This is a genomic window from Bariatricus sp. SGI.161 (assembly GCF_050313695.1).
Taxonomy (GTDB): Bacteria; Bacillota; Clostridia; order Lachnospirales; family Lachnospiraceae; genus JAFBIX01.
Map to the genome: position 1 here is coordinate 1 of NZ_JBNPLX010000024.1, position 47,140 is coordinate 47,140.

Annotated in this window: 53 protein-coding genes and 4 pseudogenes; 22 read left to right on the forward strand and 35 right to left on the reverse strand. The window is 37.7% G+C overall.

What is annotated here, in order from left to right; translation table 11 throughout:
- Nucleotides 1–114: 114 nt before the first annotated feature.
- From tnpA to tnpC, 3 genes are all read left to right on the forward strand, one after another.
- Nucleotides 115–501, forward strand: coding sequence for an IS66 family insertion sequence element accessory protein TnpA (gene tnpA, locus ACQRBH_RS13100; protein WP_427744382.1), 387 nt, complete (start codon nucleotides 115–117; stop codon nucleotides 499–501).
- Nucleotides 491–784, forward strand: coding sequence for an IS66 family insertion sequence element accessory protein TnpB (gene tnpB / locus ACQRBH_RS13105; RefSeq protein ID WP_427744380.1), 294 nt, complete (start codon nucleotides 491–493; stop codon nucleotides 782–784). The genes tnpA and tnpB overlap by 11 nt, the downstream gene beginning before the upstream one ends.
- Before the next feature lie 169 nt (nucleotides 785–953).
- Nucleotides 954–2,567: an IS66 family transposase gene (tnpC, locus tag ACQRBH_RS13110; protein ID WP_427744384.1), complete on the forward strand. Its 1,614-nt coding sequence runs from the start codon at nucleotides 954–956 to the stop codon at nucleotides 2,565–2,567.
- 157 nt (nucleotides 2,568–2,724) lie between these two features.
- Here the strand turns inward: tnpC and ACQRBH_RS13115 are convergent, their stop codons facing one another.
- The 7 genes from ACQRBH_RS13115 to ACQRBH_RS13145 form a co-directional block, all read right to left on the reverse strand.
- A complete protein-coding gene (locus ACQRBH_RS13115; protein WP_427744379.1) occupies nucleotides 2,725–2,967 on the reverse strand; it encodes a hypothetical protein in 243 nt (80 codons plus the stop codon).
- Nucleotides 2,964–3,971: a M56 family metallopeptidase gene (locus ACQRBH_RS13120; RefSeq protein ID WP_427744378.1), complete on the reverse strand. Its 1,008-nt coding sequence runs from the start codon at nucleotides 3,969–3,971 to the stop codon at nucleotides 2,964–2,966. Before ACQRBH_RS13120 ends, ACQRBH_RS13115 begins: the two co-directional genes overlap by 4 nt.
- A gap of 119 nt (nucleotides 3,972–4,090) precedes the next feature.
- On the reverse strand, nucleotides 4,091–4,468 hold the full coding sequence (locus tag ACQRBH_RS13125; RefSeq protein ID WP_427744377.1) for a winged helix-turn-helix transcriptional regulator: 378 nt from the start codon (nucleotides 4,466–4,468) through the stop codon (nucleotides 4,091–4,093).
- A gap of 225 nt (nucleotides 4,469–4,693) precedes the next feature.
- Nucleotides 4,694–5,326 carry an ABC transporter ATP-binding protein gene (locus ACQRBH_RS13130; RefSeq protein ID WP_427744376.1) on the reverse strand — a complete coding sequence of 211 codons (633 nt, stop codon included), beginning with the start codon at nucleotides 5,324–5,326 and terminating at the stop codon, nucleotides 4,694–4,696.
- 32 nt (nucleotides 5,327–5,358) lie between these two features.
- A complete protein-coding gene (locus tag ACQRBH_RS13135; RefSeq protein ID WP_427744374.1) occupies nucleotides 5,359–7,323 on the reverse strand; it encodes a hypothetical protein in 1,965 nt (654 codons plus the stop codon).
- 337 nt (nucleotides 7,324–7,660) lie between these two features.
- Entirely contained in the window at nucleotides 7,661–8,026 is a 366-nt protein-coding gene (locus tag ACQRBH_RS13140) for a lactococcin 972 family bacteriocin (protein ID WP_427744373.1), read from the reverse strand.
- A 435-nt stretch (nucleotides 8,027–8,461) separates the two neighbouring features.
- A complete protein-coding gene (locus ACQRBH_RS13145) occupies nucleotides 8,462–9,652 on the reverse strand; it encodes a hypothetical protein (protein WP_427744372.1) in 1,191 nt (396 codons plus the stop codon).
- 105 nt (nucleotides 9,653–9,757) lie between these two features.
- Between ACQRBH_RS13145 and ACQRBH_RS13150 the strand changes: the two genes are divergently transcribed.
- Nucleotides 9,758–10,012: a helix-turn-helix domain-containing protein gene (locus ACQRBH_RS13150; protein WP_427744371.1), complete on the forward strand. Its 255-nt coding sequence runs from the start codon at nucleotides 9,758–9,760 to the stop codon at nucleotides 10,010–10,012.
- Nucleotides 10,013–10,084: 72 nt separating this feature from the next.
- On the opposite strand, the gene ACQRBH_RS13155 is transcribed toward ACQRBH_RS13150, so the two are convergent.
- The 5 genes from ACQRBH_RS13155 to ACQRBH_RS13175 all read right to left on the reverse strand — a co-directional run bounded on the left by ACQRBH_RS13155 (nucleotide 10,085) and on the right by ACQRBH_RS13175 (nucleotide 15,186).
- Nucleotides 10,085–10,726, reverse strand: a complete 642-nt coding sequence (locus ACQRBH_RS13155) for a hypothetical protein (protein ID WP_427744370.1) — start codon at nucleotides 10,724–10,726, stop codon at nucleotides 10,085–10,087.
- Nucleotides 10,727–11,035: 309 nt separating this feature from the next.
- Entirely contained in the window at nucleotides 11,036–11,215 is a 180-nt protein-coding gene (locus ACQRBH_RS13160) for a hypothetical protein (RefSeq protein ID WP_008705291.1), read from the reverse strand.
- A 49-nt stretch (nucleotides 11,216–11,264) separates the two neighbouring features.
- On the reverse strand, nucleotides 11,265–12,011 hold the full coding sequence (locus ACQRBH_RS13165) for an ATP-binding protein (protein ID WP_235671379.1): 747 nt from the start codon (nucleotides 12,009–12,011) through the stop codon (nucleotides 11,265–11,267).
- 275 nt (nucleotides 12,012–12,286) lie between these two features.
- Entirely contained in the window at nucleotides 12,287–14,794 is a 2,508-nt protein-coding gene (locus ACQRBH_RS13170; protein ID WP_021401100.1) for a DEAD/DEAH box helicase, read from the reverse strand.
- 86 nt (nucleotides 14,795–14,880) lie between these two features.
- Nucleotides 14,881–15,186: a hypothetical protein gene (locus tag ACQRBH_RS13175; protein ID WP_427762035.1), complete on the reverse strand. Its 306-nt coding sequence runs from the start codon at nucleotides 15,184–15,186 to the stop codon at nucleotides 14,881–14,883.
- Between the two features lie 51 nt (nucleotides 15,187–15,237).
- On the opposite strand from ACQRBH_RS13175, the gene ACQRBH_RS13180 reads away from it, so the two are divergent.
- From ACQRBH_RS13180 to ACQRBH_RS13235, 12 genes and pseudogenes are all read left to right on the forward strand, one after another.
- Complete coding sequence (locus tag ACQRBH_RS13180) at nucleotides 15,238–16,809, forward strand: recombinase family protein (RefSeq protein ID WP_033860794.1); 1,572 nt, start codon at nucleotides 15,238–15,240, stop codon at nucleotides 16,807–16,809.
- A gap of 143 nt (nucleotides 16,810–16,952) precedes the next feature.
- Nucleotides 16,953–17,198, forward strand: a complete 246-nt coding sequence (locus ACQRBH_RS13185; RefSeq protein WP_000567889.1) for a single-stranded DNA-binding protein — start codon at nucleotides 16,953–16,955, stop codon at nucleotides 17,196–17,198.
- Between the two features lie 102 nt (nucleotides 17,199–17,300).
- The gene (locus ACQRBH_RS13190; protein WP_000228166.1) at nucleotides 17,301–18,170 is read left to right on the forward strand and encodes a nucleotidyltransferase domain-containing protein; all 870 of its coding nucleotides are present in this window, start codon (nucleotides 17,301–17,303) and stop codon (nucleotides 18,168–18,170) included.
- Nucleotides 18,151–18,885: a class I SAM-dependent methyltransferase gene (locus tag ACQRBH_RS13195; RefSeq protein ID WP_000662263.1), complete on the forward strand. Its 735-nt coding sequence runs from the start codon at nucleotides 18,151–18,153 to the stop codon at nucleotides 18,883–18,885. The genes ACQRBH_RS13190 and ACQRBH_RS13195 overlap by 20 nt, the downstream gene beginning before the upstream one ends.
- A gap of 32 nt (nucleotides 18,886–18,917) precedes the next feature.
- Nucleotides 18,918–19,826 carry an aminoglycoside nucleotidyltransferase ANT(6)-Ia gene (locus ACQRBH_RS13200; RefSeq protein WP_001255866.1) on the forward strand — a complete coding sequence of 303 codons (909 nt, stop codon included), beginning with the start codon at nucleotides 18,918–18,920 and terminating at the stop codon, nucleotides 19,824–19,826.
- Nucleotides 19,823–20,038 (forward strand): annotated as a pseudogene (locus ACQRBH_RS13205) (GNAT family N-acetyltransferase); the annotation flags it as partial. The gene ACQRBH_RS13200 and the pseudogene ACQRBH_RS13205, both read left to right, overlap by 4 nt.
- An 88-nt stretch (nucleotides 20,039–20,126) precedes the next feature.
- Complete coding sequence (locus tag ACQRBH_RS13210; RefSeq protein WP_054338186.1) at nucleotides 20,127–20,420, forward strand: transposase; 294 nt, start codon at nucleotides 20,127–20,129, stop codon at nucleotides 20,418–20,420.
- 32 nt (nucleotides 20,421–20,452) lie between these two features.
- Nucleotides 20,453–21,340 carry an IS3 family transposase gene (locus ACQRBH_RS13215; protein WP_101874742.1) on the forward strand — a complete coding sequence of 296 codons (888 nt, stop codon included), beginning with the start codon at nucleotides 20,453–20,455 and terminating at the stop codon, nucleotides 21,338–21,340.
- Nucleotides 21,341–21,397: 57 nt separating this feature from the next.
- Nucleotides 21,398–21,733: pseudogene (locus ACQRBH_RS13220) on the forward strand (GNAT family N-acetyltransferase); the annotation flags it as partial.
- 92 nt (nucleotides 21,734–21,825) lie between these two features.
- The gene (gene aph(3')-IIIa, locus ACQRBH_RS13225) at nucleotides 21,826–22,620 is read left to right on the forward strand and encodes an aminoglycoside O-phosphotransferase APH(3')-IIIa (RefSeq protein WP_001096887.1); all 795 of its coding nucleotides are present in this window, start codon (nucleotides 21,826–21,828) and stop codon (nucleotides 22,618–22,620) included.
- A 275-nt stretch (nucleotides 22,621–22,895) separates the two neighbouring features.
- A pseudogene (locus ACQRBH_RS13230) lies at nucleotides 22,896–23,848 on the forward strand (helix-turn-helix transcriptional regulator).
- Nucleotides 23,849–23,958: 110 nt separating this feature from the next.
- Nucleotides 23,959–24,618 carry a dihydrofolate reductase family protein gene (locus ACQRBH_RS13235; RefSeq protein WP_000802831.1) on the forward strand — a complete coding sequence of 220 codons (660 nt, stop codon included), beginning with the start codon at nucleotides 23,959–23,961 and terminating at the stop codon, nucleotides 24,616–24,618.
- 450 nt (nucleotides 24,619–25,068) lie between these two features.
- Here ACQRBH_RS13235 and ACQRBH_RS13240 read toward each other — a convergent pair whose 3' ends face one another.
- The 7 genes from ACQRBH_RS13240 to ACQRBH_RS13270 all read right to left on the reverse strand — a co-directional run bounded on the left by ACQRBH_RS13240 (nucleotide 25,069) and on the right by ACQRBH_RS13270 (nucleotide 29,636).
- A complete protein-coding gene (locus ACQRBH_RS13240) occupies nucleotides 25,069–25,815 on the reverse strand; it encodes an AlbA family DNA-binding domain-containing protein (protein WP_236877374.1) in 747 nt (248 codons plus the stop codon).
- A 139-nt stretch (nucleotides 25,816–25,954) separates the two neighbouring features.
- Nucleotides 25,955–26,341, reverse strand: a complete 387-nt coding sequence (locus ACQRBH_RS13245; protein ID WP_044924454.1) for a helix-turn-helix domain-containing protein — start codon at nucleotides 26,339–26,341, stop codon at nucleotides 25,955–25,957.
- 189 nt (nucleotides 26,342–26,530) lie between these two features.
- Nucleotides 26,531–27,304 (reverse strand): NifB/NifX family molybdenum-iron cluster-binding protein, encoded by a 774-nt coding sequence (locus ACQRBH_RS13250; protein WP_055195155.1) that lies wholly within the window; start codon nucleotides 27,302–27,304, stop codon nucleotides 26,531–26,533.
- Between the two features lie 98 nt (nucleotides 27,305–27,402).
- Nucleotides 27,403–27,987 (reverse strand): 4Fe-4S binding protein, encoded by a 585-nt coding sequence (locus ACQRBH_RS13255; RefSeq protein WP_055195153.1) that lies wholly within the window; start codon nucleotides 27,985–27,987, stop codon nucleotides 27,403–27,405.
- Complete coding sequence (locus tag ACQRBH_RS13260; RefSeq protein WP_222891075.1) at nucleotides 27,984–28,184, reverse strand: 4Fe-4S binding protein; 201 nt, start codon at nucleotides 28,182–28,184, stop codon at nucleotides 27,984–27,986. The genes ACQRBH_RS13255 and ACQRBH_RS13260 overlap by 4 nt, the downstream gene beginning before the upstream one ends.
- Before the next feature lie 119 nt (nucleotides 28,185–28,303).
- On the reverse strand, nucleotides 28,304–28,630 hold the full coding sequence (locus ACQRBH_RS13265) for a hypothetical protein (protein ID WP_222891074.1): 327 nt from the start codon (nucleotides 28,628–28,630) through the stop codon (nucleotides 28,304–28,306).
- 85 nt (nucleotides 28,631–28,715) lie between these two features.
- Complete coding sequence (locus tag ACQRBH_RS13270; protein ID WP_028086467.1) at nucleotides 28,716–29,636, reverse strand: hypothetical protein; 921 nt, start codon at nucleotides 29,634–29,636, stop codon at nucleotides 28,716–28,718.
- Nucleotides 29,637–29,746: 110 nt separating this feature from the next.
- Here ACQRBH_RS13270 and ACQRBH_RS13275 point away from each other — a divergent pair, with 110 nt between their 5' ends.
- The gene (locus tag ACQRBH_RS13275) at nucleotides 29,747–30,430 is read left to right on the forward strand and encodes a Crp/Fnr family transcriptional regulator (protein WP_044924472.1); all 684 of its coding nucleotides are present in this window, start codon (nucleotides 29,747–29,749) and stop codon (nucleotides 30,428–30,430) included.
- A 118-nt stretch (nucleotides 30,431–30,548) separates the two neighbouring features.
- Here the strand turns inward: ACQRBH_RS13275 and ACQRBH_RS13280 are convergent, their stop codons facing one another.
- The 7 genes from ACQRBH_RS13280 to dinB form a co-directional block, all read right to left on the reverse strand.
- On the reverse strand, nucleotides 30,549–32,240 hold the full coding sequence (locus ACQRBH_RS13280; protein WP_073106970.1) for an FAD-dependent oxidoreductase: 1,692 nt from the start codon (nucleotides 32,238–32,240) through the stop codon (nucleotides 30,549–30,551).
- A gap of 1 nt (nucleotide 32,241) precedes the next feature.
- Nucleotides 32,242–32,562 (reverse strand): rhodanese-like domain-containing protein, encoded by a 321-nt coding sequence (locus tag ACQRBH_RS13285; protein ID WP_028086465.1) that lies wholly within the window; start codon nucleotides 32,560–32,562, stop codon nucleotides 32,242–32,244.
- A 12-nt stretch (nucleotides 32,563–32,574) separates the two neighbouring features.
- Nucleotides 32,575–32,880 (reverse strand): thioredoxin, encoded by a 306-nt coding sequence (gene trxA, locus ACQRBH_RS13290; protein WP_028086464.1) that lies wholly within the window; start codon nucleotides 32,878–32,880, stop codon nucleotides 32,575–32,577.
- 105 nt (nucleotides 32,881–32,985) lie between these two features.
- Nucleotides 32,986–33,546, reverse strand: coding sequence for a sigma factor-like helix-turn-helix DNA-binding protein (locus ACQRBH_RS13295; RefSeq protein WP_026650124.1), 561 nt, complete (start codon nucleotides 33,544–33,546; stop codon nucleotides 32,986–32,988).
- Nucleotides 33,547–33,877: 331 nt separating this feature from the next.
- A complete protein-coding gene (locus tag ACQRBH_RS13300) occupies nucleotides 33,878–34,423 on the reverse strand; it encodes a hypothetical protein (protein WP_026650125.1) in 546 nt (181 codons plus the stop codon).
- A 275-nt stretch (nucleotides 34,424–34,698) separates the two neighbouring features.
- On the reverse strand, nucleotides 34,699–34,938 hold the full coding sequence (locus ACQRBH_RS13305; protein ID WP_026650126.1) for a hypothetical protein: 240 nt from the start codon (nucleotides 34,936–34,938) through the stop codon (nucleotides 34,699–34,701).
- Nucleotides 34,939–34,958: 20 nt separating this feature from the next.
- Nucleotides 34,959–36,203, reverse strand: coding sequence for a DNA polymerase IV (dinB, locus tag ACQRBH_RS13310; protein ID WP_044924451.1), 1,245 nt, complete (start codon nucleotides 36,201–36,203; stop codon nucleotides 34,959–34,961).
- Nucleotides 36,204–36,397: 194 nt separating this feature from the next.
- Here dinB and ACQRBH_RS13315 point away from each other — a divergent pair, with 194 nt between their 5' ends.
- The 3 genes from ACQRBH_RS13315 (at nucleotide 36,398) to ACQRBH_RS13325 (ending at nucleotide 37,809) form a co-directional block, all read left to right on the forward strand.
- Nucleotides 36,398–36,850: a helix-turn-helix domain-containing protein gene (locus tag ACQRBH_RS13315; RefSeq protein ID WP_026650128.1), complete on the forward strand. Its 453-nt coding sequence runs from the start codon at nucleotides 36,398–36,400 to the stop codon at nucleotides 36,848–36,850.
- Between the two features lie 77 nt (nucleotides 36,851–36,927).
- Nucleotides 36,928–37,482, forward strand: a complete 555-nt coding sequence (locus tag ACQRBH_RS13320; protein WP_026650129.1) for an ImmA/IrrE family metallo-endopeptidase — start codon at nucleotides 36,928–36,930, stop codon at nucleotides 37,480–37,482.
- Nucleotides 37,483–37,515: 33 nt separating this feature from the next.
- The gene (locus tag ACQRBH_RS13325) at nucleotides 37,516–37,809 is read left to right on the forward strand and encodes a hypothetical protein (protein ID WP_026650130.1); all 294 of its coding nucleotides are present in this window, start codon (nucleotides 37,516–37,518) and stop codon (nucleotides 37,807–37,809) included.
- Nucleotides 37,810–37,881: 72 nt separating this feature from the next.
- On the opposite strand, the gene ACQRBH_RS13330 is transcribed toward ACQRBH_RS13325, so the two are convergent.
- A complete protein-coding gene (locus tag ACQRBH_RS13330; protein ID WP_049946956.1) occupies nucleotides 37,882–38,637 on the reverse strand; it encodes an 8-oxo-dGTP diphosphatase in 756 nt (251 codons plus the stop codon).
- Between the two features lie 282 nt (nucleotides 38,638–38,919).
- Between ACQRBH_RS13330 and ACQRBH_RS13335 the strand changes: the two genes are divergently transcribed.
- Both ACQRBH_RS13335 and ACQRBH_RS13340 read left to right on the forward strand, forming a co-directional pair.
- A complete protein-coding gene (locus tag ACQRBH_RS13335; RefSeq protein ID WP_026650133.1) occupies nucleotides 38,920–39,243 on the forward strand; it encodes a MobC family plasmid mobilization relaxosome protein in 324 nt (107 codons plus the stop codon).
- Nucleotides 39,210–40,568, forward strand: coding sequence for a relaxase/mobilization nuclease domain-containing protein (locus tag ACQRBH_RS13340; protein WP_427762044.1), 1,359 nt, complete (start codon nucleotides 39,210–39,212; stop codon nucleotides 40,566–40,568). The genes ACQRBH_RS13335 and ACQRBH_RS13340 overlap by 34 nt, the downstream gene beginning before the upstream one ends.
- Nucleotides 40,569–40,634: 66 nt before the next feature.
- Here the strand turns inward: ACQRBH_RS13340 and ACQRBH_RS13345 are convergent, their stop codons facing one another.
- The 8 genes and pseudogenes from ACQRBH_RS13345 to ACQRBH_RS13380 all read right to left on the reverse strand — a co-directional run.
- On the reverse strand, nucleotides 40,635–41,303 hold the full coding sequence (locus ACQRBH_RS13345; protein WP_026648895.1) for an SIMPL domain-containing protein: 669 nt from the start codon (nucleotides 41,301–41,303) through the stop codon (nucleotides 40,635–40,637).
- Nucleotides 41,287–42,615, reverse strand: a complete 1,329-nt coding sequence (locus ACQRBH_RS13350; RefSeq protein ID WP_044924450.1) for an ADP-ribosylglycohydrolase family protein — start codon at nucleotides 42,613–42,615, stop codon at nucleotides 41,287–41,289. The genes ACQRBH_RS13345 and ACQRBH_RS13350 overlap by 17 nt, the downstream gene beginning before the upstream one ends.
- 150 nt (nucleotides 42,616–42,765) lie before the next feature.
- Nucleotides 42,766–43,464 carry a hypothetical protein gene (locus ACQRBH_RS13355; protein WP_049946888.1) on the reverse strand — a complete coding sequence of 233 codons (699 nt, stop codon included), beginning with the start codon at nucleotides 43,462–43,464 and terminating at the stop codon, nucleotides 42,766–42,768.
- Between the two features lie 12 nt (nucleotides 43,465–43,476).
- A complete protein-coding gene (locus ACQRBH_RS13360; protein ID WP_026648897.1) occupies nucleotides 43,477–44,544 on the reverse strand; it encodes a macro domain-containing protein in 1,068 nt (355 codons plus the stop codon).
- A 12-nt stretch (nucleotides 44,545–44,556) separates the two neighbouring features.
- A complete protein-coding gene (locus ACQRBH_RS13365; RefSeq protein WP_049947064.1) occupies nucleotides 44,557–45,306 on the reverse strand; it encodes a hypothetical protein in 750 nt (249 codons plus the stop codon).
- Nucleotides 45,307–45,338: 32 nt separating this feature from the next.
- Nucleotides 45,339–46,070 (reverse strand): AlkZ-related protein, encoded by a 732-nt coding sequence (locus ACQRBH_RS13370; protein ID WP_028086462.1) that lies wholly within the window; start codon nucleotides 46,068–46,070, stop codon nucleotides 45,339–45,341.
- A gap of 15 nt (nucleotides 46,071–46,085) precedes the next feature.
- On the reverse strand, nucleotides 46,086–46,724 hold the full coding sequence (locus ACQRBH_RS13375; protein WP_080656483.1) for a hypothetical protein: 639 nt from the start codon (nucleotides 46,722–46,724) through the stop codon (nucleotides 46,086–46,088).
- A 1-nt stretch (nucleotide 46,725) separates the two neighbouring features.
- Nucleotides 46,726–47,140 (reverse strand): annotated as a pseudogene (locus tag ACQRBH_RS13380) (hypothetical protein); the annotation flags it as partial.

A 47,140-nucleotide genomic window follows, 5' to 3' on the forward strand; every position in this document is an offset into this window, starting at 1 on the left:
TAGATAAAGGCTTTACAGCTTAGGTAAATGATAGATAGCCGGTACCGTGTCGTTTGCTAGTTTTTGTGAGATAATTACTCTAAAAAATCTAAGGTTTTCAGGGAGGGCTATCTCATGGATAAAATCACACACAAAGTACGCTGCGAACAATGGACTAAGATCATAAAAGAATGTCTGGCTAGCGGAATGAACAAAACCGCCTGGTGTAGAGAACATGGTATTTCTGACAAGTCATTCTTCTATTGGCAACGTCGGCTTCGTGAAGAAGCTTATATTTCTACAGTAGAATCTTCTTCACTTCCAGCAGTCAATGCAGTAAGTGTACCAGCAGAGCCGTCGGTTAATTTCGTTGAATTAAGGTTACCTGAACAATCCACCGTATCATCATCTGCATTCAGACCAGATGTGATCATTCGAAAGGACTCTTTTTCGCTGGAGATTTCAAACACTGCTTCTGCGGAACTGCTAAGTAGGATCGGAGGCCTCTTACATGCTGAATGATGCAACCGGTTTTGACAAGATTTTTATCGCCACAGGGTACACCGATTTAAGGCGTGGAATTGACGGCTTGGCATCCACTATTAAATATCAATTCGAACTGGATCCTTTCCAGAAAAACATCCTGTTTCTTTTCTGTGGCAAACGTACCGACAGAATCAAAGGGCTGGTTTGGGAAGGAGATGGGTTCCTGCTTCTTTACAAGCGATTAAATGTTGGCGGATTCAGTTGGCCTCGTACGAAGGAAGAGGCCATGAAGTTACTCCAAAACAATACCGTATGCTGATGCAGGGTCTGGAGATTGTTGCCAGGCGTCCGATCGAGGAACCGACAGATCCTCCAAAAACAATGTGACTGTGCAATACGTAGAAAATAAAATTTCTATTTTTTACACTTAAAAACGATACAAAATATTTTTTTATTAGTTATCCACAAAAGCGTTTTCTGCTTAAGTAATTCTTTTCACGAAAGAAGAATCCTTTGCAGAGTCTTTTATCGTAGAATTATTCCTCCAGCTTCAGGAACAGAACGATAAGCTTTCTGGTGAGATACAAGATCTAAACAGAAAAATGGAACTCCTCATTGAGCAGGTTACTCTTTCCAATAAGAACAGATTCGGCAGATCTTCTGAGAAGATGGATGATGCCAGTCAGATCTGTTTCATGGAAATAGATGGAACCATTGTGTTCTTCAATGAAGCCGAGGCGGTATCTGATCTGGATGCCGAAGAACCTGAAACTTTGGAACCAAAACCAGTTCGCAAACCAAAATCTGTTGGGAAGAAGGATGCCGATCTGTCAGGTCTTCCGGTGAACATCATTACACACTACATGACCGAGGAAGAATTAGTGGCTGAGTTTGGAGAAAACGGTTGGAAGCAGCTTCCAGATGCAATCTCCAAACGTTACCGTTTCATTCCTGCAAAGGTTGAAATAGACGAGCATCATGTTGGTGTGTATGCCAGCAAGAAAGATGGACGAATTATAAAAGCAGACCACCCACAGGCATTGCTTCACGGAAGTCAGGTATCTCCAACACTTGCTGCAGCGATTATGAATGGCAAGTATGTCAATGCTGTTCCTCTCTATCGCCTGGAACAGGAGTTTTCTCGTTATGGTCTTAGCATCACACGTCAAAACATGGCCAATTGGATGATTAGACTGGGCGAAAGCTATCTGGCAATCCTGTACGATTATCTCCATCAAAAGCTGTATGATTATCATGTGATTCAGGCAGATGAAACTCCTGTTTTGGTACATCGAGATGGTCGTCCTGCCGGATCCAAGAGCTACATGTGGGTGTATCGCTCCAGGCATCTGTACAAAGACAAACAGATCGTCCTGTATGATTATCATAAAACTCGCAACAGCTCCCATCCAAGGGAATTCCTGAAGGACTATTCCAGCATCTGTGTGACGGATGGATATCAGGTCTACCACAAAGTCGAAAAAGAACGCGAGGATCTGCGAATCGCAGGCTGCTGGGTTCATGCCAGGAGAAAGTTTGACGAGGCGATGAACGTTGTTCCAAAAGAACAGCGCAAGAAGTCCAACGCCTATCTGGTAATGAAACAGATACAGGCAATCTATCGCGAGGAGGGTAAACTACAAGAACTTTTACCTGATGAAAGACTTATGCAGCGACATCTGGTTATAAAACCATTGGTTGATGCCTTATTTGTGTACCTCAAAGAAATGGAACCAACTGTTCCTTCCAGCGGACAGCTACGAAAGGCATACACATATATTTTGAATCAGGAGAAATACCTCCGGGTATTTCTGGAAGATGGCGAAGTTCCAATCGACAACAACGCATCGGAACGTGCCATCCGAGGTTTTTGCATAGATAAAAAGAATTGGCAGATGATTGACACCATCAACGGTGCCCATTCATCCGCGATCATTTACAGCATTGCGGAAACAGCAAAGGCAAACAATCTAAAACCGTATGATTACTTCGTATATCTCTTAGAAGAGATACCGAAGCATATGGATGATACCGACCGATCCTTTCTGGATGATCTTTTACCGTGGTCACCAAATCTACCGGATGGGATTCGAAAGAACTGATAACCAGGGCTGCCGTAAGGTAGCTCTTAATTTTTGGAGGTACTCGCTATTGAGCGTGTACTACTTTCAAATCGCTTTTGAGATAATATATGGGCTTTTTTATTAAATATCGTCAAAATTTATTATACACAAATCAAAGAATTGGATTATATATAAATCACCCTACTCTAATCCATTTCCCCACCCATTCTTGACGTGTATAATTGTAAAGACGTTTATATAACACTCCATTTACAACTTTATATCTCCAGTCTATAATTTCGGCTCTCGGACTAATTGCGTAGTTCTGCTCTATCGCTAGGCTTTCTTTAGAAGTCGCTTGACTAGCTAATACTTTTCCTTCAATGTTTCCACTTAATATTAACACGGCCAATAAAATTATAAATAACTTCTCTTTCATTTTCTTTTCCCCTCATAAATTGGCAATCTTTTCATATTCTCGTCTAATTCAGACAATGTAACAACATATGTATTGTCAACATATAAATCATATTGATTGTCATTTTTAATTAAATAAGCATTATTTTCATCAATAGTAAACGTAGTCTTTTCAACTTCGTTTGAGACAGAGTATGCTTCTGGGACAAAAAACAAACCTGATAATATCATTATAACTAACACACAAAAATTGATTCCTCCAGCCATTAATGACTTCTTACCACTTTTTCTTTTATAATTGATTATTTTAAAAATTCTAATCTTTAAATCAGATTCTTTCAAAGTAAAAGGAATCATAAAAGCTTTCTTATGTGCTATAGGCTGATACAGAGAGCATAGTTTAGCATTTTTATATAAACACTCAACATAGTCTTTTTTTTCATTATAAGGGATGTTTTTAATAACAGAAATATCATTAGCCACTTCAACAAATAGTAAAAACTTATCTCTAAAAAAATATACAATCGGATTCCACCAATAAATCCGCACACAAATCTCTAGTAATGTTTTTAATAGTAAATCCCCCTTTCTATAATGTAATATTTCATGTGTTATAATGAATTTTAATTCCTCATTCGTATATTCATAATCTGGGAGAATCAAAATCGGATTGATGACTCCAGAAATAGCTGGCACTATTTGTCCAGACAAAATCACGACCCGCACCTTTTTCATGTTATTTTCTTTTAATATTTGCATAATTTCTTCTGGAGGTTCATGTCCAATCGTAACCGCTTGCAGCAAAAGAATCCTAAACCGATAATATTGATATGCTAACTGAACCAATGCAATTAGCGCTCCTGCTACCCATATAGTCACTAGACATTCTACCAAAGACCACTTTCCTATCTCTGTCTCCAAAAAAAAACTAGTAATTTGGGGTAATCCTCTCTTAATAGGAAACGTAATAGTAAAAGGAAAATTGATCGGAACTACTGCTCTTAAACATAAAATAATGATTCCCATAAATACAACTCGAACATTATTCAAAAAGAACTCAGAATTTATCATTAAACTTATTCTAAGATATAAGTATAGGAATATAATCAATAATACACAAAAAAGTATAGATCCAACCGATGGCATTATCTCTCTTCCCTCTTCCGTTTTTCTTCGATAACTTTCTCTATTTCATTCAATATATTCCAGTTATTCTCCTTTTTAACTAAGGCAATTAATCCAATACCGGAATCTTTTTGATTTCCTAGCTCTTTAGAGATAGTTAACAAATATTCTTCCTTAGTTATAATTGTCTGATAAGTTCTTGCTAAAACATTTTTACTATGTACAATTTCGGCAACTTCTACATATCCCATCTTTATCAACGCTTTAATTCCATATTGTACAGTATTTATATTTATTGAGTGCCTCTCTGCTATTTCTGAAATAAGAAGTGGACGCCCTGCATCCCATAAAATATTTAAGATTTCAAATTGTCTTGAAGTTAACACTTGCTTTCTCATAATATCCCTCCATATTATCAATATACTAAATCACTAATATATTGTCAATAATATAGTATAATATAACATTACTTTTAAAGGAATTTATATAACAACAAAATTTCTTCTTAAGTCAATTCTAAAAAAACCACTACATATTTACATATGCTATTTTTCTACTTTTAAGCATTAACCATATGACAATTCACTCTGCCCCTATATACAGGAAACCTAGTATAGACTCCTTTAGACATATATTTCATCTAGATCAATACACTTTTGCGCTATGTCTAAAAATTTTTTATCATGTGTTGCACAAATTATGGTTTTATTCTGAGCATTTAATTCAATTAGCAATTGCATTATTATATTTGCATTTTCTCCATCTAAATTCCCAGTTGGTTCGTCCGCTAATATTATATTGCAAGGCTTTAAAAGAACTCTTGCAATAGCCACTCGTTGCTGCTCACCTCCGCTCAAATTACAAACCTTCTTTTTTAAAATCGATTTAGGTAACATTACTTTATCCAATACTTCTTCTATTAATTCTTTTTTGAAAGATTTGTTGTATTTTGTGGCAAGTAACAAATTACTCTTTACTGTATCATTTTCAAGTAATTCATAATTTTGAAAAATATAGCCAAACTGATATCTTCTTGCAAGCATAGTTTCTTTATTACTTATTACCTTTTTCTCATCAATATAAACTTCTCCCTTTTGCGGTCTTAATAGTAACCCTATTATATTTAACAGCGTCGTTTTTCCACTTCCACTTTTTCCCGTTATAACTACAAACTCTCCATCCTTGATAAAAGTAGAAAAATTGTTAAAAATTTTTTCCTTACCATAGGTGTACGAAACATTTTTTATATCAATCATATACCTTTTACCTCATAAATTTTGAATAATCTCTAGTGTTTAAAATCATAAAATTTACTTGAAATAAATATACTTAAAATATTCACAATCCAAACAAACAACAGATAATATGCTAAAACATTTATAGAAAAGTACAATTTCAAAACCATCCCTCCCCCTAGTATGATAATTAAATCAGTAATAAGTAAGGGAGCATTAGTATACCACCACGAATAACCAAACAAAAAATATACATAATATTTCATCTTATTCTCCCAAAAATACAAATACGATAATATTATAGATAGCACAATATTACTTATCATTAAAAGGGTAATTATTATCAGTAATTTAATCAATTCAGTATTGTATCTATTACGCAGCTGCCCTAACTCAGCATAAACACTTGGAGCCGATAAAATATTTATGGAGTTAGTCTTTTCCATATAAGGAGTAATGGTAAGATATGCATTATTCGTTCCATGATCCTCAAAAAACAAACTATTACTTGCATAAGCCCCTAAGTATGAAGCATGAATTTTATTGTCAAAAATAACCGTTACAACATCTTGAACCACATGATTTTCCTCATCCCCTGTCATACTATTAAAAGTAAAATAACTACTATCATTCTTGACATATATAATATTTATTTTAAGACTATCTTTTTCTAGATCCTCTTCTTTCCTGCCACATGCATTATTATACATATTGGCAATTTCAACTTTTGCAAAATAGAAAAAGTCTTTATACTGTTCAATAAGTTCGTTTTCCGAATCCTTTAAGTGCTCTGGTACTAAAAGATTCATTGTATTTTCATCGGGATCTAATAAACTTTCAACACGTTTATTATCAGGCGTAAATATTGGGTTGAATCGAAAATAATTTTTACTAGCCACTATACTTCGTCCATATGGCCCATATTCACCAACATCTTTCTGTTGCTGATACCAATACATTTTTTCCCCATTCTCATCTCTAAATGTTTCAAAATTATTTGAATCCAATACAAATCCATTTTGATTCTCCTCAATTTTCGCAAAAAAACTCATTAAATCTTCAGAAAATCTTTCATCATCTTGTAAACTTATCTCCCCTAAAAATCTCGTTTGTATTTTATATATACTTTGTGTTTTTTCCCATTCATTTCCTGTCTGCATTGTATCTAGTAAATTTAGTACTGCATTATTGCTTCTGCAAAGCATAATTAATGTAAATATCAAAATAATACTCTTTAAAATCCAAAGTGAATATTTTCCTATAAACAAACCCGCTTTTTCATAAAACAGATAACAAAGTGAAATAACTCCTATAAGTAACAATATAAAAATTATTAATAATACTATCTTTACATAATCTTGCCAAAACAATAAAAATACTCCCCGCATATATGCTACACATATATATCCTCCCATGATTATACCGCAGACAATTAACGAAAATACACCTACTACATTAGTGAAAACATATTTAATATACTCCCATTTCCCAAATCCCAAATAGAAGTATATTTTCTCTCTCCCTCGATTGCCAAGTATTACTTTAATCTCCAATAGGCACAAACACATAATTAAAAATACAATCAAATACAACATTATAGTTTCTTGTTGATTATTTTCTGTACTTTCAAACTCAATAGCACCATATTTTTTTGCTTGATCTTCCAGTAGATTTAATATTTGTATATCATGAGTATCTATATAAAATGAGTAATTATATCCCGACTTCATTGCATACGTAAAATCGAAAATTTTAACTTTATTCTGCGAAAATGGATAACTAATTTTTCCAACATAGTTATTATCATTTGTTTCTATATTTTGAACAAATTTATTTCCCTTAGGATATTTCCCTCCTTCTAAAATAAAATAGTCATCATACCTTAAGTTTGTTGAGTATATCATAATCTCGTCTTCAGAATTATAATTATATTGCATTATATTAACCTGATTCTTATTTGAAAACGTTTGCAAAAACTCATAAAACTTCTCTACTTCAGCGTTTTTATTATATGACATATAAAAGTGCTCTTTACCAAACAATAACTGGTTTTCAATCTTGCTATTATTCAAAAAGAAGGAACAAAAAAATAGCAATTCACATAATACGAATACTAAAATTAATTGGATTCGCTTCATATCACCCCTTGTATGATACCTCTAAAGATCATACCGCCCTTTCATCGAATTTAAAATTATAAAACTCTTCCTTTCTCCCTTGCTTATATAATCAAACAAGTTTTTCAGCCTTTTTAGTTATTTCCGAAACATTGATTTCACTTAATTAGAATTCACAAACTATTTTTAAATTAAATACGGTCGCCAATACTGACGACCCGTATTTAAATCTTAATTATTAATCTGTTCTTGTGTCCCAAAATGCCTCATTGCCGCCCCAAGGAGTAGCAATAATTCTTGCTCTTGCATAAACCGCAACCGGCATCCACGGTGTACGATCCATAGACCCATTCCCATTTTTTGCGGTTGCACGATGCCTTTTAGAATTATGATTATAATATGAAATACACCATTGTCCATCTATGCCATATGTCCAAGTTCCTCCTCCTGCTGAAACTGTAGCACGTGTCTTTGGGGACACATCTTCAGTAACATATACATGTCCACTTTCTACATTTTCAGCTGCTAATGCAGAAACAGACGGCAACATGCTCATAACTGCTAATGACATTACTAACCCCGATAAAACTTTTCTCTTTCGCATAATTAACCTCCTCACTTTTACAGTTTTCAAACCAGATAACTGACGATAATAGCTAAGCGCTTCTTTTCGACTTTTATCTTATCATATTACACCATATTATTCAACCATTTTATTGTTATTATACCAAATTATTGTTATTATACCTTGTTTTTATTGTATTCCATTTCAATTCAGCAGGAACTTTACATGTAACAGACTATATTCTATTTATTGTTTGATCAACGTAACATATTAATATTTTTCCCTCTTTGAAAAGGTAAATTCAAATCGACATACGGACCTTTAAACAAATCCTCTTTTATAAGTTGCTTTTCAAATAAGCCCTGAAGTTTACCAGAACCAAATTCAAAAGAAGATCTGAGATACTCCTTGTACCTGTCATTTATATACCTAGACCTTTCTATTGGATTTTTTTACTCAAAACACATCACCCCATCATTCAACAATTACCATATAATTCATACCCTCAGCTCCCTTAATAATAGGAGAATCAGTAACATGATTCCTCTGAATATCAAGCGTTAAAGGCTTTCCTTTTTTCGTTACCGTTATCTCCATATTTCCGTTGATAACATCGCTACAGATTTCAACATCTACCTGCTTTACTATATTACTTCTTAAGTTTGAATTTAACTCCCTAATATAGATTTCTGCGACAAATCTTCCATCTTCCTTTTTCTCAAGTAATCTTATGTAGGATCTGCTCAGCATATATCCCTGAGTATTTCCATATCCTCTTGCATAATAAATCTCTCTTATCTTAAACTCACGCCCGGTAAAATCATCTCGTGCAAAAAACACTCTGCAAAACCGCCTCATTTCACGATTCTTTTTAAGCGAAAGACCAAGCCCCTTGGTTTTTTCTGTAAATACTATTGAATATTTTTCAAATGAAACAAGATCGCTTATTTCTATAATTCCATCGTTCACAAGATTTTCTTTTCTAAAAACACTCTCATCCTTTGCGTTGAATATTTCACAACAAACATTGCCTCTTCCATAAAACCATGGATTTATATGTAACTTCTTTGTAACAGTATCATAGATAAGCTCTGTCTCATCTCTCATCTGACACTTGTTATTACAAAATACAGCACGTTTTACTTTTCCCTGCTTAAGGAAAGCCAAAAATGTAAAATCATACTCTTGTTTATAGCTACACAGGAAGCCAATCGCTGCCTGCCTATATACTCCTTTATTTTTTAATGAAACTGTTTCAAGAGGCCGTCCCATAGATAAGTAGACCACAAACTCATCTACCTCTGAATCATAAACATCCAGTATTGTTTCATTGCTTAAATCTCCTATCCAAATTTCATCGCTGAGTGGTCTCCACTTAGATCCAGATAATCTATATGCTGCCAAGTCAAAGGGCAAATCACATGGAAGATCATATTCAAAATTAAGCTTACACATCTTCACCAGTAATTTTGCGAATTCTTCTTTATCTTCGATCCTATACCGATTTGCAACTACTGTAAGATACTGATCCCGATTCATACTGATACTGCTCACCACATCCGGCTCCATTGATATTTCTTCCTCAGATTTCTTTTCAAAATGATATCCCGTCATGATAACAAATATCATTATTACGCACACTATACATATACGTTTCTCATTCATACTTCTTATCCCTCTTGTTTGCAATCTATACATTGCAATTGTATGAAATTTTTCAAGTAAAATCAATACAAGCACAGCGATGCAAATGAAAGGTATGGATTATTTATGGAACAAAAGTTACGACAAATCAATGATGTTTCCATTGGAAATAATTTACGAAATTTAAGAACTGCAGCGAACCTCACACAAGAACAGGTTGTTGCTCAATTACAGCTAAGAAATCTTCCAACCACTCGTAGCATTTATTCTCAGATTGAAGCAGGTACCTACAACATCAAGATTAGTGAACTCATTGCCTTGACCGAAATATTTCATACTGATTTCAACACAATATTTAATGGACTATCCTATAACAAATGACCCTGGATTAACAGTTTTCATTCTGTCATCCAGGGTTTCACTTATCAGTCATATTCTTCAAATATATACGAGTTATAGTTCCATTCCATTTCTCTGCTTCTTCTTTTTCGGCTGCTGTTCCACGATCTGTTTCTTCCCCTCTAACCGTTCATGAATACTCCATTTCTGCCCGATATTTTTCTGCATTTCCTGTTTCTCCACATTCGGAATATTCGCCGGAATCCTCAGATACATTTTCTCCGGTTCTGGTTCCGGTGCATCCCATGCTTTTTGAGCCAGCTGAACCTTCTTTAATTCAGCTTTCGCAGGCCTCATTACCTTTGTAACTTCCAGTGCATTTTGATATCCATGCTGAGCCGGAATCAAATCCAGTGTAGCCTTCGCCTTTTCCAACTTCACAATTGCTTTCCCAATGGCATAGATCTTCTGTTCCTGTTTTTTCATCTTGTTCAGGATTTGCTGCAACCGCATAACCTCTGCTTCCTGCTTTTCGGAAGAAGGTCTTTTTCCTTTCGGTTTTGCCGGCAATGGTTCTGGCGTAATGTCAATCCGCACATCATGATCAAGCAGTGGATTCCCCTCTGAATCTCTATCACAGCATTTCGTTTTCCGCAGAAATTCTACAATTCCCCTCAGGTATCCGATTGCTTTGCTGTCATTACTTCCATTTCTGATGCACCCGTAAGCAATGCCTGATCCACATTCCGGTTCCATGCATTATTACCCTGCTTTTCTTTCGCATATACCACATGCTTTTTAACATTTCCCATATAAAAAACCTTGAGTTACAAGCAATTTTTGCTCATACCTCAAGGTTTAATTTTTCTATTGGATATCCATCACTTTTATCTTTTACAAGATAATACTTTTTGTCCTTTAATAAAATATCTATTCCAGTTCCTTTGCGGACTGCGTTTCATGACACGCAAAGGCTGTTATTAGAGGTTTATATTTCGAACGTGCGTTCTGTTTTTGTGTTTTTCGCACCGCTTATGAAGAAATAAACTCCAAAATAACTCCATTTTACTCTTTATTATTTTGTTGTTCTTCTCTTGCGTAAAGAATGTCCAACGCCTGGAATATTACATTACTCATAGTCTGATAATGTCTCTCTGCATAAGATACTAGCTTTTCTTTTTGCTCTGGTGACATCCTAATTCTCAGACTAGAATCTTTGCCGTCTAATGATGGTTTTCTAGGCATCTTTCTCTCCTCCTTACATTTCATAGTTTAACACGAATTGATACAAGTGTCAATCTCGTTTTGTTAATATCACCCATTTCCCTTTTTGGCTACTTCCCTGCCTCTTCAGATAATTCTTTTCCTTCAATTTGGTTATATAATACTTCACACTAGCAAGATTCCAATCTAACGCATTAGCCATTTCTTTCTGCGTGATTGAAGGTTGCATACGTACAAGATTCAGAATTTCTATTTCTTTCTCACTCAGTACATTTTCATCTTCCACTTGGTCTAATCTCTCTAAATCTTGGTTAGCTTGGTTAGTAGCTTGGTTAGCTTGGTCAGTTATTGGATTGACTCGGAACAACTCTACCCGAAACATATTATCAAATTCCTGAAATCTCGGCTTTGGAAGTCCATACTCTTCTGCAGCATTAAGGATTCTTTTTATTCCGCTTCCCCATGCCTCTACAAGTCCCATCTGACTGAATATATTGGCAATGCCTTTATTCCTGATCTTCGAATGACCATTCATGACTTCCTCATAAGTTAATCCGTTATATAATCCACCCGGAGATGTCACCTCCAATCTGTCATCATAAACTGCGACCTGAATACAGGATTCATCTAATAGGTTACGGTGACAATGGGCATTAATAATCATTTCCCTGATTGCTTCCGGTGGTAACTCATATTTCTCTTTTCGCACCAATCCGTCAATTGTTGCTCCAAGCCGAATATTTCTCAATACAAAATCTACTGCTTCTTCGATTTGTGTATAGATTGGTCCTGTAAATTCTCTCTTATCCAGAAACATTGCACGATCTGTTCCCTTGAATACCGCACGTGGAGTGTGTTGTCTTGATGTCAAGGGTGGAGAAGTAGAAGGATTGCAAATGCCTATATAAATAAAGGGTTTCCAGACATTGAGCTTTTCTATAGGCTACTTTGCCGGAGGTTCTCATATCAGGAAACCCTTATTTTTATTGTTTGAGGTAACATATCAACTGCCCTGAAAGTGATAGGGTTGAGTTGACAGGTTAGATAACGCCTATTTTTGTAGGGGTTGAGTTGACAGGATAGATGTAGAATTTAATCTTCTCTCTCCGCATCTGTATCGAAAATTCTGTCAAGCTCCTCATTTGATATAATGCCACGTACTTTGTTTCTAACCGTTGTTTTTCCCATATCAAGACGATAGAAATGGTCACGACCATCCACACCTTTTTTTAGTCGAATAAGTTGAATCCTACCAAATTTATCCCAGTGTTTCTCAGCAAATTTTGCTAATCCTACAGCTTTGGGGTAATTGTCTTTACGACTAGGGTCATGAGGTTCAAGAATGTCGAAAACATAACCTTCTGTATCAGCTCTCACAACTACCAAATCTGGGAACATGGAAGTGGTAACGCCGTTAACTTCATACGGAATTTCGAGTGACCATTTTTTACGATCAAGATTACGCAACCAGCAAATAGCGCCATTTTTTAGTTCTTCATCAATAACTCCGCTTTCCCATTTATTTAGTGATGTTTGGAATGTGCCATCCTCAGCACAGTAGAGATGTTGTTCAAACTTTATTCTATCGTCTGGCAGATAAAAATCGATTGAATCCGGCAATACCCATGGCACTGCAATTGGTTGTGCTGAAGCGTTGATTAATCTTTCATAAACATTCTTTCGTGCCTCATTTAGCTTTGCAATGGCGCGTTTGTTATTTTCATACAGTGTAATAAATTCTTCCTCTGCGAAATCATTTATTCTTTCCATTGCATTAGTATCATTTGTAAGAACGATTATTTCAACTTTTACATCAATATGATCCCTGGTACTATTCCGAATCCAATATTCTTTGTGCAAGCCTTCCCCTAACAATTTTCCCGATTGTTCAAAATGACGAGAAATATCAAACTCTGATACTGTCATAGTCTGTGAGGACTCATCAAAAGAATAGGCATTGTCTCCATAATCAAATGTCAACGTGCCAAGCTCAAAGCCAGTGATTGCAGCTACTCGGTTTTCAAAATCACCACTTTCTTTGATCCGCGTGATTTCCTCATGCATTTTTAACAACACTGCGTTTTTGATAGTCTTTTGAGCTTCTAAGTCGATACCATCCATGGTAAGAGCACGAGAAATCTGAATTAATAATTTTAATGGTGCTTGCTTACGAACTGAATCTATCCGGTAAGTGATGAGGTTATCCATTGCATCAAACACGTCTGTATATGCCAAGTTTCGCCCTAATGTTACAAGCTCTTTGTTAGTTCCTGTTTCTGTTGGCATAATTGCTTCACTGTCACGTAAAGCATTAACAACATTTTTTACCGTTTCTTCATCAAAGTATGGAAGGAATAAGCTGACGCTGTTAAGTTCAGCATCAGAAGATATCCTTCTGGCCAAAGGTGTACGAATAACTCGCCCTAACAATTGAGCAATATAAGTATAATCCTGCGCACTACGGAATGACATCATTGTTTCGGCACGTGGACAATCCCATCCTGTAGAGAGATTCATTTTGAAGAATACAACCATCACATTTTCTTCGTCATTTATTCTAGACGCTTCTATTTGTTGTATTTCAACATCACGTACTTTAAGTGTGCCACGGTCATTGAATGTATGCACGACTTCACCTGGCTGTAATTTGCGTCCTATTGTTTCTTCTAGTAAATCAATACAAGTTCCTAAATCAGTATGAGTTGCTTCACGCTCATTGCCATCTTCAACCTGTATAACAAGAATAGGGTTCACCATTTTCTCGTCTTCGCGCTCACAGTAGGATTTCCAATGAGCACATTTTTTGCGCCAATTATCTACTGCACCTTTAAACATTGTCATATCGGCAGTTAATTGAATATCTGGATAGTGTATGATGATTCTGTCTTTCAACAAACCGGACTCACGTACCTGCTCAGGTGGAACGATGACTTTCTGGACGGTTGATGTCGTTCCGGCAATTAAATTATCAAATTTCTGGGGTGTCGCTGTCACACCGATCACTAAAGGCATGACACAAAGTCCGTCTTCTTTACTGCCTTTAATAAATTTTTGCATTATTGACTGTGCCTTGTTTTCTGCTTGAACGGATGTATAGGTACCCCTATGCGCTTCATCAATCACCACATAAAATTGTTTAGGACTGCGCTTAGCAGTATTAGTAAGTGTTTCCCAGATGGAATATTGGCGTGTATCTGAAGTCCCTGTTAGCAGTTTATCAGAACCGAGTTTTTGAGTATTTAAAAAGTAAATGCAACCACCCTCGAAATATTCAGTGTTAAAGGTTGATTCTATTGTTACCAGATCACGAACACGAATTTTGTCAGATTTACTTTCAATCTTCAGCCTTGTTTGTTCGTTAAGCTCCGGTGAATCGGATAGCCAAATGAAAACAGAATCTGGCTCTCCAATGCTGTCAGCACTGCCATATAATATATCCTCAAAAAGTGTTGTCATAATGATAGTTTTTCCTGAACCCGTAGGGGCGGAAAAGGATATTATCTGTGGATCGCGTTCGCTCCACATCAAATGCGCTTTATTAATTTTATCATGTAGTTCGGCAAGGGCCGTTTCCTGAAAAGGAAATAATATATCTCTCATTTATGAATCCCTCCTGCTTCCCAACACAAAGTTATCGATATAATCGCGATAAAGTTGGTATGTGTTATTTGCTTTTACTCCAGCCGTCATTTCACGGAAAGCTTCCTCGGAGTAGTAACGAAGTAGACTACTTGGATATTATCCTCTTCAGAAAGCTTTTCGGTAAACTCAGCAAACTTTGTTTCATCAACCAGGATAGCAAAGCCATTTTGAGGTAAAATTAGCATTTCAGGTTCATCATTGCTGTTTACTTCTGGTCGTTTTCCAATGGCACCAGATTTAAGCCATAGTAACGGTAATATTTCGCGGAACTGTTGACCTAATGAAACACTGTTTTTATCCAAGAATTCTAGCTTGAAGTATTCAGCGTTTGCAGGAAAGCCTTCACTCATAGGACGCTTAACTTGTGATGTTACAGTTTGATAGAAAGTGAGGTGTAACAAGTGGCAGTGAGTAGAAATGTCACAGTGATTCCGGCAATTAAACGAGTCGGAAATAATAAAACTAGTGAGAGCAAACCCAAAATACGAGTGGCTGCTTACTGTCGTGTTTCAACGGATAGTGAGGAGCAGGCTTCAAGTTATGAAATTCAGATTGAACATTATACAAACTATATTAAGAAAAACAAGGAATGGGAATTGGCAGGGATTTTTGCGGATGATGGTATCACAGGTACAAATACCAAAAAGCGTGAAGAGTTCAACCGCATGATTGAGGAATGTATGTCAGGGAAAATAGACATGATCATTACAAAATCCATCAGCCGATTTGCCAGAAACACGTTAGACTGCCTTAAATACATCCGTCAGTTAAAAGATAAAAACATCGCTGTATTCTTTGAAAAAGAAAATATCAACACCATGGATTCCAAGGGTGAAATTATGCTGACTATTATGGCTTCCCTTGCCCAACAGGAAAGCCAATCCTTAAGTCAGAACGTTAAGCTGGGCATTCAGTATCGATATCAACAAGGTGAAGTCCAGGTCAACCATAAGCGTTTCCTTGGATACACCAAGGATGAAAACAAGCAACTAGTCATCGACCCCGAGGGTGCAGAGGTTGTTAAACGGATTTATAGAGAGTACCTTGAAGGAGCTAGTCTTTTACAAATATCAAGAGGACTAGAAGCAGACGGTATTCTTACAGCGGCAGGCAAAGCCAAATGGAGACCAGAAACACTAAAAAAGATATTGCAGAATGAAAAGTACATCGGTGATGCCCTTCTACAAAAGACATATACGGTTGATTTCCTTTCTAAAAAGCGGGTCAAGAATAACGGCATCGTTCCCCAGTATTATGTAGAAAACAGCCATGAGCCGATTATTCCAAGGGAGCTTTTTATGCAAGTTCAAGAAGAGATGGTTCGAAGAGCAAATCTTCGTGGCCGCAAAGGCGGTAAAAAGCGAGTCTATAGCAGCAAGTATGCTTTATCGAGTATTGTTTACTGCGGACACTGCGGCGATATTTACCGACGGGTACATTGGAATAACAGAGGCTACAAGTCTATTGTTTGGAGATGTGTTAGCCGATTGGAGGAAAAAGGGTCTGAATGCACTGCTCCTACCATAAACGAGGAAACATTGCAGACAGCAGTGGTCAAGGCTATTAACGAGCTTTTGGCTAACAAAGAACCCTTCCTCTCAACCTTGCAGAAAAACATAGCTACTGTATTTAATGAAGAAAATGATAATGCCACCGATGATATTGATGGCAAATTGGAAGAATTACAACAACAGCTTCTTATACAAGCAAAGTCCAAGAATGACTATGAAGATGTGGCTGATGAAATTTACCGCCTTCGAGAATTGAAGCAAAATGCACTTGCAGAGAATGCAGAGCGTGAAGGAAAAAGGCAACGAATCGCTGAAATGACTGATTTCTTAAATGAACAATCCTGCGAGTTGGAGGAATATGATGAGCAATTAGTAAGGCGGCTTATTGAAAAAGTTACGGTATTTGATGATAAGCTCACTGTTGAATTTAAATCAGGTGTTGAAATAGATATTGAGATATAGGATATCAGAAATGGCGACCAAATGAGAGGTGTTACTTCCTTGATTGGTGGCTTTTCTTATTTACGGATTGACTTTGACTGTGAATATACGTATAATAATATCAACAATGTTGTTGATATTATTATTAATAAGGAGTGGACAACATGATTGATGTAAATGAGCTATTGGAAGAAGCTATTAGAGAAACTGAAAATCTAAATGATGGCGAAGTTTTTCTTGTTAAAGATTTATTCAAGGGATATGTGTGGAATAGGATACCCAGAAAGGATCGACTTCTGCTTGGAACGTTATTTTTAAACCATGTTAGCAAAATGAATGGTAATTTAAAGGCTATTGAAAAGACTTCATCTAATCAGCAGAGGTATAAAAAGACAATTGATAAGTTTTAACTATCTTTTGTGAAATTAAAAAAATTATAAATATGTTGAGTAGAAGCAAAAGATTTGGCTTGGAATTTTTACAGCAGTGAATCGATAAAAGGAGCATGCTTGATGGTAGATAATATTATTAAATCAGTAGCAGAGAAATTATCCTCTCTGTCTTATATAGAAGGTATTGTTTTAGGTGGTTCACGTGCAAGGGGCACCCATACAGAGGATTCGGATATAGATATCGGCATCTATTACAATTCAGAATCATTTGACATAAATACTATTAATCAATTCGCTACAAAGCTGGATGATGAGCATAGAAATAACCTTGTTGTACCTCCCGGAGCATGGGGTGATTGGATTAATGGCGGCGGATGGTTAGTCATAAACGGGTATCATGTGGATTTAATTTTACGTGATATTAAACGTGTGGAACAAATAATGAAAGATACAGAGCACGGAATTGTTACTGCCAATTATCAGACTGGGCATCCCCATGGTTATATTAGTGCAATGTATCGAGGAGAATTAGCGATTAGCAAAATACTATATGCTAAGAATGAAAGCTTATGCGAATTAAAAAAACAGGCAGAAACTTATCCCAATGCTTTGCAGAAAAGTTTAGTTAACTTTTTTATGTTTGAAGCAGGGTTCTCTTTAATGTTTGTAAAAGCAAATTCGGGAACAGACGATAAATATTATATTGCGGGTCATGTTTTTCGTATAGTTTCATGTTTAAATCAAGTGTTATTTGCATGTAATAATGCTTATTGTATCAACGAAAAGAAAGCTATAAAACTGCTTGAAACTTTTGAACATAAACCTGAAAAATATACCGAGAAGGTAAATCATATTTTTGAAGTACTCGGTATCTCACTTTTTGAATGCTACGACATGACCGAGAAGCTTTATAATGAAGTGAATGAAATTGTATCGGAGATAAATAACTTTTTAAACGAGGAGAGTTCAGATGAAAGAAAACAAATATGATGATAATATATTTTTTCAAAAATACAGTCAAATGAGTCGCTCGCAGAAAGGACTGGCTGGTGCGGGAGAATGGGAGACTTTGAAAAAGATGCTACCTGATTTTAAGGGTAAGCGTGTGCTTGATTTAGGATGCGGCTATGGATGGCACTGTATATATGCGATGGAAAACGGTGCTTCCTCTGTAGTAGGTGTTGATATTTCTCATAAAATGCTCGAAGTAGCAAAAGGAAAAACCCATTTTCCACAGATTGAATATGAATGCTGTGCCATAGAAGATGTGGATTTCCCAGAGGAGAGCTTTGATGTAATACTAAGTTCGCTTGCGTTTCATTATGTAGCAGACTATGAGAATTTAATAAAAAAGATATATAGGATGCTGAAGGCTGGTGGCAATTTAGTTTTTACAGTTGAACATCCTGTTTTTACTGCTCATGGAACACAAGACTGGTATTATAACGAAAAAGGAGAAATACTGCATTTCCCGGTGGACAATTATTATTATGAGGGCAAACGGACAGCTATGTTTTTGGAAGAAAAGGTTACAAAATATCATAGAACACTGACCACATATCTAAATACACTGCTTTCAAATAGTTTTATAATAAATCAGATTGTGGAGCCACAGCCGCCAGAGAACATGATGGATATTCCGGGGATGGCGGATGAAATGCGACGCCCAATGATGCTGATTGTATCGGCAAAAAAGAAGATGTAATAATATAGAAAAAATAAACGAGGAGTATGTAAATGAGATCAGAAAAAGAAATGATGGATTTAGTACTTTCTTTAGCAGAACAGGATGAACGTATTCGAATTGTGACCCTTGAGGGGTCACGCGCAAATATTAATATACCTAAAGATGAATTTCAGGATTATGATATTACATATTTTGTAAGTGATATAGAACCGTTTATATCTAATGATGACTGGCTTAATCAATTTGGGAATATAATAATGATGCAAAAGCCGGAGGATATGGAATTATTCCCACCTGAAGAAAAGGGATTTTCCTATCTTATGCTATTTGATGATTACAATAAAATTGATCTTACCTTATTGCCCTTGGAAGAGTTAGATAATTACCTAAAGGGCGATAAATTAATAAAGGTTCTAATTGATAAAGATTGTAGAATTAAAAGGGACATAGTTCCGACTGATATAGATTATCATGTAAGAAAGCCAAGCGCAAGGGAGTATGATGATTGCTGCAATGAATTTTGGAATGTAACACCTTATGTTATTAAAGGATTGTGCCGTAAGGAAATTTTATTTGCTATTGATCATTTTAATCAGATTGTTCGCCATGAGCTGCTGAGAATGATATCATGGAAGGTCGGCATCGAAACAGGCTTTAAATTAAGTGTAGGCAAGAACTATAAGTTTATTGAAAGGTATATATCCGAGGATTTGTGGGAGAAACTTTTGTCCACCTACCGGATGGATTCCTATGAAAACATATGGGAAGCATTATTTCTATGCCATCAATTGTTCAGGGCGGTATCCGGTGAGGTGGCGGAAAGGCTTCATTATGCCTATCCGGAGTATGATAGGAATATAACAAAATATACCAGGGACATGTATAAAAAATACACTGGTAAAACCGGCTGCCTGGATAGCACATATGCCGCTGATATAGAAGAGAGGCGGGAACAGTGATTACAGAAATGAAAGCAGGGCACCTGAAAGATATCGATAAACCCAGCGAACCATTTGAGGTGATAGGTAAGATTATACCGAGGTATGAAAACGAGAATTGGACCTTTACAGAATTACTCTATGAAGCGCCATATTTAAAAAGCTACCAAGACGAAGAGGATGAAGAGGATGAGGAGGCAGATTGCCTTGAATATATTGACAATACTGATAAGTGATGTTAGAATATAAATAGTACAAAATAAACATGACCATTTTCGATAAATAGTATATGATAGTCATAGATCAAGGAGGAGAATGGTTATGGCAAAAGGTACAAAATATTCCCAACAGTTTAAAGAGGATGCAGTACAGTATCGCTTGGATCATCCGGAGCTGCCACTTCGCAAAGCTGCGGAGAATCTTGGAGTCAGCGAATCTGCACTGAAAAACTGGATGAAAGCAGCAAAGGAACATAAAGGAGAGGTTCCTACCCTTGGTTCTGGAAATTATGCAAGTGAGGAAGCAAAAGAGATTGCCAGATTGCAGCGTGAATTACGAGATACGAAGGATGCTCTTGAAGTGTTAAAAAAAGCAATCGGTATTCTGGGAAACTGACAAAAGCTCTTTACACGGCTACTTCTGAGTACGTGAAAGAAATCAAATCCCTGCCCGTGAAACGTCAGGTTTCTGTCAGCGGAATACTGAAAAAATTAGGCGTTTCACGTTCGGGTTACAATGCATGGAAGAAACGGGTTCCTTCGGACACGTCTGTTCGCCGTGCAGTTTTAAAAGAAAAAATTCAAAAGATCTACGAGGAATCCCATCAAAACTACGGTGCTCCTAAAATTACTGCAGAATTGCGAAAATCCGGGGAGTATGTTTCCGAAAAAACAGTTGGAAATTATATGCGTCAAATGGGAATCAAAGCCCATTGGGTGAAACCATATATCCAGACAACCATAGATTCTGATTTCAGCCAGAAACTCAAAAATATCCTCAACGAGGAATTCAATCCTGCTCATCCAGATGCTGTCTGGTGTTCAGATATTACTTATATTTGGACATTTGAAGGATTTGTGTATCTTACCAGTGTGATGGATCTGTATTCAAGAAAAATCATTTCCTGGGTGTTGAGTGAGACGCTGGAGGCCTCCCACGTAGTGGAATGTGTTGAAAAAGCAAAACGTGTCAGAAATGTTGAAAAACCGTTGATCTTCCACTGCGACAGAGGATGCCAGTACGTATCGGAAGCATTTCAAAAAGCAACCAAAGGTATGATTCACAGTTATTCAAAGAAAGCATATCCATGGGATAACGCCTGTATAGAATCTTTCCATGCACTTTTGAAGAGAGAATGGATCAACCGGTTTAAAATCTTTAATTATGCACATGCACATAAATTGATTTTTGAATACATCGAAACATTTTACAATACCGTGCGCATTCACAGTCATTGTGGATATTTGTCTCCAAATGAATATGAGGAACAATATCTTGAAAACATCGAGGAGAATGCAATAAAAATAGCAAGTTAAACTTCGCTCAGAACAGAGAAAATTGGTTACATTTAATTTGTACTTTTTCTTGACATAGGACCAAAGATAATATATCTTTACTACCAAGACGATAAATGCGTCGGAAAAGTTAAACTGCGAAAAAATTGGAACCGGTACGCTTATATAGAAGATATCGCCGTATGTAAGGATTTCAGGGGGCAAGGCATAGGCAGCGCGCTTATCAATATATCTATAGAATGGGCAAAGCATAAAAACTTGCATGGACTAATGCTTGAAACCCAGGACAATAACCTTATAGCTTGTAAATTCTATCATAATTGTGGTTTCAAAATCGGCTCCGTCGATACTATGTTATACGCCAACTTTGAAAACAACTTTGAAAAAGCTGTTTTCTGGTATTTAAGGTTTTAGAATGCAAGGAACAGTGAATTGGAGTTCGTCTTGTTATAATTAGCTTCTTGGGGTATCTTTAAATACTGTAGAAAAGAGGAAGGAAATAATAAATGGCTAAAATGAGAATATCACCGGAATTGAAAAAACTGATCGAAAAATACCGCTGCGTAAAAGATACGGAAGGAATGTCTCCTGCTAAGGTATATAAGCTGGTGGGAGAAAATGAAAACCTATATTTAAAAATGACGGACAGCCGGTATAAAGGGACCACCTATGATGTGGAACGGGAAAAGGACATGATGCTATGGCTGGAAGGAAAGCTGCCTGTTCCAAAGGTCCTGCACTTTGAACGGCATGATGGCTGGAGCAATCTGCTCATGAGTGAGGCCGATGGCGTCCTTTGCTCGGAAGAGTATGAAGATGAACAAAGCCCTGAAAAGATTATCGAGCTGTATGCGGAGTGCATCAGGCTCTTTCACTCCATCGACATATCGGATTGTCCCTATACGAATAGCTTAGACAGCCGCTTAGCCGAATTGGATTACTTACTGAATAACGATCTGGCCGATGTGGATTGCGAAAACTGGGAAGAAGACACTCCATTTAAAGATCCGCGCGAGCTGTATGATTTTTTAAAGACGGAAAAGCCCGAAGAGGAACTTGTCTTTTCCCACGGCGACCTGGGAGACAGCAACATCTTTGTGAAAGATGGCAAAGTAAGTGGCTTTATTGATCTTGGGAGAAGCGGCAGGGCGGACAAGTGGTATGACATTGCCTTCTGCGTCCGGTCGATCAGGGAGGATATCGGGGAAGAACAGTATGTCGAGCTATTTTTTGACTTACTGGGGATCAAGCCTGATTGGGAGAAAATAAAATATTATATTTTACTGGATGAATTGTTTTAGTACCTAGATTTAGATGTCTAAAAAGCTTTAACTACAAGCTTTTTAGACATCTAATCTTTTCTGAAGTACATCCGCAACTGTCCATACTCTGATGTTTTATATCTTTTCTAAAAGTTCGCTAGATAGAGTTCTATATTAGAGATGTAAAGAGTTTTGGTGAAGAGGTTTGTGAGTATGGCTTTTATAACCAGGGTGCAATGAGAAGCACTAACAGCAGCTAGCTTAAGAACGCATAGGATATACTTTTTATGGAAGTCACAGAGGAGGAATAAAATTTGAACAGGATTAACAGAGTAACCTCTATTCTTATTCAGCTGCAATCAAAAAAAATAATTCCTGCCAAAGAAATTGCACAGCGATTTAATATAAGCTTAAGGACAGTTTACAGAGATATCCGGACACTTGAAGAAGCCGGAATACCAATTGGATCTGAGGCCGGAAAAGGATATTTTCTTGTAGAGGGCTTCCTACTTCCGCCGGTAATGTTTACAGCGGCGGAAGTGGGTGCATTGATTACAGCAGGGAAATTTTTAAATTGCCATGGAGATGAATCATTTATAAAGGATTTTGATTCAGCTATGTATAAAATCAAATCTATTTTGAAGCATGGTGAAAAAAACTATGCACAGGAGTTGGAGAACAGTATTAACGTGTACAGCACATCTGGACAGAAAAATACATTGGCGGATAACGTTATTGCAGCAATTCAGACTGCAATCTGCAATAAAAGGGTAATATCAATTCAATATCCTGCATCAGGAGGGCAAGAACCGGAAAGCAGAATGATAGAGCCTATATCACTGGGGTTTTATGAACAGAACTGGTACTTAATCGGTTTTGCAGGCTAAGAAATGAATATAGGAATTTTCGTGTGGATCGGATTAAAAGCATTTGCATAGAAGAAGAGCTCTGTCAAAGCCATGATGGCTCTTTGGAACAAATATTAAAACAAATGCTTTCATATAAAAAACTATATAATGTAATTCTTAGAGCTGAAAAAGGGGAGACATACAATTCTATCAAGAACAGGTATTCTCTCGGCTTCCTTGAAGAAACCGATTTGGGAAGTAAAATGGAAATCGAATTCCAGACAGATTCCTTTGAGATATTGAGCAAGCAGCTGATTGAATATGGATCAGGCATTGAAATAGTCCAACCTGATGAATTAAAATGCATAACCCGTAAACACCTGGCACAAATTACGAATCACTGCCTAAACTTGATTTAGAGAAAGCGATTGGTCTGTTATGTATTTTTTGTAAGGTTTCATATCCCCTGCTGACATACAGCTGTCAGTGTATTATGATATTCTACTATCAAAAAGGAGGATTGAAAAATATGAAACCAAAGATAATTATGCACACACAAATTAGCCTTGATGGCCGCATTAAAGGCTTTGATAATCCGGAAGTTTACTACCAGGTTGCCGGGGGAATTCATTCGGATGCGGTGCTGTTTGGGTCCAATACTGTTTTTACTGCATTTGAAAAATATCCTGCTGAAACAGAGGCTGATTTTGAGAAAATCATAACAAGCCCGGAGGACCCCAGACCAATAGGAGTCATACCTGACAGCAGAGGTATCTTGAGAAGTCTTCATTGCTTAAGAAATCTTGGATATCTGAAGGAAATTGTCATTCTGGTATCAACTGCCACTCCGAAGGAATATTTGAATTATTTGGAGGAAAGGCATTACCCATATATTGTGTCAGGAAATGATCATGTGGACTATGAAAAAGCCTTTCAGATCCTGCATGAGCAATATGGGTGTAAATACATGCGGACAGACAGTGGCGGTGGATTAACCAACAAATTATTAGAAAACGGACTTATTGATGAAATCAGTCTTGTGATATCACCATGTTTTGTAGGTAATAAAGAAAAACAACTATTTGATAACCTTCTGTTATCTGAAAAAGTTAATTTGGAATTGCAGGGAACAGAGAATGCAGAACATGGCTGTCTGTCATTGCGCTATGCTGTGAAAAATAAGGATTAGTGCAGCATACTTTAAAAAGTGTCTGTTGGGACAGTGTCCTAAAGGAAGCATAAGCTCATGGCTAGCGGCGGTGTTAAAGTAACGGCACTCGGCCCCAATATATAGTTGATATGCCCCTAAGCCTTTGAGGGCAAGGCGGTCAACCGCGCCTTTTCCGGTCCGCATACAGTCGTTCAATGAGGGTATCAAGCTCGGCAATGCGGCGGTGCTTCTCGGTGGTTCGTTTCTTCGCCGCCGTTTTCGGCTAATTCTAATTGATCCGAACTGTAAGGATAAGCAATTATCCGGGGCTAGTTAAGTATCTTAGAGAGGAAGATAAAGATAAGTAAACCAATTTTAAAGTTGTACCGAATAAAGCCTTCAAGAGGACAACATGCTTTTGAAGGCTTTATTGCTTACAATTACTTGGATTGTAACGCAAAAGCAGGCACCAAATCAATGAAAAATAGCCTATCCAGGCGACTGTTTCAGAAATATGGGCTTCCGCCAAGGGGATACCAGTGGGGTGCGACATCTTTTTTGCCCACTCAAGGCACATTGTGTTTTGGAGAATGAAAAATAATCCGATGTCAGCAACGCATAGGCATTCGTTGCCAGAAGCTGTCCCTCGCTCTGCTTCAAAATTTTCCAGTTTATCAGCTGCTCTTTCTTTACAGAATGTTCTGACATTCCTGCTTTCTTCCGGAACTTTTCAATATCCTGACAAAGTTTCTCTGTTGCTTCCTCTGAAACAGGATAACCCACACAAGTAAGCTCATCCCATGAGATTCTGGCCCCTTCCATTTCCAGTTCTTTTATCTTCTCCGGAAATGCCTGTCTTGATGTACCTGCTACACGGATATAAGTGCCATTATCTTTTCCCTTTGATTTTAGATAATACGGTCTGTTCTTTCCAGCTTCTACTGATACAACAATGACCGTTTTCCCGTCTACTGTCTGTGGCTCAATATCAGGAATGATCTGTGGCACACAGGAATCAGAAACTGCATTGGCAATTCCATCCATCAGCTGAAACAACACATCATTTTCCACACCAACAATCTGGTGTGTTTTATCATCTACTCCAACAATCAGCTTGCCACCTTGTGTATTGGCAAAAGCTACGATTGTCTTCATGTACTTTTCACTTTTATCAGGTAAGGATACCTTGTACTCAATATTTTTCGATTCCCCGGAAAACATAGTATCTTCTACCATTCTTTCACTCCTACTCTATACTCGCACCACTGGTACGAATAATTCTATTTCCAGAGCAATCTTCTCTGGATCATTAACACTATTATACGTTCTATTCTTCTTTTCTATCAAGCAAGAAAACAAAACAGTTCATTTCTTCTTACCATTTTCTTCTGTTCTTTTTTGATGCCAGATAAAGTCTCGTCATCTCATCCATGAAAATAGTTTTGTCCTCATTGGTCATAGTTCCACTGGCAAATAAAGCAGCTACCTGTTCAAGAATCTGCCTTGCCTGTTTAGCACCAGCATATTCACTTGGCTCATCATTACCCAAGCACACGGTTTCATTATCATTCATAAGATAAGAAACCTGACACTGAAATGCATCTGCCAGTTTTTGATATAAACTACTCTGCTTCGGATATCGTCCTTCAACTTCCCAAGATCGAATTGTTCTATGAGAAACGCCCACCATATCACCCAGCTTTTGTTGAGTCATTTTTTTCTCTTTTCGCAACTTCCTAATTTTATCACCAAATGTTGTCATAAGTATACATCTTTCTCCTATGAGTTTTGTACATGCTTTATTTTTCTAACCACAATAAAAGTATATCATTATGCAAATAAAAAGAGAACCCGACATCACAAGCAAATTTGATGATGCGGGTTCCCTTCCCTCTTTATAGATCAATACCTTTTATTTTTTCATCTTATGATCCGATGGCAATCTCACTTCTTAATGACAACTGTGGCTTCCACATCCATGCTCGCCACATGTATGTCCTTCCCCGTTGTTGTGCTCGTGATGAGAACATTTCACATCCGGATTATACTCAAGTGTTTCATTGATAAAAGCTTCTACTGCTTCATCCGCATCTCCGGAAACTCCTCCGAAAAGCTTGATGCCTGCTGCCGCTAACGCTGTCTGTGCGCCGCCTCCAATTCCGCCACAAATCAAAACGTCTGCATTCAATGCATTAAGAACTCCTGCCAATGCGCCATGTCCACTTCCATTCGTATCTACTACTTCTGAATGTACTACTTTTCCTTCCTCTACATCGTAAATCTTAAATGTCTCTGTGTGTCCAAAGTGCTGGAAAATCTGTCCATTTTCATATGTTACTGCTATTCTCATGATACCTTCTCCTTTTTCTGCTGCATATTTTTTGTAAATTTCCTGTTTGTAACATCCTCCAAAGCTGCAGTTGCCGCTCTGACCGTCACAGATTCTGAAATCTCCGCCCTCAATTTTGAGTGGATGCCCGTCGATAAGTGCATCTGCGATCTTTTTCCTGGCGATCTCGTAAATTCGCTGGACCGTTGTTCTTGCGACTTGCATAGATGCTGCACACTGCTCCTGACTGTAACCTTTCTTGTCCAAAAGACGGATTGTCTCGTACTCATCTACCGTTAGAACAATGGGTGTTTTTTTCTCAGTATCATCTGCCGGAAGAAATTCTAAAACATTGGGGAAATGACAGACTTTTCTGCATTTTACTGGTCTCGGCATAAACTGCTCCTTTCTCGCTTTTCTTATATAATAGCCCTATAAAAGGCATATGTCAATAATGTTTTTGACATATGCCTTTTATGAATCACCTTATAGTATTACTTCTTTTCATTATTTTTTAATTTACAGATACCCTGCGTCATTGTTCCCATTGGACAAAATGTACACCAGGTTCGTGGCTTATATAACACCATTACGATCAACCCTAACAACAAAGATGTAAGCATCAAACTATAAAATCCAAAACTAAACTGTGCCACCCAATCAGCTACTGTTCCGGCAGTGTATGTCCATCCCCACGGAACACGGAAGGTCCAGAATAATTTGATGGCTTCACGCAAGGATGATGATCCGGCACCAACTAAATATGTCTGAAACACCATATTCCCAAACATTGTAAGGAAAAATATCAAAAAGCCGTATCGGAACCATTTTGAACTCATCCATCGCGGGGTTGGTTTATTTCTTGAGCATTTTAAATCCCCACCGAGCTTACTAAAAAGCTGGCCACGTCCACACAAATGATTACAGAAAAATTTATTTTCACCGAATATCGCTATTCCTAACGGCAACAGGAAATCAATCATCCCAAACCAAGCAAACAAAATATTAAAAAAACCGAGAGCAAAATAAAGGATCGCCCATATCCATAAATAATCATACCAATGTTTCTTTTTCTTCACATCGCTGTCCTCTCTTTCATTTCAATACAACCTGCCGGACAGGACTTTGCACATTTTCCACATCCTACACACACTGTTTCTTCTACCACAGCATAACATCCATGGTAAACTTTGACAGCTGCCAGCGGACAAGTATTTTCACATACTCCGCAGGCAACACATCTTTTTTTATCGACACTTGCCATTCTTTTTGCCAATGCTTTGTTCCCCTTTCAAATTTTGTATCTCTATTGTACCTGAAAAAGGTAAATCCTTCTGTGATATTATTACATAAGAATTTACCTTGAACGCTAATCATTACAATGACATATTTTTATTATACATTACCTTTATATTTATATATGATGTTTAGAATTTCCTCAGTTGTTCGAATAATTTCTTTTTGTTTTTCTTTCATTGTTATAGATTTGCTTTCTTCTTCAGCTAACGAAGAGTAAAGGTGAATGGTATTAGCATGATTCCATATCTCATCGTAAATTTTCTCGATTTCATCAGCACTCCGAAATGCCTGGTCTGTTTGCATTTGCAAGTGTTCTCGTTGCTCTTCCAGATGATTCATCCGTTCTTGTAACTGATCCCTTTCTTTCTGCAATCGATCATGTTGTGCTTGCAGTTGATCTATTTGTATTTTAATTTCGCTCATCTTTTCTTTCTGTCTCCGCATAAGCATCATCAAATATACAACTACAAATACAAATAATAGTATTATGTACAGCATAAACTTCTCCTCACGACACATATATTTCGACGGTTTTCCGCAAATCAACTATTGATAATGGCATAGAAAGAACAGTTAGTTTTCCTGAATTCTTTTTAATTTCAACAGCATCAGGATTGCCTGTGATTAAAATTACAGGTGTTGTCCTGTCCGCACGCCATGGCTGATTCGGTTGGCTCGTCATATCTTCGGTAACAATCCAAAGATCCGGCTTATGTCTGCCTAATCTTGTTTTAGCACTTTCCGGTGTGTAAAACAGCATGATCTGATCTGAAATAAATTGCAATGTTTCTTTTAATCCTTTTGCATAACGTTCACTGCCACAGACCAGTGCAATAATAGAAGCAGCTTTCTTTTTTTGTGTTACCTGAATAAAATCCAAAACTGGTGTATTATAGAGACTAAAGTCTTTTTCCAAATGAACTTTATCATAATAACTCTTTGCTGCCTTGCACATCCTCAGACAAAACTGTTCTATGTCTATACGAATATCGTTTCCGTTCTCCTGTATGTTCATACTTTCCAACTGACAAACTGACATTCCACAGTTTAGTCCAAGATGAAAGCGTATATTATTTTCATCATTCAAAAATCCTTTATTTTGATGAAGATATTCACATCGAAGCTGCCAACAGCGTTCTCCGCAAATATATGGCTTTTCATCGGATTGAGATAGTTTAAAGTAGTCCCCTGCATATTCATCAAACCAGCGAATATACTGGGTTCCCACATCACGGGTCGGATTCTTTTGCCGATCCAGCATAACCCGGCCATCTCGATAATGTTTAACAATTTCCGGGAAAGCAATACCTCCGCAAATATCTGGCAAAGTCAATGCCAATGCCAGTGCAGACTGCCATCGTCTATCTACAATATTCAGTTCTACTTCTTCAATTCGGTCCAAAAATGTAAAACTGACATCTCCCTGCATTATTTATCCCTCCCTCATATTCACAACAGTCATGTACTATAGTCAGTATATTTTTATTTATGGCATATGTCAATTATATAATTGACGCATCTAAAAAAAGTAAGTATACTATGTTCGTAAAGGAGATAACTGTTATGAGCTTCGAAAATTATTTTCCACTATGGAATGACTTAAATACAGCACAGAAAAAAGTAATTTCAGACAATTTGATTACACGGGATGTAAAAAAAGGAACGATCATTCACAACGGAAACCTGGATTGTACTGGATTATTACTGGTTAAATCCGGGCAGCTTCGAACTTACATACTTTCAGATGAAGGACGAGAAATTACACTTTACCGCCTGTTCGATATGGATATGTGTCTTTTATCCGCCTCATGTATCATGCAGTCCATTCAATTTGAAGTAACCATTGAAGCAGAAAAAGATACTGATCTTTGGATCATCCCTGCTGAAATCTATAAGGACATCATGAAGGAATCGGCTCCCGTCGCAAACTATACCAATGAATTAATGGCTAGCCGTTTTTCTGATGTCATGTGGCTGATTGAACAGATCATGTGGAAGAGTTTGGATAAGCGTGTTGCTTCATTTCTTTTAGAAGAGACCTCTATCGAAGGAACAAATGAACTGAAAATCACTCACGAAACTATCGCAAACCATCTTGGTTCCCACAGGGAAGTGATCACTCGAATGCTTCGATACTTTCAGGGCGATGGTCTCGTCAAACTCTCACGCGGCAAAATCACCATCCTTGATTCGAAAAGACTGGAAACACTACAAAGATCATAAAACTGTTTTTCTATGACATCTAAAGAATCCTCCATTTATCAGAATTGTGAAAGTCATTCTAATAAATGGGGGATCTTTTTACGCTACAAGTAAATTATAAAATTATTGTGATTATTTTTTAATAATCCATACCACATGCATATGCCCTTTCAATCAACGCACGGTCATTAACCACTGCATCATAGAAGCGGAATCCACCGGAGAAGTTGTATGTTTCATAACCGTTTCCTTCCAGAATACGGCTGGCAATGTAGCTGCGCAGACCACTTTGGCATATCAAGTAAACAGGCTTTCCCTTCTCAATTTCATTGATACGTTCCCTTAGTTCATCTACAGGAATATTTCTGAATCCATCCATATGCCCCCTGTTAAACTCACCTACAGTTCTCACATCCAGCAATACAACACTTTTATCTTTAGAAATCTTATCCATATCTTCCAGATGCCATTGTTTTAAGGTACCTTTTGCTATATTGTCTATCATGAATCCTGCCATATTTACAGGATCCTTGGCAGAGGAATACGGCGGTGCATATGCAAGATCCAGATCTTTCAGCTGGGTTGCCTTCAGCCCTGCATGAATTGCTGTTGCCAGCACATCAATACGTTTATCAACTCCTTCATATCCAATAATCTGAGCACCAAGCAAACGATAAGTCTCTTTTTCAAAAACCACCTTCATGGTCATCACTTTTCCACCAGGATAGTAACCGGCATGACTCATAGGAGAAAGAATTACTGTATCTACATCTAATCCTGACTTTTTGGCATTGGTTTCATTGATACCTGTAGTGGCTGCTGTCATATCAAATACTTTGATAACGGAGCTTCCCTGACTGCCCAGGTAACGGCTGTCACCACCACAAATATTATCAGCGATGATCCTGCCCTGCTTGTTGGCTGGTCCGGCCAAAGAGATCAGCGCATCATCACCCGTAACATAATGTTTTACCTGAACTGCATCACCTGCTGCATAAATATCCGGTACAGAAGTTTCCATTCTGTCATTCACTACGATACTTCCCTTGATGCCAAGTTCCAGACCAGCTTCTTTTGCTAATGCTGTGTCTGGTGTAACTCCGATTGCCAGCACCACCATATCAGCCTGAAGGGATGGATTATCTTTTAATAGAACCTCTACTCCATTGTCCTTTTCTTTAAATCCTTCTACTGTATAGCCCAGTACCAGTTTTATCCCATGCTTTCTCATTTCATTATGGATCATGGATGCCATATCCGGGTCAAATGGGTTCATCAGCTGCTTAGGCCGCTGGACAATTGTAACATCCATGCCAAGCTCCCTCAAATTTTCTGCCAGTTCCAGACCAATAAAACCGCCACCTGCCAATACAGCCGATTTTGGATGATTCTTATTTATATATTCCTTTATCCGAAAAGTGTCTTCTACAGTACGAAGTGTAAAAAGTTTATCCATACCTACTCCGGGAAGTCTCGGCTGTGTTGGCTTTGCACCTGGAGAGAGGATCAGCTTATCATAGTTTTCTTCAAATATCTCACCATTCTCTAAATTTTTCACTGAAACCGTTTTTCGTTCCGGATGTATGGAGATAACTTCATGATGAATTTTCATGTTAATACGGAATCGTTTAAAAAAACTCTCTGGTGTCTGTAGTGTAAGTTCTTCCGGGTCTGTGATCACGTCTCCGATATAATATGGAAGCCCACAATTCGCATAGGATATGTATCCGGATCTTTCAAACACAGTAATTTCTGCATGTTCATCCAATCTTCGTATTCTTGCTGCAGCTGTAGCTCCTCCGGCTACACCGCCTACGATTATTACCTTCATCTTATTTTTCCACCTTTCCTGAATAAGCAGCAATGCCACCAATATTATTTACTTTAGAATATCCCATTCGTTGCAACATCCCAGTTGCTTGACGACTTCGGGCTCCGGAATAACAGTATACAAACAGCGGTATTTCTGTATTCTTCACTACCGAAACAACATTGTTAAGTTGTTGCAATGGCACATTTTTACTTTCTGGTATATGCCCTTCCTGATATTCCTGCGGCGTACGAACATCCAGCAGAACTGCACCAGCAGTCTTTTTATATTCCTCTATCCCTTGATTAATATTCGCCTGTTTTAAAAAATCAAAAAATCCCATTAACGCACCTCCTTAAAGCATCTCTAAGATTGCCTTCTTAGGTCTTGCCCCTGAAACTTTTGTTACAATCTTCCCATTCTTCATAACCACCAAAGTTGGAATACTCATAATACCAAATTTACTTGCCAGTTCTGGCTGCTCATCCACATTGATCTTTCCAACTTTGATATCAGGGCGTTCACTTGCTATCTCCTCTATGATAGGAGCCACCATACGACAAGGAGCACACCAAGGAGCCCAAAAGTCTAAAAGAACGGTTTTCTCGGAATCCATTATTTCATTCTGAAAATTATTTTTATTGATATTAATAGCAGACATTTTACAGTCCTCCTTGTTTTTTCTTTTGTGGCTTTATTATAATCTGAAATTCATTTGTTTTCTGTGATATCATCACATTATTATCATGATTAATTTTTAACTAATTTATTTTTTCATCTTATGATCTGATGGCAGTCTCACTTCTCCGGTCCTTTTCTTCATAATCGAGTTCTGTGTCTCCATCTGTGTTGGAATATAATCGCTTTCCTGCAGAAATGCACCTGCCGCCTCAGCATATGATTCATATCCAGCTGCTTTCATCCTCTTCAACATTTTTGCCAAAGCACTGTTCTTGTCTCTACTCACCTGACGTGTGCTGATGCCCAGTTCCTCTGCTGTTTCTTTAACCTGTTTTCCCATGATAAAATAATCGCTCACGATTTTCTTTTCTTTCTCTGTCAGATCGCTGAAGAGTTCTTTAAAGAAGATCTCAGTTGTAATATCCGATGCAATGTCACGTCCACTATCTGCGATAAAGTCTGTCGCACAACCGTTTTCTGATTCTAATCCACAAAATAATACTGTATTATTTCTCTGATGCTGCTGATCAAACATATAATGTTCCTTATTATAAAAAATATTAAGAACTTCCAGCTCTTCTGCTGTAATATTAGCGTATTTCACCTTCTGATATCTGTCGTAAAATGTGTATTTTCTTTCTTCCATGATTGTTTCTCCGATTTGTCGTTTTTGTTGATTTGATTTGTGACAAATCGAAAATCATGGATATCTGGCATAATGCCTGCCTCTTCCCTGCATCTTGATATGCTCTTCCTTTCCGGCATCTACCTGTTAAAAAGGAAGCTTTTTCAAATCTGCAACCTGTTTTTGGGTATAAAAAAAGGCCATGCCCTTCCGGGCACAGCCTGATGCCTTAAAATTTGAGAAAAGAAAAACCTCCGCAAACATTACGTCTGCGAAGGTCTATTTCTCTCAGCATATCAATTCTAACATGCACGTATTTTCATTGTAATACCATTCACATGCCAGTTTACTGTCAGTTCACTGCCACTTTACTTCCACTTTTCTTCCAGTTTATTTCCTCCATCTTATTCTGTATCTTTTCCGGACGTGTAAATGCCCAGAGCATTGTTGCATACAAACGGATTGCTTTCTTACGGTTTCGATAATAAGTAGTGCTTGGCATATCATCCAGCATCAGCATCACATCTTCATTGGTATTTCCTGCTTCAAAATATCTATATTTCAAAAGCCGATAATACAGCTGTCCATTTTTTGGATAATCCCTCAAAGCTATCAGGGAATCTCTCATGATTTCCAGCAAACAGAGATTCATATCATTATTCAGAAGCTTTTCCTGGATTCTGCGTTTCTCTGCAGTCGCATCGAAATCTACCAGATCATATAACATTTCCTTCAGATGCTTCCCTTCCTCTGCATACATTTCATAATCTATATCCACAAGGTTCTTCTCAATACGGAACATTACTTTAGTATACTGACTCAGCAATAATTCCGTATTCTTATAAGCATCCTCTGCCACTTCTTCCATATTGATAAACATATCCTGTATTCTCTGCATAATTGTCCTCCTTCCCGACCGCTTCCGCAGCCAGACCAATCATTGTATTGTTTGTTCCATTCACAGTCTGTCACTGTCCTAACATCTCTTCATGCAGATTCCGCAGAAATATCCGCTGTGGGATAGCTTCTATTTCTGGCTGATCGGCAACTGTATGATCTATTGAAAGCAATCGGTTCTCACGGGAAAGGATGTATCCCCGACTGCTGATGTTCTCATCGAATATCTATCTCTCCAAAGGGGGCCCTGATTCAGGGCTCCCTTTTAGGACGCCGTTATTTACGTTCCATAAACCATTTATAATTTTCTTCATAAGTCAGATGACAGATTTTTCCACCCACCTGACAGGTATAACGATATCCGGTTCCGCCAGCTTTTCGGCTGGCACAACGCTCCGGTTTTGAAACCTTATCAATCGCATACTTACGTCCATCTTCCCAGACAAACGCTGTAGGGATCAATTCTCCTTCCCGGCTGAATACTGCCAGGACATCTACATACACTTTAGCTGTCATTACAAAACACCTGCTCTCTCCTATCCATGAAAATATGCCTGTGGATGAACCGTATGTTCCTTAGCATTCAGCTGTGCCAGTATCTTATCCTGATACATAAATGCTCTCTGAATACTCTGATAGCCAAACCTTCCACGGATCTCATCTACCACCTGGTCCATCTTTTTGATTTTTTCTCTCTTCGTTTCATCCATAAATAAATCAAGCTGATACGGCATCTCTTCTGATACCAGATCACATCCTCGAACACCAAGACTACGAATTGGATGTTCCCAATTATAGTTTTTCTGGAATAACTCAAATGCAGTTCTGGCAATTTCTTCTGTAAGATTACTTGCCCTGTCCAACTTGCACTGTCTCGTGAAATGATACAATCCATTATCCCGAATCGAGATTTCTACTGTCCTGCATTGAAAACCATTTTCACGAAGCCTGGCTCCTACACTTTCTGAAAGAGCCATCAAAATAATCTTCACGTCCAATTCACTAACAAGATCTCTTGGCGTTGTTGTACTGTTCCCGATAGACTTGATCGGTACTTTATATCCTTCTACCAAAACTGGAGTTTCATCCCATCCATTTGCAAAGGTATGAAGTACCAATCCCATCTTTCCAAGATATGTTTCTAATATAGAAGGTTCTGCTCCTGCCAGATCTCCGATTGTACAAATGCCAAGTTTCTTCATCGTCCGTTCAGTGCTTCTTCCGACCATGAGTAAATCACCTACTGGAAGTTTCCATGCAATATCCTTGTAATTGTCTTTGGAAAACTCTGTAATGGCATCCGGCTTTTTATAATCAGAACCGAGCTTTGCAAATATCTTATTCCAGGAAACACCAATACTTACGGTAACCCCCAGTTCATATTTAATCCGACTGCTGATCTCTTTTGCAATCTTCATTCCGTCTCCCTTGATAGAAGTACTGGCGGTCACATCCAGCCAGCTTTCATCAATCCCAAATGGTTCTCTCTGATCTGTGTATTCACTGTAAATCTCCTGTGCCATTCTGGAAAACCTCAAATAAAGATCCATGCGAGGCGGTACAAAGATTATTTCTGGGCAAACCTGTCTTGCCTGCCACAATGCCATGCCTGTTTTTACTCCGGCTCGCTTCGCAATATAGTTTGCAGTCAGCACAATTCCATGTCTTGCTTCCGGATCACCACCGACTGCCATCGGCTTCCCGGCAAGTTCTGGATGATGCAGCATCTCAACACTTGCGTAAAAGCAATTCATATCTGAATGAAGAATTGTCCTGCTCATAACATTCACCTACCAGTCTTAAAAATCATAATAAAAGTTCTTTGCTTCATATTGACTTTGTGAAGTTTATAGATTATAATTTCTACTAACTTCACGAACATTTGTTTGTATTTTATACGTGATAATGAACTCTGTCAATAGTTTTTATAAAGTTGATGAAGTTACGATTTCAAAAACTTGGAAAGGATCCCACTATGAATTTTTCAGACAAGATTAAATATCAACGAGAACAAAATCATCTGACACAAAAAGAACTTGCAGAACTGGTCGGCGTATCCCAGCGTGCGATCGCAGCTTATGAAAGTTCCGGCACCATCGCACGAATCTCTACTATGAGAAAGCTCGCTCATGCATTGAATGTCTCTTACGATTATTTGAAACATGATGAGATCACAGATCCTTCTTACGGAATTGAAAAAATGGATTATATTGATGAAGTCAATGGACAGCTTGGTGAAAAAGGAGCCAGGGACATCAATGAGATTCTCGAAGCCAACCGTGCTCTTTTTGCTGGTGGCGAACTCGACGAAGAAGCAAAAGATGCTTTCTATCAGGCTGTAACCAAAGCATATCTTTCCTGTAAGATGGAAGCCAAAAAGACATTTGGACGGAAAAAGAAAAACACTGAAATGGAAAGTGATTCATAGGTGTCCGTATTTTCGTACAGCACTTTTGCTACTCTATACTTGCAGCAAACTATCTTATGAAATATCGAGGTGTTTTTATGAGTTCAAAATGTATAAGAGACACTGTTAATAAAGTAAAAGCAAAATATCAGGAAAGTGATCCGTACCGCCTTGCAGCCGCTATGCATATTATTGTTAAAAAGCTTCCGCTTGGAACTGATCCAAACTGTTGCAAAGGCTTCTGTATGCGGGAATGTCGAAAGACCTGCATCGTCATTAACTGCGACCTACCGGAAATCATACAGCAGATTATCCTGATCCACGAGATCGGTCACGCACTCCTTCATCAGAAACCCCTTCAGATCAAGTGTTTTCATGATTTTGAATTATTCGATGGAGTGTCACAATGTGAATATGAAGCGAATTGCTTTGCCGCTGATTATCTTCTGGAAGATGAAGATGTCCTGGAGATGCTTAACGCTGATATGTCCTTTTTCCAGGCTGCCGCAGAACTGAAAGTTCCACCGGAACTTCTTGATTTCAAATTCCGAATGATGAAACGAAGCGGCGTTCAGATTGTAGATTCTCCGATTACTTCCAACAGTGACTTTTTAAAAGATATCCCTACTTCGGGAATAATAGAAAATTACTAAATATGCTATTTTTGAAAAAGGAGATTTTTGAAAATGATCAACTTAAATAAACATAGAATAGACTTTGGAAAAGGGGATGTAGGCATTGGTGTCATCGGTAACACTACAGATTCCGCACAACTGGCATTTTATAATCAGAGTGCACGTCCCATCCATATACTCAAGAATCCAGATCAGAATCCTGGGTTCGAACCCATGGAATTTAAAGAAGAACCTTTTATCATGAGCTTCTCCAATCCTGAAAGCATTGATGCAGTTATTTCAATTTTACAACGTGCCAAATATATTAATTTCACTTCCAAAAACGAACCGCAAAAAACAGAATAGATGAATGATGTATCTTATAAAGAATGGCTGTCTTTTCTCCAATGAGCAGGCAGCCATTTCTCATGTAATTCTTTAATACAAGTCTCCCACATATCCATCTGCTTCCAGATGCATATAGCACTCGTCCACCTTCTCTGATTCCAGAATCCGCAAAACGTGTTCCATACCTGTAGCAAGTTCTTTTGTTTTTAACTCTTCCAGCGGAATCCAATAAACTCTTCCTTCCTCAGAACTCTTTAATTCTCCGGTAAACTTATCCGCTTTATACAAGGTAATAACATAGTGCACTCCGCTCTTATGCCAATGATATAATCCTCCAAGCTTCGGTGCTTCAACCGTAAGTCCTGTTTCTTCCCAGACTTCCCGAATCATAGATTTCTGAAAAATCTCATTTGCTTCTACGTGACCGCCTGGAAAAGTTGTACCGGTATAGCTATCATTTACTTTATCCAGAGCCAGTACATTCCCTTTATGATCCTGAATCATACACATATTCATAAAACAGACCTTCTCAATCTGACTCTCTTCTTTTTCATTCAGAGATTTTCTGACACGTTTGTTGATATCCGATCGTTTGGATTTATAATGCTTGAAGACCTCTCCATACGGAATCCAGATTTCTGCATCTTCAATTTTTTCATAAACAGAATCCACCACTTCTTCCAGATGTTTGTCACTCGGAAAAGTACATTTTTTCATATAATAATCTCTGGTTGCCTGAAACATCCATTCCGCAATCTTTTCTTTCTGCTTCATTTTTAACTGGGAATACTTCTTATTCGTTTGCAGTAATCTCCCATCTATCATCTTATGGTTTTTCCGTGACATCGGTTTGACCTCTTTTCTTCTTTTTCATTCAGATTTTACTATACCACAGAATCATGCTTGCGTCATACTTCTGAGCTTCGATGTCCTCTTTTTCTTCTCTCAGTACCTTATTTATAGAGGGTTCTTTTTTAAGACTCTCTTCCGGCGGCTGTGCCACCGGTAAATAGCAAGGACAGGAAGTGTATATACACTTCCGGAAAACCAGCAATTTAGGGAACCCTGCCCTAAATTAAAAACACAGAAGTCACTACTTCGAAGAACCAAAGAAAGGAGAATCTGCCTATGGCAAAGAGAAAAAGAAATATACAGATTTTGTTTTGTGTTTCCCCAGAAGAAAAAAAGCTTATTCGTAGAAAGATGATTGAATCAAAGACAAAAAATATGGGAGCTTATCTTCGTAAAATGGCAATCGACGGTTACATCGTCAACACCGATACCACTCCACTGAAGAAACAGTATGAGGAAATGCATAAGATCGGTGTGAATATTAATCAGATTGCCAAAAAAGTAAACAGCACCGGTGATCTGTATCCGGAAGAAAAGCAAGAATTAAAAGAGATGGTGAAAGAATTATGGCGTATCTTAAGATCTTCCCAATTAAAGTAACAGACAAGAAAGCTCTGGACTACATCACGAATCCAGATAAAACAGAAGAAAAACTGTTAGTTTCCAGTTTTGGCTGTTCCCCGGAAACTGCAGATCTTGAATTTTCTATGACAAGAGAAATGGCAAAAAAGAATGGAATGGACAAAGGTGATAACCTGGCATTTCATCTGATCCAGTCATTTAAACCTGGAGAAGTTGATGCCGAAACTGCCCATCGCTTAGGGCAACAATTTGCAAACGAAGTACTGAAAGGAAAATATGAATATGTGATAAGCACCCATGTTGATAAAAATCATATCCATAACCACATCATCTTTAATGCAGCAAGTTTTGTTGATCATCACAAGTATGTTTCCAATAAGCGGAGCTACCATAAAATCTGCCGGATCAGTAATCGTATCTGCCATGAAAATGGACTTGCCACCAGTATGCCAACCGGAGAAAAAGGCAAAAGTTATAAGGAGAACATGGAATATCATCGTGGCACCAGCTGGAAAGCCAAGCTACGTGTTGCAGTTGATAAAGCAATCTGGACTTCCATCAACTATGAGGAATTTTTACAAAAAATGCAGTTAGCCGGATATGAAGTCCGACAGGGAAAACACCTGTCCTTCCGTGCACCGGAACAGAAAAACTTCACTTATATGAAATCTCTTGGAAGCTATTATTCAGAAGAAAATGTCCGCATCCGTTTGGCAAAAAACCGTAACAAAATAAAAGCTCCAAGGCATCTGTCCAGAGAAGCTCGCCTGTATATCAATATCTCCACCTATATCACAACAGGCAATCGTGAATGCTTTGAACGCTGGGCAAAACTGAATAATCTGAAAGAAGCGGCACGCACCTTCAACTATCTTTCCGAAAATAACCTGCTGAATTATGAAGATTTCCAACAGCATCTTTCTGATGTTGATGCTTCTGTTAATGCGGCTGATCAGAGAATAATACAAATCAACAATGAGCTGAGTACACAGAAAGTCATTCAGAAACACTGTGATTCTTACCGGCTCTGCCGTAAGGTAATTGAAGATTGCAAATCTGCTAAAAATCCAAAAGCATACCGAACCAAACATCAAGCAGAATACCAACTGCACGATTCACTAAAAAAAGAGCTTCAGGATCTCGGTGTTACCAAAATCCCAAGCTCTAATAAAATCCAGAATAGGATAGAAAATCTTGAATCTGAACAAGCTGCTACTGTCCGGGAAAAACAAGAATTGCAGAAAAAGCAGAAGACACTGAATATCATTAGACAGAATTTCACAGCACTACTTAATGCTCCGGAGATGCAAATTCCCATATCAGAAAAAGAGCTAACTCTCTAAAAAGAAGGAGGTACCTACTTTAACGGTGCCTCTTGCTTTTCGTCTAATCTATTTATATCTTCCTCTTTATGCAATTTCCCATATTACAGTTGCCGTATCAGTAACATTAATATCGTCTGCCTCAATATCTATATCATATGCTCCCGGTGCACTCATTTCACATTCCGTACACTCCATTAATCTCATTTCATTCAATGGCTTTGTTACAAAATCTATCTCTCCCCAAGAATAATCAATTGCCTGTATTTCACCCAATTTCACATTTGCTGCTGTTGTAAGCACCTGTGCCTTTTGAATGGAATCCTCGATTGCTTTATGTAACAGCTCATTTTTACATTTTTCTACATCTGCCACTGTATACTCAATAGAAAACTCTGGCCTTAATGAGCTATGAGCCAAAGCGTAAAGGACTTGCCCTAATCTTTTATTATCAGCTGCAAACTCTATTTTCATATGGTGATTATACTTATAACCTTTAAATCTTCGCTTCCAGCTCTTATCTCTGTCCTGATAGCTTTCATATTCTGTATCGACATTAAAATATACTGTTTTAAGGTCTTTTCTCTGAAAACCAAGTTTCTCAAACAAATCCTTGAGAAGCTCTGTATCTTCTGTTGACCTTCGGAGAGTATCTTCATATTCTTTGCAAAGTTCTTCCTTGTTGACATATAACCGGATTTTATCCGGCTTTACTGCTATTTTCCCTTTTCCTGTAACTTTAATTGTTCTCATCATCTTTGCTCTTCCTTTCATTCTCATTATATTCATACCCATTGATTAAAAGCTCTATCATCTTCTTTGTCATCTGAATATACTTACCAAACGGATTAATCACAATTCCATTCACCTGTTCCCAATTAAGTGCCAGACGAAGTATTGATTCAATAGACTGATTCATCTGCACATTTCCAGCAGAACCCTTATGCATCTCTTCAGAAGATGTAAATACTCCAATCCATTCTTTTTCATCAGCATCTTTTACAGTCTCTATTTTAAGTCTTACATCATGGTCAAGCGAAATCGTGTCACCAGCCTTTACTTTACTTATCTGTTCTTCCGACATAAAAGGATTTTCCGTGATATATGGAACAATAACTTCTCCTGCCTGCTGCATTCTTGTTACCATAACTTCCATAAATAACAGCATTCCATTTTTATCCTGCTGAATATAATACTGGTCGATTGCTGCCTCAATCATCTGATTTGCCTGTGTCTCATCCACTTCATCTGAATAAGTATCCACGCTCCTGCCAAGTACATGATCAAATTCATCAAGAACATCCGTCATCAGTCCCTTATCAATCCGGCTTTTACACTCTGCAATCAGCACAGCTGGGATCCCATAAAATGCTTCTGCAATACTTCCTGTAATAGCACCAAGCGTATCCGTATCTCCACCAAGTGATACTGCATTCCGTATGGCATCCTCAAAATCTTTGGATTCCAGAAATGCGATGATTGCCTCTGGTACTGTTTCCTGACAGCTTTCAACATGATGGTAGTAGGTTCGGATATTATCCAATGTTCTACTCAGATCATAATGAAATTCCCTCTCGATATAAGCTTTGATTTCTTCTTTTGAAGATCCATTCCTTGCCATATATATTGCACTTGCAGTTGACTCTGCACCCTTTATACCTTCTGGATGATTATGTGTCACATTCGCTGTAGCTCTAGCTACCTCTCTGGTTCTTTCCATCGAATCATAAAGCCAGCCTACCGCTGACACTCTCATGGCTGAACCATTTCCATAGCTTCCGTATGGCTTCGGATTATTTTCTTTAAGCCAATGTCTGAAGCATCCACCATAGCCTGCATGTGGATATCTTTTTCCCCAATCCTGCATATTGGATGCTACCGCATCTTCAATTTTCTTTACTGCTGCTTCCGGTCCGACTGCCAGGAGAGCTTCTCCAACTGCTATTGTCATAACAGAATCATCTGTAAAGCCACAGCCTTCACTAAACAAATCAAAATTCTTTGTTTTATCACCTCTGTCAAACTCAAACGGACTTCCTATAATATCTCCTAAAATTGCTCCGTACATATATGCCTCCAATTCCCGGATTACTCCGGCACCTCTCTTTCTCTGTTACAATATGAGTATAATTAAAAGGCATCTTCATATGGTCGCTGTTTGGGCGACACTTTCAGAAAATAAAAATGCCGGTACAATATTGCACCGACACTAATTTCTCTAATATTTTTCATTTTGTTCTGACCATACTGGCGTACCATATTTTTTTCTTGCCACATCGCAAATTGCCATTAAAGCATAATAATTAACCCGATTAGGATAATGCACAGCAGGGTGATAATAATCAAGCACCAATGTATCCTTCCAAAGCGCCAACATATTATCCCATGTATCATCATTCTGTAATTCTTCCCCTAATACAAGTTTCAATAGACTGAGATTATTCCCACATACAATGATATCCGGTTGTATAATTTCCAATTCACGCTTTATTTCCAGCCTGTCTTCAAGTGCGTATTTTTTCAAATCTTCATATTCAGATTCGCTTCCGCCATTGCTTTTTTTCACATTGACCACTGCAATACGGTCTATGATTTCTTTTTCCTTAGAACGTAATACTTCATCGTCATACTCACAGATATTATCGTTAAATGCATTATATATTGCCTGTGTCCATATTGCTACCTTTCTCCACATAGTCCATGGACGTTCACAATCATGCAAATCTTCTACCAGATTATAACCATTTTCATTAGAAGTGTATGCTTCCTTTAAGAAATAACATACTCTTGGTGTATGCTGTGCTTCCCATTTTTCTTCACACACTATACCATCTCTGATAAAACGCTTATATCCATTATTTTTATGTTTTTCTTCCCAATTGTCCATTAAAAGTTTTATATCTGTCTCTCTACTCATGAATATTTTCTCCTATACTCCAAGAATTTCATTCGTATACTTAAACAATGTTACATTCAGCTGCATAATATCATACTGCTTATCTATAATAGCCTTCTGCACGATCAGATCCACCTTACTGCTTGGACTAAATGCCCAGTCCGCTCTGGCAAGTAAATCTCTTGACTGTTCCAGATCAAGCTGAAGTGCAATACAGAGTGCCATTACTGTCTTTTTCTTTGGATGATAATTCTGATCACACTGAATCTTTGAAAAATGTTTCCTATCAAGGTTTGCCCGTTTCCACACATCCTTATTATCAAGATGTGCTTCATCAATCAGCTCAAATAATTTATCATGAAAGGAAACTCCTATATTGGCCAGCTGATCTTCCAATGAAATATTTTCTAACGGCATGAGCAATTCTGTCATGCCAGTATCTGTCATTTCCTCAAGTGGATAGTTGTCTTCTTCTCTTTGAAGCATTTCTTCATTGAAATCTTCTTCTGCCAATTCTTTTACATGAGTACTTCTTCTGCTCCTTAACGGATACTCTTTTCTATGGATTTCTCTGACGTAATTAGCATCTATATAAGAATCAATATCCCCAACAATCTGACCGGACAGCTGAAAAGACCTTTTATCAAACACTACCAGTATAATTTCCATTTCATTTTCAGTAAGAAACTGGCTGAATACTGACACAGCAATCTGTAATGCCTTATCCTTCGGAAATCCATATACTCCTGTCGAAATTAATGGAAATGCAATGCTCTCGCACTTAAGTTCCAATGCTTTTTGCAATGATTTACGATAGCAGTGCTCCAGAATTTCAAATTCATGGTGCAATCCATCCGTCCATACCGGTCCTACTGTATGAATAATATATTTTGCATTTAGGCTATATGCACCAGTGACAGCAATATCACCTCTTGCAATTTTGCCGATATTCGCTCTTTCTGCGAGAAGCTTTTCTTTTCCTGCTGCCTCATATATTGCTAAGTCCGTGCCACTTGCACATATCGGATTTGGATTGGCAGTATTCACGATTACATCTGCTTTTACCTTTGTTATATCGTTTCGGACAATCTTAAATGGCATTGTGACTCCTCCTTATTTTCTAATCCTCCTCCAATCTGCAATAACATTATCCTCTCCTCTTGTACTTGTACCCCAATACCCCGGATGTGCTACAGGGTATATATATGTTTCTCCATAAATATAAGGTTCTCCAGTTCCTATAAGTTCAGATACTCTATTGCAGGAAAACTTTTTATCAATCAGAGTTCGTATTACAACCACAGATGTATCAAGACCCAGACAGATTATGTTTTCCGGCTCTATAATGTCAATCAGTGATTTTATTTCGGCTGCATCATTTGCCAATATCTTTCTGGTCATATTTCCAGAATACTTATCTCTGCGATAGCCCAAATTACAATTGCAGAAAAACAAATCTGGATATTTTTTCTTGTCAATTTCATTTTTACCAAGCAGTTCAAAGTATCTGACAATATTTTTATCCGTCTGTGAATCCCTTGCTTCCAAATCTACATTTTCATGGAACATCACATCTATACCATCATTCATCTTACGGACATTTGCAATCGTACCGTTTAGTTCTTCCTTTTCTGGTGGTCCGAAATCCTGACCTATCAGCATATACTTAATATGTGGTGTCTTCTTGGCGTAATCTCTCCCTTGCCAATATGTCCATAGGTTAATTTCCTGACACAAATCTTCTCCCTGACGTAAATCGCACCAGCCAAGTGTCAGGTTCTTTGTGTATATAGGATTTTTAAGATATTTGTTTTTTACATTTTCTATCAGCTTGCAATAAGCTGCGGATTTTTTTGCATTCATTTTATGTATATTCACCTCAAAAATTCACTGTTTTATTTTAACACTTTCCTTATCTGCTTATCCGTTGCATCCGGAAACATCTCATGCATATAGTCTACAAGCTGTTTCCATGAGTCCTGTGGATTATCCTTATAGCAGGAAGTCACATAATCATATCCATAGATATGCTCAATAGATGAATACACTGCAACATCCCATCCATATTCAATGCCTCTCTTATTCACTCTCTTCTTAAAATCGCAGTTGCACAGATATGTCTGCATCATAAGATTCGTTATAGCACCATCAAATCCCTTTTCTCCATCCTTACCAAATCCAGCCTGTTTTTTCAATTCATTTGAATAAATCTCTGAATCAGCATTATCTTCCATAAAATTGACCATTATCTTTTTATGCTTATTAGGTGCTTTCCCATCATCATATAATGCATCAAAATCATATCCATCCCGGCGATAATTAGCAAATACAGGAAGCCACTTTTTTGATATAAATCCTGCCTTCTTATCAAAGAACTTTCCATAGACGATATCATGCCGCCTTGCTATAATAGCCCGCCACATCCATGGATCAATCTCCGGATTATCACTCCACCAGTACTCTGGAACAGTTCTTTCTTCAAGTGAAAACCCATCTATATCATTCTTAAATAATGGTAAAAAGCCAAATTCATTTATATACTTGATTGCTTCATCTACAGAATGGATACATTCCGGGTTGTCCCACTTCATGCCATGCATAATCCATTCACCTGATTCGTTTCCCATAATATATGTACCTCATTACTCAGCGTACTTGTCAATCCAATTTTCGCCATCATATTCATCAATCTGTTTTACTAATCTCGTAAGATAATCTTGTAACCGGCTATCTTCTTCACTTGCATACCACACATTTGCCCGTCCAAATCCATAAGCCCAACCATTTGATTTTCTTGGGACTTCCCATTGTACCTTTCTTGATCTGATCCCTGCAGGAAGTAAGACACAATCAGATGAGTTTGCAATTGCATTGTAATATTGTATATCTTCTGGAGCAAACACTGCCTCTTGATAATGTCTGTAAACTGTAGCATGTTTATACCATCCCACGACCGTCGTAAACTTATGTGCCGGATGCTTTGCACAATAAACAACAAGCACATCATCTACTGATTCTTCTTTTTTTAATAGTTCACAACCTGCAATATTCTCAATCCGCATTTGATTGACATCTTTACCATTATGTGATTTTGTCTCAAAAAATCCCAGACAATATAAGCCTTCCCTTCCCTCCATATTCACCGGTGTAAAATTATATTTTTCATGAGCATCTCCTGTCTCATCAACATAGCTTCCACCATTTAACGGAATATCCTTTCCATCTTCATTTCCTCGATACTCCTTCATCCACGCTATGTTACAAAAAAGTATTCTCATCATATCAACCTTCTTTTCCCTTTGAAAATGGACTCAAGTCGATAAACAATTTCTTCAATCCACTTGTTTCCTTGAACTCTTTGAATAAATACTCCAGAAGTTCTTCCTGCCTTGCCTGCCCTAATGTAAGCCGGTAAAGAGACAGAATCTTTATCAGCCTTTCATAATTAACCTCATCCTTACTCATAGGATACATTGGCACAAGCCTTTCTATTTTTACACTCTGATTTTTTCCGAAACACCAGAATGGTACAAGCTCTGACTGGTCATTCTGCTTTTCCGCTTTAGCAGCTTCAAACATTTCTGTCCATATGTCTCGCTTAAATGTGATACCATCTGCCTTACCATATTTATCAGCAACATTCTGTCTTATTGCCAGACACTTAAATCTATTGATTCTGCCTTCCCTTTGTTCCAAA

Coding starts and splice junctions, on each gene's coding strand:
- tnpA (WP_427744382.1), top strand. CDS start 115: ATGGATAAAATCACACACAAAGTACGCTGCGAACAATGGACTAAGATC.
- tnpB (WP_427744380.1), top strand. CDS start 491: ATGCTGAATGATGCAACCGGTTTTGACAAGATTTTTATCGCCACAGGG.
- ACQRBH_RS13115 (WP_427744379.1), bottom strand. CDS start 2,967: ATGAAAGAGAAGTTATTTATAATTTTATTGGCCGTGTTAATATTAAGT.
- ACQRBH_RS13120 (WP_427744378.1), bottom strand. CDS start 3,971: ATGGGAATCATTATTTTATGTTTAAGAGCAGTAGTTCCGATCAATTTT.
- ACQRBH_RS13125 (WP_427744377.1), bottom strand. CDS start 4,468: ATGAGAAAGCAAGTGTTAACTTCAAGACAATTTGAAATCTTAAATATT.
- ACQRBH_RS13130 (WP_427744376.1), bottom strand. CDS start 5,326: ATGATTGATATAAAAAATGTTTCGTACACCTATGGTAAGGAAAAAATT.
- ACQRBH_RS13135 (WP_427744374.1), bottom strand. CDS start 7,323: ATGTCATATAATAAAAACGCTGAAGTAGAGAAGTTTTATGAGTTTTTG.
- ACQRBH_RS13140 (WP_427744373.1), bottom strand. CDS start 8,026: ATGCGAAAGAGAAAAGTTTTATCGGGGTTAGTAATGTCATTAGCAGTT.
- ACQRBH_RS13145 (WP_427744372.1), bottom strand. CDS start 9,652: ATGAATGAGAAACGTATATGTATAGTGTGCGTAATAATGATATTTGTT.
- ACQRBH_RS13150 (WP_427744371.1), top strand. CDS start 9,758: ATGGAACAAAAGTTACGACAAATCAATGATGTTTCCATTGGAAATAAT.
- ACQRBH_RS13155 (WP_427744370.1), bottom strand. CDS start 10,726: ATGGAACCGGAATGTGGATCAGGCATTGCTTACGGGTGCATCAGAAAT.
- ACQRBH_RS13160 (WP_008705291.1), bottom strand. CDS start 11,215: ATGCCTAGAAAACCATCATTAGACGGCAAAGATTCTAGTCTGAGAATT.
- ACQRBH_RS13165 (WP_235671379.1), bottom strand. CDS start 12,011: ATGTTTCTGGATAAGAGAGAATTTACAGGACCAATCTATACACAAATC.
- ACQRBH_RS13170 (WP_021401100.1), bottom strand. CDS start 14,794: ATGAGAGATATATTATTTCCTTTTCAGGAAACGGCCCTTGCCGAACTA.
- ACQRBH_RS13175 (WP_427762035.1), bottom strand. CDS start 15,186: ATGAGTGAAGGCTTTCCTGCAAACGCTGAATACTTCAAGCTAGAATTC.
- ACQRBH_RS13185 (WP_000567889.1), top strand. CDS start 16,953: ATGATTGATGTAAATGAGCTATTGGAAGAAGCTATTAGAGAAACTGAA.
- ACQRBH_RS13190 (WP_000228166.1), top strand. CDS start 17,301: ATGGTAGATAATATTATTAAATCAGTAGCAGAGAAATTATCCTCTCTG.
- ACQRBH_RS13195 (WP_000662263.1), top strand. CDS start 18,151: ATGAAAGAAAACAAATATGATGATAATATATTTTTTCAAAAATACAGT.
- ACQRBH_RS13200 (WP_001255866.1), top strand. CDS start 18,918: ATGAGATCAGAAAAAGAAATGATGGATTTAGTACTTTCTTTAGCAGAA.
- ACQRBH_RS13210 (WP_054338186.1), top strand. CDS start 20,127: ATGGCAAAAGGTACAAAATATTCCCAACAGTTTAAAGAGGATGCAGTA.
- ACQRBH_RS13235 (WP_000802831.1), top strand. CDS start 23,959: ATGAAACCAAAGATAATTATGCACACACAAATTAGCCTTGATGGCCGC.
- ACQRBH_RS13240 (WP_236877374.1), bottom strand. CDS start 25,815: ATGGTAGAAGATACTATGTTTTCCGGGGAATCGAAAAATATTGAGTAC.
- ACQRBH_RS13245 (WP_044924454.1), bottom strand. CDS start 26,341: ATGACAACATTTGGTGATAAAATTAGGAAGTTGCGAAAAGAGAAAAAA.
- ACQRBH_RS13250 (WP_055195155.1), bottom strand. CDS start 27,304: ATGCCGAGACCAGTAAAATGCAGAAAAGTCTGTCATTTCCCCAATGTT.
- ACQRBH_RS13265 (WP_222891074.1), bottom strand. CDS start 28,630: ATGAGCGAAATTAAAATACAAATAGATCAACTGCAAGCACAACATGAT.
- ACQRBH_RS13270 (WP_028086467.1), bottom strand. CDS start 29,636: ATGCAGGGAGATGTCAGTTTTACATTTTTGGACCGAATTGAAGAAGTA.
- ACQRBH_RS13275 (WP_044924472.1), top strand. CDS start 29,747: ATGTTCGTAAAGGAGATAACTGTTATGAGCTTCGAAAATTATTTTCCA.
- ACQRBH_RS13280 (WP_073106970.1), bottom strand. CDS start 32,240: ATGAAGGTAATAATCGTAGGCGGTGTAGCCGGAGGAGCTACAGCTGCA.
- ACQRBH_RS13285 (WP_028086465.1), bottom strand. CDS start 32,562: ATGGGATTTTTTGATTTTTTAAAACAGGCGAATATTAATCAAGGGATA.
- trxA (WP_028086464.1), bottom strand. CDS start 32,880: ATGTCTGCTATTAATATCAATAAAAATAATTTTCAGAATGAAATAATG.
- ACQRBH_RS13295 (WP_026650124.1), bottom strand. CDS start 33,546: ATGGAAGAAAGAAAATACACATTTTACGACAGATATCAGAAGGTGAAA.
- ACQRBH_RS13300 (WP_026650125.1), bottom strand. CDS start 34,423: ATGCAGAGAATACAGGATATGTTTATCAATATGGAAGAAGTGGCAGAG.
- ACQRBH_RS13305 (WP_026650126.1), bottom strand. CDS start 34,938: ATGACAGCTAAAGTGTATGTAGATGTCCTGGCAGTATTCAGCCGGGAA.
- dinB (WP_044924451.1), bottom strand. CDS start 36,203: ATGAGCAGGACAATTCTTCATTCAGATATGAATTGCTTTTACGCAAGT.
- ACQRBH_RS13315 (WP_026650128.1), top strand. CDS start 36,398: ATGAATTTTTCAGACAAGATTAAATATCAACGAGAACAAAATCATCTG.
- ACQRBH_RS13320 (WP_026650129.1), top strand. CDS start 36,928: ATGAGTTCAAAATGTATAAGAGACACTGTTAATAAAGTAAAAGCAAAA.
- ACQRBH_RS13325 (WP_026650130.1), top strand. CDS start 37,516: ATGATCAACTTAAATAAACATAGAATAGACTTTGGAAAAGGGGATGTA.
- ACQRBH_RS13330 (WP_049946956.1), bottom strand. CDS start 38,637: ATGTCACGGAAAAACCATAAGATGATAGATGGGAGATTACTGCAAACG.
- ACQRBH_RS13335 (WP_026650133.1), top strand. CDS start 38,920: ATGGCAAAGAGAAAAAGAAATATACAGATTTTGTTTTGTGTTTCCCCA.
- ACQRBH_RS13340 (WP_427762044.1), top strand. CDS start 39,210: ATGGCGTATCTTAAGATCTTCCCAATTAAAGTAACAGACAAGAAAGCT.
- ACQRBH_RS13345 (WP_026648895.1), bottom strand. CDS start 41,303: ATGATGAGAACAATTAAAGTTACAGGAAAAGGGAAAATAGCAGTAAAG.
- ACQRBH_RS13350 (WP_044924450.1), bottom strand. CDS start 42,615: ATGTACGGAGCAATTTTAGGAGATATTATAGGAAGTCCGTTTGAGTTT.
- ACQRBH_RS13355 (WP_049946888.1), bottom strand. CDS start 43,464: ATGAGTAGAGAGACAGATATAAAACTTTTAATGGACAATTGGGAAGAA.
- ACQRBH_RS13360 (WP_026648897.1), bottom strand. CDS start 44,544: ATGCCATTTAAGATTGTCCGAAACGATATAACAAAGGTAAAAGCAGAT.
- ACQRBH_RS13365 (WP_049947064.1), bottom strand. CDS start 45,306: ATGAATGCAAAAAAATCCGCAGCTTATTGCAAGCTGATAGAAAATGTA.
- ACQRBH_RS13370 (WP_028086462.1), bottom strand. CDS start 46,070: ATGGGAAACGAATCAGGTGAATGGATTATGCATGGCATGAAGTGGGAC.
- ACQRBH_RS13375 (WP_080656483.1), bottom strand. CDS start 46,724: ATGATGAGAATACTTTTTTGTAACATAGCGTGGATGAAGGAGTATCGA.